The following is a 57,671-nucleotide window of genomic DNA, read 5'->3' on the forward strand; positions in this document are numbered from 1 at the left end:
CCCTAGACCCACTGATTAAGAGTCAGTTGCTCTACCAACTGAGCTAAGGATGCATACTTTTAAGGATTTGCATTCCTTTGAAACAATTGTACATCCTTAGGGATTCGAACCCTAGACCCACTGATTAAGAGTCAGTTGCTCTACCAACTGAGCTAAGGATGCATTGTTTCGCTCATCATCGTCAGGCCTTAGCCTTGATTTCTGAATTGCGAGTGCAAAGGTACAGAGTTTTTTTGTTACCACCAAACATTTCCCCAACTTTTTTACTCAAAAGTCGAAAAAAGTGCAAAAACTCCCTTTTGTGGCACATTTCAACCACATTTTGGTGATTTCAGAAACCACTCATCAGCAACATACCTAAAGATCCTGGTGCGGTTCGTTCACTTGTATCCATCCATCCTATTGCTCGTCCTACAGAGCATCTGGCAATTTCCATTTGGCGCTGATCCGTCCTCTATCCAAGGCGTGATATGATGAGCCGCACGCTTCTGTTTCATATAGAACGTGCGAAACGTCAAACTGTCCACGAACACAAGGCATAGCCTCATGAAAACATAACTTACCGAAAACGCCCAACAATCTATATTGAAAACTACACATTTCTTTTGAACAAGGAAAACATTGGGCGCAAATACGCGATTCTCAGCAATTCCACATAACCACCTAACAATCAGAGCATTACATCCACCATTCAACATTCAGCCCTCTTCGTTACACCTTACGCCTTGCGAAAGATGCCTTTTCGCAAGACGAAACATGCCTTTACGCACTGCGAAAGACGCCAAACCGCAGCTCGGTTTGGCGTCTTTCGCAACTCAATAAGGCATCTTTTACAAGCAAATTGCTCGTTCGCCATGCGTCGGATCCTCAAAAACGGAGATTTCGCCCTCTAGTTCATCCGAAATTCCGAACCATCTTTTTAGCCAAAAAATCACACAGCGCAGCGTGTAGCCCACCCCATCGTCGAGCCTATTGCCAATCATCGACCTCACGTTTCTTCCTGTAGTTCCATACCACCTGAACCTTACATGTTCACCCAAACGTGCATGTACCGATTCTATATAGAGGCTCCTTCCGAGCCTATTGAGCCCCAATCGGTCACTATACCGAAATAGGGGAAATAGCAAGTTGTTATTGTTCCTTTCCAACGCTTGCCAACGTTTCTTACGGCATCTTGCTTCCATTCGCGTTTCGCCATAGCCCGCAATGCCTTTGGGTGCGACTGTAGCAACCACTCGGAACAAAAACTAACAAGAATTGAAATCTAATGGCCGATTTGGGTTGAATATAGTTGTTACGAAAATCCACGGCCCCAAGCAATGGGTTGGTCGGTTAGCATCGACAGTTGGTCATAAAACTAAAAAGGGAACTTTTCCCCATGCTGAGAAAGGTTCCCTATATGATGATTTTAATAAATCTCAGAAGCGTTGCTTACAGGCCGAGGCTCTTCTTGATGGCCTCCACCTTGGCAGCGCCCTCACGGTCGAGCTGCTCATACTGCGAAGCGTCGTTCATGGTGCCCTTCACCTCGATGTAGAACTTAATCTTAGGCTCTGTACCTGAAGGACGCACGCTAACCTTCGTGTCGTCGTCGCAGAACCACTGCAGCACGTTGCTTGTCTCCGGCATATTGAGCGCCGTGGTGTTTCCCTCAGCGTCGGTAGCCTGCAGGGTCTTGTAGTCCTTCCACAGCACCACACGCGAGCCACCCAACTCCTTCGGCGGGTTGGCGCGGAAATTGGTCATCATGTTCTGGATCTCCTCGGCACCACTCTTACCTGGGCGCTCCACATTGATCGTAAACTCCTTAGAGAAGCCATACTCCTTGTAGATGTCCATCAAGATGTCGTAGAGCGTCTTGCCCTTATCCTTAGCGTAGGCGCAAATCTCGGCGAGCAGCGAGCAAGCCGACACGGCATCCTTATCGCGAACGAAATCCTCAGCGAGGAAGCCATAGCTCTCCTCACCACCACCAATATACTGCTGCTTGCCCTCTGAGAGCAGAATCTCGCGTGCAATCCACTTGAAGCCCGTGTAGCAATCGCGCATTTCCACGCCCTGCTTGTCGGCAATCTTCTTGATCAGCTCAGTGGTAACGATGGTCTTCACGATGAAGTCGGTAGGTTTCAGCTTGCCAGTGGCCTTGCGGTTGGCAATGATGTACCACAAGAAGATCATGCAAGTCTGGTTACCATTGATGAGAACCCACTCGCCCTTGTCGTTCTTGCAGGCCATACCCACACGGTCGGCGTCGGGGTCGGAAGCCATCAGGATGTCGGCGTCGAGCGCCTTGGCGTCGCGCAGACCCAATGTCAGAGCCTCAGCAAACTCAGGATTAGGACGATCGACGGTGGGGAAGTTGCCATCCTTGATCATCTGCTCGGGCACACAGTGCACGTTATCGAAGCCCCAGTAAGCCAAAGAGCGGGGAATCATCACGCGGCCTGCACCGTGAAGCGGAGTGTAAACGATCTTCAGGTCGTGTTGGCGACGAATCACCTCGGGGTCGATGCTGATGGTACGGATCTGGCGCAGATACGGCTCGTCAATATCCTCACCTATGATCTGGATAAGTTCGGGGTTGGGAGTAAACTTCACATCATCGATGGTCACCTTGTTAACCTCATCGATAATGCCCTTGTCGTGCGGTGCAATGACCTGGGCGCCATCCTCCCAATAAGCCTTGTAGCCATTATATTCGCGTGGGTTGTGGCTTGCCGTGAGGTTCACGCCAGCCTGTGCCTTCAGGTAGCGGATGGCATACGAGCACTCAGGTGTAGGACGAAGGTCGTCGAAGATGTAAGCCTTGATGCCATTGGCAGAGAAAATATTGGCAACGGTCTCTGCGAACAGACGGCTGTTGTTGCGGCAGTCGTGGCACACCACAGCGCTAATCTCCTTGCGGTCCTTATAGCATTTCTTCAAGTAGTTGGCAAAACCCTGAGTGGCCATACCAACGATATACATATTCATACGGTTGGTTCCGGCGCCCATGATGCCACGAAGGCCACCTGTTCCAAACTCCAGGTTTCTGTAGAAAGCCTCAATGAGATTGGTCTTGTCGGGGTTGTCGAGCAGGTCTTGAACCTCTTGACGGGTCTTCTCATCAAAAGACGGCGACAGCCACTGCTTGGCCTTAGCCTCACACTGAGCGATCAGTTCTGCATTGTTTTCCATATTCTTCTTATGTTTTATAGTGTTATCTTGTAGGGCAAAGTTACCACAAAAAATCTAATTACACCCTATAACTTCAGCATTTTTTAGTAATTTTGCACATAATAAGGCTACAAAAAGTAAGAACATCATTCACATAACTCATTCACACTCATGTATTTCACAGGACTCATCATCGCGGTCAGCACGTTTCTCATCATTGGTCTCTTCCATCCACTCGTCATCAAGACCGAGTATTATTGGGGCACTCGCCCGTGGATCGCGTTTCTCTTGGCGGGCATTGCCTGCATCATCGGGTCGTTATGTATCGAGGAAACCATTGCCTCGTCGCTCGTAGGCGTGGTGGGCGCAAGCCTGCTGTGGTCGATCGGCGAACTGTTTGAGCAGAAGAAGCGCGTGGAGAAGGGTTGGTTCCCCATGAACCCCAAACGTAAGGACCAATACCAAACGATGGACGGAAGCGAGCCCCAGCGCTCCACCAACAAGAGCAACAAGCCTAACGCCCCACGCGCATGAAGACCCTATTATTATTGGTGGGAAAGACCCAAAACAAGCATTTCATTGCCGGCATCAACGATTACGCAGAGCGCATAGGCCATTACATGCCGTTCGAGATCAAAGTGATTCCCGAGCTCCGAAACACCAAAAACCTTTCGGAACAGCAGCAAAAGACCCAGGAGGGCGAACTGCTGCTGAAGCAGTTGCAACCTTCCGACACGGTGGTGCTGCTCGATGAGCGCGGCACTGATCACCGCAGCGTGGAGTTTGCCGACTGGTTGCAGAAGAAGCAAAACACCGCACGCCGCCTCGTCTTCATCATCGGCGGCCCTTATGGATTTTCGGAAGCCATCTACAAACGCGCCAACGAGATGGTGTCGCTCTCACGTATGACCTTCAGTCATCAGATGGTTCGACTGGTTTTCACCGAGCAAATCTACCGGGCTTGCACCATCATCAAGGGCGAGCCATACCATCACGAATAAGGGAACTGCACGCCCCACCCCATTCTTGCCGCACCGCGCGCGTCGCCTCATCTCAGCAAAACACTCTACAAAAGCCACTCTACTAAATCATTATTCACAACCATGAGAAAAGCATTATTGTCGTTAGCCCTTTGCACCCTGCCGCTCGCCATCCATGCGCAGCAATGGCCCGAAGTTCACCAAGAGGCCAAGCCTGGATTGAGATGGTGGTGGTTGGGATCGGCTGTCGACAAGCCAAACCTTCAATGGACCTTGCAACAATATGCCAATCAGGGCGTGGGAGCCGTGGAGATAACGCCCATCTATGGTGTGCAGGGCAATCAGGCAAACAACATCGATTACCTGTCAGACCACTGGATGGAAATGTTGCGATTCACGGAACAACAAGGTAGGGCCACTGGCATCGAGGTCGACATGGCCACGGGTACAGGATGGCCCTTTGGTGGACCATGGGTACCGCTGCAAGAGAGCGCCTCACAGATGGTCATTGTCGACAAGCGCGTAGACGAGCGCAAATTGAAAGCTCTGGACCTCACGCCACCCAGCAAGAAGGCAAGCAACTGCCAACTGGTGGGCATCTACGCTTTTTCGGATGGCATCGCCGTCAATCTCATCAAGGCTTTTGGCGAAAAGAAATTCAAAATCAACAAGCAACAACAAGGAAACACCATCACGTCGCTCACCCTCGATGGCAAATTGCCCAGCAAAGGGCCATGGCGCATCATGGCGCTTTATCAGAAATTCGGGGTGATGCGGGTGAAACGCGCAGCACCTGGCGGGGCCGGACTGGTGGTAGACCACTTCAACAAGATGGCCGTCGGCCACTATCTCCAACACATCGAGCAAGCTTTCGAGCGCACTCATACGCCCTACCCCCACACCTTCTTCAACGACAGCTACGAGGTGGCGGAAGCCGATTATACCACGGATCTGTTCAAGGAGTTTGAGAAACGGCGTGGATATTCGTTGGAGGCAAACCTCAACAAGCTGGTGGATGGCGACCCTATGGTTGTGGCCGACTATCGTGAAACACTGGGCGACCTGCTGCTTGAAAACTTCACTGAGACGTGGACGGCGTGGGCTCACAGTCATGGCGCCATTACGCGCAATCAGGCTCATGGCTCGCCAGCTAACCTCATCGACTGCTATTCGGCGGTAGACATACCCGAGATTGAGGGCTTTGGCCTGTCTGATTTCGGCATCAAGGGACTAAGGAAGGATTCGGGATTCACCCGAAAGAACGACTCCGACTTTTCCATGTATAAGTGGGCGTCATCGGCTGCGCACATCAACGCCAAGCCCTTCACGTCGAGCGAAACGTTCACATGGCTCACCGAACATTTCAGAACCTCGCTTTCGCAAATGAAACCCGACATGGATTTGATGTTCGTGGGTGGCGTCAACCACATGTTCTTCCATGGCACAGCCTATTCGCCCAAGAACGATCCGTGGCCCGGATGGAAATTCTATGCCAGCGTGGACATGAGTCCCACCAACACCATTTGGCACGACGCACCTTATCTGATGAGCTATATAACCCGTTGTCAGAGCTTCTTGCAATGGGGAAAGCCCGACAACGACTTCCTGGTTTTCGTACCGGTGCGCGACCTTTGGCATAAGCAAAGCAAGGGCAAACGCCTCATGCAATTTGCCATCCACACCATGGGCCAACTGGCACCTGAGTTCTCCGAAACCATCGACAACATAGACCGCATGGGCTTCGACTGCGACTACATCAGCGAGCGGTGGTTGTTACAGACACGGTTTGTCGACGGAATGTTGCAAACGGCTGCAGGAACACGCTATAAAGCGCTCATCCTTCCCAGCAAGGACAACTTGCTTACGAAAGCCGTAAGAAGCCATATCGACACGCTGCGACAACAAGGCGCCACCATCATTGTGGGCACAAACAAGCTACAGATGGCGCAAGTGGCACATCCGGAAGCCCTAAAAGCCGACCTCGGGCTCAAACTTATCAGGAGGGCCAACGCCCAAGGCCATCATTATTTCATAGCCAACCTATCGGACCACGACGTGGAATCTACGGTTGCCCTGGCCGTTCCGTTCCAAAAAGCGTTATGGTTCGACCCTATGACAGGCCAGCGTTTCCAAGCCGAAACACACAGCGACTCATTGCACATCAGCCTACGTTCGGGCGAATCGCTTATCCTACAAACCTTCAAAGAGGCCTCAGAGGCAATCTCTAAGGAGTTGGGCGGCCTACCCGTACGCACAACAACACAGATCGAAAACACCCGCAAGGTGCTGGATAAAGGATGGACCCTTTCGTTCAAAGACTGCTCACCAACCTACGACAAGCTATTAAGCATTGGCCAACCTACGGCTTGGGAGAACCTGAACGACACCTTGCGAACGCTTATGGGAACAGGCGTCTACGAATGTAAAGTGAACTTTAAGAAGGGTGAACTGAGCGGGGCCAATTGGGCCATCGACCTCGGCGATGTACGAGAGAGCGCCCGCGTGTACATCAACGACTCGCTAATAGGCTGCGCTTGGGCCGCACCTTTCACCCTGCAGTTCTCCAATCTGCTGAAGCCGGGCATGAATCGCATACGCGTTGAGGTAACCAACCTGCCTGCCAACCGCATCGCCCAACTGGACCGAGAGGGCTACAAATGGCGGAAAATGGAGGAGATCAATGTGGTGAACATCAACTATAAGACGACGAGCTACGCCAATTGGGCTCCCGTTCCATCCGGACTCAACAGCCAAGTGGTGCTTTATAGGGTGAAATGAGGCGCAAAACACGAATCTTCTTACGTGCTCCCCAACGTGTCATGGGGTGGCCAAAGGGACGAATAAAGGCGCCAAAGCCAAGCGGTTTGACCCATTAGTCCCAAACAAAAAGCCTTGTATGGACATACGCAGACGAGCCGAAACAAGTCGGATGACGTATGCCCATGCAAGGCTTTCGAATATCCACGAACAGATTTTGCGCGTTAGGCTTGCAAAGAAGCCTGGTACCACGCATAGAGTTTTCGCACGCCTTCATCGATCTCCACCTTGTGATGCCAACCCAAACGGTGGAGTTTGCTCACATCAATGAGCTTTCTTGGCGTTCCGTTGGGTTTGTCTTGGTCCCAACAGAGTTGGCCTTCGAAGCCTACTGTTGCCACAACCTTCTCCGCCAACTGCTTGATAGTCAACTCCTTTCCTGTACCCACATTGATGTGGCAGTTGCGTATCTCACCCAACGACGGGATAGCTCCACCGCGTCCTTCGGAGTTGTTTCGGTTTACCTCACCATCGGCTTTTACACCGTAGAACACCGAAGAATACTTTTCTATGCCTATGATGTCCTTGAAATCAACATTCAAAAGAACATAAACACTGGCGTCGGCCATGTCTTCGCTCCATAGGAATTCGCGAAGCGGACTGCCATCGCCCCAAAGCGTTACCTTGTTATCCTCAATGCCATAGAAGGCCAACGCTTGCAGGATACGCTCCGCATCGTTGCCGCCATCCACATTGCCTTCACCAATAATCGCCTGTAACTTGGCCGGCGGATTGATGGGGCGCTTGTTCATATCCACCCGAATGGCATCCCAATCGCCATCGTGGATGAGCTTCGAGAGGTACACCTTGCGCATCATGGCGGGTAGCACATGACTGTTCTCCAAATGGAAATTGTCGTTGGGACCATAGAGATTGGTGGGCATCACGGCAATATAGTTGGTGCCATACTGAAGGTTATAGCTCTCGCACATCTTCAAACCGGCAATCTTGGCAATGGCATACTCCTCATTGGTGTATTCGAGCGGCGATGTGAGCAACGCGTCTTCCTTCATCGGTTGCGGAGCATTCTTGGGATAGATGCAGGTGGAACCAAGGAAAAGGAGCTTCTTTACATGATGCTTGTAAGCCTGCTCGATGACGTTGCATTGCATCTTCATGTTCTGCATGATAAAGTCGGCGCGATAGAGCGAGTTGGCCATAATGCCGCCCACAAAGGCCGCGGCCAACACCACCGCATCGGGTTGCTCCTCATCGAAGAATCGCTTTACAGCCTGTTGGTCGGTCAAATCGAGTTCGCGATGTGTACGGCCCACCAAGTTATGGTATCCTCTGCTCTCAAGATTATTCCAAATGGCCGAGCCCACCAAGCCGCGATGACCTGCCACAAAGATCTTGCTGTTCTTATCCAAAGACATAATTCTATTGAACGATTATCTATAACACCCTATTATTCAGGCAACTGCGCCTTCAGGTAAAGTTTGCGAACAAACTTCATGTCGTGCTCCACCATGATGCGAACGAGATCTTCGAAGCTTGTCTTGCGTGGGTTCCAGCCCAACGCAGTCTTCGCCTTCGTGGGATCGCCAAGGAGCTGTTCGACCTCGGCAGGACGGAAATACTTGGGGTCGACCTCCACCAACACTCGGCCGGTGGCCTTGTCGTAGCCCTTCTCGTCGACGCCCTCGCCCTTCCATTCGAGCTCAATGCCACACTCATGGAAAGCCAATGTGGCAAACTCGCGCACGGTATGCATCTCGCCTGTGGCAATAACGAAGTCGTCGGGTTGGGGCTGTTGGAGGATGAGCCACATGCACTCCACATAGTCGCGGGCGTATCCCCAGTCGCGTCGGGCGTCCAAGTTGCCCAAGTAAAGCTTGTCCTGGTAACCCTGCGCAATACGACAGGCGGCAAGCGTGATCTTTCTTGTCACAAAGTTCTCGCCACGTCGCTCACTCTCATGGTTAAAGAGGATTCCATTGCAGCAATACATATCATACGACTCGCGATAGTTCTTCATGATCCAAAAGCCATAGAGCTTGGCCACCGAGTATGGGCTACGCGGATAGAACGGTGTGGTTTCTTTCTGCGGAACCTCCTGAACCTTACCAAACAACTCGGAGGTTGAAGCCTGATAGATGCGACAAAAATGCTCCAAATGGCAAATGCGCACGGCCTCCAACAGGCGCAACACACCTACGGCATCGGTGTCGGCGGTATACTCAGGCACATCGAACGACACCTTGACATGGCTCTGCGCAGCAAGGTTATAAATCTCATTGGGCTTGATTTCATTAATGACGCGGATGAGCGACGACGAGTCGGTCATGTCGGCCCAATGCAGATTGACGAGGCGTTGCTTCTTCATGTCGCGCACCCACTCGTCGAGATAAAGATGCTCAATACGTCCGGTGTTGAACGATGACGAACGGCGCAGCAAACCATGAACCTCATATCCTTTTTCGATCAAGAACTCGGCCAAATAACTGCCATCCTGACCCGTAATACCTGTAATCAGGGCAACCTTTCTGTTTTCCTGTTGTGCTTCCATATTTTTGTTTGTGTACTATCGTTTGTTTGGAGCAATCCATGTTGCTCTCCTTATTATAATATCATTCTGCGACATGCGGGCTAAGGCTCAAACGCACCGTTCTGGCAACTATCCGCATGAAGAACGTTTGAGGGTGAAGACGTTTCTGACCAACACCTTCACCCCTATTGGTTTTATTCGCTAAACTGTTTGATGCGTTGCTCCTCGCTGAGTTTGCAGATGAGCAACTTGCCATCGTGTTCGGCAACGATATATCCGTCGAGACCTTGCACTACCGTTTTCACCCCCTGGGTTACATGCACCATACAGTTGTGGCTATCAAACATCTTGATGTTCTCGCCAATGAGGGCGTTGCCATACACGTCGCGCTCGCTTTGCAGGCGCAACGCGCCCCATGTGCCAAGGTCGCTCCAACCAAAATCGGCGGGGCAAACAAAAATCTCCTCAGCCTTCTCCATCACGGCATAGTCGATGGAGATATTGTCGCAATCGCCATAAATATCGTCGATGATTTGCTGTTCCTCTGGCGTTCCCAGCTTATCCTGCAAACGCTCAAAGATGCGATTGATGCGGGGAGCATACATTCTGAGGGCATTGACGATGGTCTCGACACGCCAAATGAAGATGCCTGCGTTCCAGAAATAATTGTTCTCCTGGATATATTGCTTAGCTGTCGCCAGGTCGGGCTTCTCACGGAACTGGTCGACACGGAACAACTCCTTGTTGCGTAACGAGTTGGTCGACAGGTCAGCCTGAATGTATCCATATCCAGTCTCAGGCCGATTGGGCTTCATGCCAAGCGTTACGATGGCGTCGGTCTCTTGTGTAAACTTAAGGCATTGGCCGACAACACGCTGAAACTCCACCACATCAGTCACCACATGGTCGCTGGGCGTCACCACGATATTGGCCATGGGATCTTGCACTTTGATACGCCACGACACATAGGCGATGCACGGAGCCGTGTTGCGTCGGCATGGTTCCTGCAAGATATTGCTTTCAGGAATGTCGGGCAACTGCTCTTTCACCAGCGAAGCGTAACGTTTGTTGGTCACCACCCACACGTTTTCAGCGGGGCAGATTCCCTTGAAACGATCTCGCGTCATTTGCAAGAGTGTACGGCCAACGCCCAGTACGTCGATAAACTGTTTGGGTCTCTCCTCTGTGCTCATGGGCCAGAACCTACTGCCCACGCCACCTGCCATAATGACCAGGTGATTGTTTGTTTCAGCCATATTTGTTCAACTTGTTATTAATTAAAACAAAGTTACCTAAAAAAAGTTATATGCACAAACTTTTAACTCTATCTTTGGCTTTTGGCATTATTTTCGTAATTTTACACCCTAAAGACAAAGATTATGCTCGCACAATACATTCTGACTGGCCTTGTGGTGGCAGCAGCCGTTGCTTACGCAGCATGGCGCATATACGATCGGCTGAAGCACGCCGACCGATGCCGGGGCTGTGCGCTCATGGAACAATGCCACAAACGGAACGGAAAACATCGTCCGCTCATCTCGCGCAAACCTTCTGCACAAAGTCCATGCGATGCGCAAGAGCCTTCGCGCAACAAGCAAGCCCATCCACAACGAACGTAACGATGGGGCTACGCTCCCCTATCAGCATGCATCAAAGGTGATGCTCGGGCACGACAGCAAAGTAAAGCAGGTCGTGGTCAGTATTGTTCTCCATGAAATGGCTATGGCCCATGGGGCAATAATGGCACTGGCCCGCGCGGCATGTCTCCACCTCACCATCATAATGGAACGTGGCCACGCCACTGATAACATATATGATCTCGCAGTTTTGCTCGTGTGTGTGCAAACCTGTCGAAGCGCCCGGACGAAGGGTGGAATACATAATCTTCACCTTATCATCGGTATAATTACGTGTGTCCAACGGACCGTTTCCTCCTTTGAAGTTCATCTGATGAACCTCTGCAATCTCATCAAAATCAATTACCATCTTGCGAAATATTAAGTTGTTATGCAAAGATAGTGCAAATTAAAGAGAATGCAAAGCAAGCGAGCCTATTTTTACACTCAAAGAAAAACATACCGGGATCTTATTGCCAAAGCTAACGGATATTCATCTTCTGGAAACGACCCAGCCGCTACACGGCTATTACCTTTTCCAACATTTGCTCTTCTTACGCAAGAGCACAAACGAGGCGGAATAAACGCTAACAAGAACTCAATTCCCATGACCCATTTGGGATTAAGAAAACCGACAACTTACCACCTCTTAGTCCCAAGTAACAAAAACTAAAAACGAATGACCGATGCAGAATATCAACAATAAAGGTGTGCCCCGTATAAGAGCACACCTTATTGTTAGGTATCTTTCGTAACTGCCACTCTAAGAGGAGCGCATCAGATATTTGAGCTTAGGAAAGCTAATCTCATAGGTCTGACATTCCGATAGCTCAGAGAGGGTTACTCAGATGACTGTTAGAGATTTATTCGGTAGCGCCATTCAGGCTCACGATGTAAGCCTGGTTGGCAGGAGTCTCAGCCACGCCGTTGTAGACAGTCAACGGACCATAGATGGTCACATCGTCGCCTACCTTAACCTGCTTGTCGCCATCGGCCCACTTGCGGTTGCCCATATAGAGCACGCGGAAGGCCTCGAAGTCCTTAGCCTTATCGTTGGCATAAGTACCATCGGTTGAAATGTAGAACGAAGCATTACCGTAATTAGCGTTGAACTCGCTTGCAACCTTAGATATCTTACCGGCTACGTACACCTTGGCTGATGTGCCTGCGTTGGCGGCAGCCACAGCGCCCAAACCGCTGAACGGATTGGCCTTGGTGCCGATACCATGAGCATCGGTGGTCACACCGTTAACGCTATACACATAGCCCTTGTCGGTCTGAGCCACACCATTGTACTTCTTCACGGTAGCGCAGATAATGACCTCGGCACCTGTAGCGATCGGAGCATTGCCCTCAACCCACTTCTGGTTGTTGAACCACAAAGCGCGGAACACCTGCATATCCTTGGCGGCATCGCCGTTGTTGTAGGTTCCGTTAGAAGAAATCCAGAACGTTCCGTTGCCAAACTTGGCGCCAAACTGACCGTTGGCGTCAACCTTAGAAACGTAACCCTTGATGTAAACCTGTGTGGGAGACACGTTGTCGCCCAGCGACTTCACATAGTCGATAGCCTCCTCAACGGTGTAAGGCACAGCCAGAGTTCCCGACAGGCCAGCCTGAGCCACCTGGAGCTTCACACTTGAAGAGTTGTCAGATGTGCTTGACGTGAAGGTCACGTCAGCGCTACGTGCACCAGCCACGTTATTGTTAGCATGGAAAGTTACAATAACGGTATCAGAAGGATTGGGCTCAATCTTTGAAGGAATACCAGCGATGAACTTGGTCTTCACAACGCGGAGCCAGCTCTGGGCGTTGGCGTCGATCTCAGGATAAACACCGCTTCCCTTATAAGCCACTTTCACATTGTACTCGCCACCAGCGGCAGGAATAACACCTTCAGGAGTCTCAACGATCTTCACCAACGACTTCTTAATGTTGAGAACCGTTACGTTGACGAGCTGACCATTACCGTTATAGGTGCTTCTCGGACCCTCCACAGTGATGTAGTCGCCCTTCTCAATGCCTAAGCTTGAGAAGTTCTTCTGCTTACCATCCTTGTCAAGCGTACCATAGAGATAAAGTTCACCTGTACCATCATTGATATAGAGGTTGCCGTATGTAGTGTTAGCGATGTCGGTCACCGTACCGCTTACGCGATAGGTCTTGCCATCAGGACCAGCCAGCACCTCAGCACATGTTGCTGTTGTGGCCTCCATAGAGCCCTGACGAACCACCAAGTACTGACGCTTGTCGCCAATGCTAATCTGCAAAGGAATCTCACGACCACTTCCTGTGGCGTCGGCGTGGAAGATCACCTGTGTAACACCGGCCGATCCCTTCAAAGTAGTGGCTGTGAGCCATGTGGGCAACTCAGCCGTGATATCCTTCTTGTCGGCATCCTTGCCAATCACCACCGACTTTTCAAACTCCCAATCGCCAGTGGCGCTGATATTCACAGTGTCGTTACCACCGCCCTCGGGAATCGTCAGGTAAGTCTTGTCGAGAGAAATCTCGGCAAGCGAACCGATCGTGTTATCATCCGAACATCCCACCATGAGGAATGCGCCCAGGATGAAGCTTAATGAATATTTCAGTTTCATAAAATTCAAACTTAAAGAGTTCTTGATTAGTTGAACATGTATTTAACACCGATAGAAGCGTACCAGCACTGGCCTACAACCGGGTTGTAGACGAAGGTCTTCACGTTGCCGTTGACAGCCTTAGGTGTAGAGAACACGGGATAACCGTCAGCGTCAGTGTGGTCATACTTCAAGATACGACCCTCGTTGAGCACAGGGTTCATGTACTTAGAAACACCCCAACTATCATTGAAGAGGTTCAAGAGGTTCTTCACGTCGAATGAGAGCTGCAGGGTGTGCTTGGTCTTGGCGACGTTCACCGTGAAGTCGTGCTTGTAGCTGATGTCAACGCGATGCACCCAAGGACTGTAAACGCTGTAAGCCTCGGCGTACTCGCCCTGATGATCCTTCAGATAGCCATTGGCGTGAACATAGTCCATGAAACGCTTCTGGTCGTCGAGCGATGTGAAACGGAACTCATTGTTAGCCACCTGCTTGTCGGTGGGGATGTAAAGAGCATCGTAGCTATAGCCATCACCGTTCATGTCGTTGGCCAGCATGTATGAGTAGTTGTAACCACCGCGCCATGTCTCGTAAATCAAGCTATAGTGGTTGCCGCTGCGGTCGTGAGCGGTAGCCGACAGGAAGAAACGGTCGGGAGTGGTGTTGATGCTGTTGTGCAGCTTGATGCGGTTAGGACCGAACACGGTGGGCACGTATGTGAATGCCGACTCAGCGTTCGAACCAGGCAGAGAGGTAACCTCCTTGTTGACCTGATGGGTGTAAGCAGCAGTCAGGCTCAACCACTTGGTGGGCTCGGCCTTCACCTGGAACATGGTAGACCAACCATATCCACGGCTTGTGTTCTCAAGCACGAAGGCCTTTGTTGATGTGCGGAAACCTGTGGGATAGATGGGGCGGTTGTCGGCGCCATTCCAACGAGCGAAGCTCTCAGGATCGCGCATGCTCCAGTCGGAGATTGTGGCAGCGTTGAGCGTCTTGTTGAAGATGGCCTCGGCGGTCACCGTCATCGGGAAGCCCACGGGCAAAGAGTAATCGACAGCGATAGAGCTCTTCCAAACCTGAGGCATCTTGAAGTCGTGGTCTACGGCAGAGATAGAGCTGGGCACCGTTCCCTCCTCAGGAGTAATGGTGGTGGGGTAACCCATTGCGCCAAGCTTGTTGTAAAGAGCGGCGATAGAGGCGCGGCCATTTTCGTCGGTCACGAGACCGCCAGAGAAAGCACCTGTGAGGATGTCGTTAACCGATGTGTAGCCATTCTGGGCAGCATAAGCCTGAACGGCGGCGGGCAGACGGTTGAAGTTGGTTGTGGGACCCAGTTGCATCTGGTACTGCACCATACCTGAGTTAGTAGGCATGTTGGTGAAGAACACCAAAGGCAGACGGCCTGAGAAGAGACCTGTTCCACCACGAACGATCAGGCTTCTATCCTTCATCACATCCCATGTGAAACCAACACGGGGAGAGAATGTGAGGCTTGATGACGGCCACTTGCCAGTGTCGATGTGACGACCGTTGTAGCTAAGTTCCTTGATGGCGTTGTTGGTCATCAAGTCGCCATTGTTGAAGAAGATGTTGTCGATACGCAATCCGTAAGTCAACTTGAAGTTGTCGGTAGCCTGCCACTCATCCTGGCCATAGATACCCACCTTGCTATACTGCACGCGAGCAGTAGGATTCATGTCGCCGTTGTAACCGTAAGTCAAGCACACCACCTCAGGAGCGGCGCCGTTGATGAAATCGTCGACGCTACGATAGCGGTAGTAACCTGTTCCGTTACGCATATACTGGTTGTCGGCCATCTGGTGCTCAAAGTTGAAGCCACCCATGATCTTATGGTTGCCATAATAATAGGTGAGGTCATCCTTGATGTTCCAAGTGGTGTTGTGCACAGCGTTGTTCCATGTGAAGAGCTCATAACCGAGCGACATGTACTGCACGTTCTGGCCTGTTCCGTCCTGGATGTCGATGAAGGGGAACTCAGAAGAGTCGGTGCCACGCACATCATCCTTCTTGGCGAATGTGGCGAGGAACTGGTTGGAGAGGTTGCTCGTCAGACGGCTGTTCAAGTCGAGAGAGAACGAGTGCACCTTGTTGTTCACCGAGTACATAGAGTTGGAGAACGACATACTATACAAAGAAGTACGTGAGTAGGGCGAGCGAACACCACCGTCCATTGAAGAGGCGTTGGGTGCCGTCCAGTTCTCGTTGTTGGTATAGTTGTAGCGGAAAGCCAGCTTGTGCATGTTGTTGATGTTCCAGTCGATACGGGCCAACAGCTTGGTGTTGCTCTTATCGGCGGGGAAGCTTGTGTAAGAACCAGGGTTGTAACCATACTTGGTCATCACATGCTCCTTTACGCGCTCCATGTCGGCAACCGATGCGTATGACAGACCAGCGTCGGAGTTGCCCACGCCATCCTCAGAGGCGCGCCATGTAACGGCCTCCGTCGGGGTCTTAACCACCTCGGCGTTCACGAAGAAGAAGAGCTTATCCTTGAGGATCGGTCCACCAAGCGTCATGCCATAAGTGGTAGAGCGGTCCTTGGCGCGAGCTGTAGCGATGGTTGTTCCGTCGATGGCGTCACCACGCATGTTCTCGTTCTGGTGATAGATGTAAGCCGTACCCTTGAAGGTGTTGGTACCGCTCTTTGTGATAGCGTTCAAGCCGCCGCCGATGAAGTTGGTCTGGCGCACGTCGAACGGCGAGATAACCACCTGCACCTCCTGGATGGCATCCATAGAGATGGGGTTGCCGCCACCGGGCAGGTTTGAAGACAAGCCAAAGTCGTTGTTGAAGTTGGCACCATCAACCGTGAAGTTGGCTGTACGACCATCAGAGCCGGCGAACGTCAATCCGTTACCTCCGTAAGGAGAGAGGCGGGTGAGCTCGCTTACCGAACGGTTTACCGTAGGCATGCTTGCAATCATCGAGTTGTCGATGTTGGTCGACGCGCCTGTCTGCTCTGTGGTGAACTTAGTTGCCTTAGAGACGACCGTCACCTCCTTCAGCTCGTTGGTAGCCTCGTTAAGCACAACTGGCAGATTGTAGGTCTGAGCAAGTTCCAACTTAACATCGGTGAATTCCTTGGCCTGATAGCCAACGTAGCTCACCTTGACTGTGTAAGGACCACCGGGGCGCATACCATTGATGGTAAACATACCCTTGCTGTTGGTCACAGCCTGGTACTTGGTTCCCGAGGGCGTGTGCACGGCCTCGATGGTAGCGCCAATGACGGTCTCGCCATCGGCCATTACCTTACCACTCAAACCAGAAGTTGTAATCTGAGCCGTCATTGTGGTAATGAAGCTTACCATCAACGCAACCAGAATAAGCAATCTTTTCTGCATAAGTTTGATAAATTAAAATTAAATAATATGGGGAGAATCCCCGTTCATTGTTGATTGTTTGCAAATTTACCTAAAAAAGGTGAAGAGGGTGTTACGATGATGTGAAATTTTCTGCGACGAGCCCAAATTCCTTAGTTCTGCATCTTCAGGCATTCCACCTCTTGCAGCCATAGCGCCGACACGGCATCCGAGGGCATGCGCCAATCGCCTCGCGGACTGAGACTTACCGATCCCACCTTCGGCCCATCGGGCAGGCAGGAGCGTTTAAACTGCTGGTTGAAGAAACGTCGGCAGAACACGCCCAACCAATGGATGATGGTGGTGTCGTCGTAACGGCCCACCGATTCGTCGTTGCCATTGTTGTCGCCAAACGCTTTCTGCGCCAAGAGGAATATCTTACGGGGGCTGAAGCCGTGGCGAAGGAAATGATAGAGGAAGAAATCGTGGAGCTCATAGGGTCCCACAAGGTCCTCGGTCTTCTGCTTGATCTGTCCGTTCTCATCGGCCGGGATCAGTTCGGGCGAGATGGGTGTGTCGATAATGTCGCGCAACACAGATGCCGAAGCGTCGTCGACGGTTTGCGCCACATAGCGCACCAGGTCCTTGATGAGCGTCTTGGGCACCGATGCGTTCACACCATACATCGACATGTGGTCGCCGTTATAGGTGGCCCACCCCAACGCCAGCTCAGAGAGGTCGCCTGTTCCAATCACCATGCCTCCCACCTGGTTGCTCAGGTCCATGAGGATTTGTGTGCGTTCGCGCGCCTGACTGTTCTCGTAGGTCACATCGTGCACGGCCGCGTCATGGCCAATATCCTCGAAATGCTGCGTCACGCTCTTGGCAATGCTAATCTCGCGAACGGTCACCCCGAGGTCGTTCATCAGGTTGATGGCGTTGTTATAGGTGCGGTCGGTGGTGCCAAAGCCAGGCATGGTTACGCCCACTATGCCCTTGCGGTCGAGCTTCAGCTTATCAAAGGTCTTCACGCAAACCAGCAAGGCCAACGTGGAGTCGAGTCCACCGCTGATGCCCACCACCACGTTCTGGGCATGGGTATGGACGATGCGCTTGGCGAGTCCCATGACCTGTATGTTGAGAATCTCCTCACACGACTGTCGCATGGTCTCATCCGACGGCGTGAAAGGTTGCGGTTCTACGTGGCGCTCCAACACAAAGTCGCGCAACTGCGCAGGCTCGGCCTCGACAAAACGGATGTCCTCACCGATCATGCGGCGCTGCGCGTTCACAAATGTGGTGTTGTTGCGACGGTCGGCCCTGAGGCTCTCCACGTCGACCTGGGCCTCCACGACCTGCGCTTCCAGCGAGAAACGCTTGCCTTCGGCCAAGCAACGGCCATTCTCGTAAATCAGGGCGTTGCCACCATACACCACATCTTGTGTGCTCTCGCCAAAGCCTGCCGAGCAATACACGTATGCGCTCATGGTGCGTGCGCTCTGTTGTGCGAGCAGGCCGGTGAGGTACTCATGCTTGCCCAGAAGCTCATCGGAAGCCGAGAGGTTGAACACGATGTCGGCACCCGCCAAGGCCAGGTGGTTGCTGGGAGGTGTAGGGGCCCACACGTCCTCACAAATCTCCACACCAAACACGGCGCCATCGGCCGTGCGGAAGAGTTGGGGGGCGGGAGTCAGCGTCACCATGTGGCCCGCATAGCGTATGGTCATCTCGCGCAGGTCTTGCAACGAGGCAAACCAGCGCTTCTCATAAAACTCATTGTAATTGGGGAGATAGGTCTTGGGAACAATGCCCAAGATCTTGCCCTTCTGAAGCACAATACCACAGTTGAGCAACAGGCCGCCCGCCACAACGGGGGCGCCCACAATGCAGATGATGTCCAACTGGCGCGTGAAGTCGAGCAGGGCCATCACGCTGTTCTCGGCAGCGTCGAGCAGCAGTTGCTCGCGAAAGAGGTCCTGACACGTATAGCCCGTGACGCTCAGCTCTGGAAACACGATGATTTCCACGCCGCGCCCTTCAGCCTGGGCTATGATTACTTCCATCTCCTTTGTGTTCTGAACACAATCGGCCACCTTCACAGAAGGCACAGCCGAGGCCACTTTGATAAATCCGTACTTCATATTATCAATTCTTCCTCTATTAAATAGGAATGCATTAATATTCCGCAAAGTTAGCCAATTTTTCTTAAATCATCAAACGCTGACGCTAAAAAACTATGCTTCCTAATGCTTTTATATACAATCTTTTCCTCCTATTCTCCTTTCTGCATCATTTATTGCAAGCCATGCCCAAAGGCAAATAGCGTTAAAAAACTACAATTTGTTACCACGGCTCAAGAATATCAACTATATTTGCAACAATAAACCTAAATTCCACAACAATGTCACACGATAGGCCCGTCAAACATAAAGTGTTGCTGTTCATTCTCCTCGTGTTTGCCATTTTCCCTGCAAACGCACAGACTACTGTTGCGCAATACAAGGCATGCCTTGAGAAACATGGTGAGGATCCCGTAGAATACATATTCCGACTGTTTGAAAAGGCAGATGTGGTGATCCTTGGCGAACGCGATCATCGCGACATCACGCAATACGATTTCATCTCGCGCCTACTGGCAGACAAGCGCTTTTCCGAACGAATCGGTTACGTTTATACAGAGGTGGGATGCACCAACAAGACAGAATCTGCCAACAAACTAATCAAAACAGACTGGGCAAGCGAGGAGGATTTTCAAAAAGCGCTAAGGGAGCACTTACGCTATGAAGATTATGGCTTCCTTTGGGAAAAAACCAATCGCTCCACATTTCTCGACAACCTCTATCACATCAACCAAAAGTTGCCCCACGACAAGAGGATAACCCTTGGACTAACCGACATCGCCTTCGATTGGACCCAATGGACTTCGCCCGACAAATACAAGTGGACCTTTCCCAATAAATACAGGAAATGGGCACGTAAAAACATCTATTTCCACAAAGGGCAGCGCACTATCATTCGTGACAGGGAAATGGCAAAAAACTTCCTGAGCCAATACAAGAAGCAGAAAGCTATTAACGGTCACCAAAAGGCGCTCGTCATTTGGAATGAGCCACATGCCATGCGTTTGCCTCATGGCAAATGTGCTGGCTACCGCACGAAGAAGTCCCTCGGAGAAGAAAACGTAAAGATTGTTTGCCTCAATTGGTACATTTGGAGCAACCCTGGCGAATTTGACTTTGCAGCGTCAAGCGGACCAGGACTCATCGACGACGGACGATGGGATGCGGCGTTCCAGTTAACAGGCAACAAGCCAGTAGGATTCGACCTGAAGGGGACACCTTTCGGCGATACAAAAGCATGGCATTACAACGACGGAACATCGTGGAAAGACCTTTCTGACGGCTACATTTTCCTCAATCCGTTCTACGAATTCATAGGCTCGATAGGTATCAAGAATATTCTCGACGATGAATGTAAGCCTGATATGCAACGCCGCCTCAACTTGATGGCCGACACAGGCGAAATGCCTTCTAACGATTGGGACGAGATGAAGCTGTATTACAATACGGTACGAACCTTCCCGATTCCCGATGAAAGGACTCGGAAACACATGAAGGAACAACTCGACAAACAACTACTACAAGCATCGGAACACTGATACTATACCCAAGCAACAAGCAGCCCCAAGCATGTGCCCCACTAACCGAAAAGTGGGGCGAGGTGGATTTTTTCGGAAGGATTGACAGACCGTCACGATAAAAATTCGTAAATTTGCGAACCATGTCGAAAGTATTACTATGTTTGGGCAGCAATAGGGATGCGTTGCGTCATATCGATGCAGCGCAAAACATGTTGCGCCGCACCCTTGGTGACATTCGGTTCAGCCAGTCGCTATGGACGAAGCCCATCGGAACCGCCACACCATCGCCCCTCTACCTCAACTGCTTGGCGCAGGCCGACACCAACCTGGGCTATCCCGCCCTGCGCCAGATGTTGAAAGACATGGAACGCACCATCGGCTCGACCCCCACCGAGCGTAAGCAGGGCATTGTGCGCATCGACATCGACATTCTGTTGGCCGATGGGCAGCGCCACCATGAGGACGACTGGGAACGGCCTTACGTAAAAAATCTCTTGGCCCAACTGTAACCCCACTTCCAATAGCTTTCTGTTCATAGAACGCCATTGCCCTGGCGGTGCAACCCATCGTTTATAAGCACGGAAAACACTCAACAAACTACATTAAAATCTACATTGTTTTTCTGAGCAAAAGAAATCGTGGCTGCAAATACGCGATTCTCAAGCATATTTTGTTACCTCTCACAACTCCCTGACTGCCAAATAGTTAGCCACAAAGTCATCCCGTCACACTTCAAGCCCTCAGTTTTGCGCTTGCAAAACATGCCTAACCACACTGCCAAACATGCCTAACCTCACTACGAAACATGCCCGATTGAGACTCCAAAAGGCAGCTTTCGCAACTCGATTAGGCATCTTTTGTAAAATCACGGGTTACAAGCGATGCGCCGATCTCACAAAAACCACAAAATCGCCCTCTGGTTTACACAAAAAGCCCGACCCGTTTTTTCCACAAAAAACTCAACAAACCACACATTCACACTTCTACACAAACAAGCCATGACCCCTACCCTATAAAACCATAACTCCTTTCGCCACCCCCAATGAGGGGCGGCGAAAGGAGCGCCATTCGTATCATGCCCCCCCCGAAAAAGCCTGAGCGATTTTTAGGGGCCATATCTTGTTATTGATTCATCAAGAACGACTTGAACGCATCGAAGTCGTTTGCCATCTCCACGCTTTGCTTCTTACCACGCATGAACGCCTGCAGACGCTCAGGAATGGCTATATCGGTTCCGAGGATATCGTCGACTTTCTCCTTGAACTTGGCAGGATGAGCCGTCTCCAAGAACACGCCCACCTCACTGGGCTGCAACAGTTCCTTCAAGGCCCTCCAACCGCAGGCTCCATGAGGATCGAGCACATAGCCCGTAGCCTCGTAACACTGGCACATGGCCTCGCGAATACGATCGTCGGTATAGGTGGCACCACTGATGTCGGCCTTGATGTCGGCCCACTGGTTCGCATACAGGTCGAGTATGCGGGCGAAATTGCTCGGATCGCCCACGTCCATGGCGTTGGCCAATGTCTGCTTGCTGGGCTGCGGACAATATTGGCCCGTCTGCAAGTAGTTGTAGAAGATATCGTTGGCGTTGTTGGCCGCCATAAATCGCTTCACGGGCAGACCCATACGCTTGGCAAACAAGCCTGCGGTGATATTACCAAAGTTGCCGCTGGGCACACACACCACAAGGTTTGACGGATCGGCCACAGCCGCCACGCGTTTCAGTTGGGCGTAGGCGTTGAAGTAATAGAACGCCTGCGGCAGGAAGCGCGCCACATTGATGGAGTTGGCCGAGGTGAGCGTCATGTGGGCGTTAAGCTCGCCATCCATGAAGGCGTTCTTCACCAATGCCTGGCAATCGTCGAACACGCCATCCACCTCAAGAGCGGTGATGTTGCGGCCCAACGTGGTGAACTGGCTCTCCTGTATTCTGCTCACCTTGCCCTTCGGATAAAGCACATAAACATGGATGCCGTCCACCCCAAGGAATCCGTTGGCGACGGCCGATCCCGTGTCGCCGCTGGTGGCCACCAGCACATTGACCTCGCCACCAGCCATGGGCCGGCCTTCGCAGTCCTTATGGATGAAATATTGCAACAGACGGGCCATGAAACGGGCGCCCACATCCTTGAAGGCAAGTGTCGGGCCATGGAAGAGCTCCAAGCTATAGATGCCCTCCTCCACGCGCCGCAACGGCGTCTCGAAGGCGAGTGTGTCGGTAACGATACGCTTTAGCGACGCATCGTCGACATCGCCGCCAAAGAAAGCGCGCGCCACCTCGAACGACATCTCCTGAAAGGTCAGTTGGTCGATACGATCGAAAAAACTGGCGGGCAACTGCTGAATGTGGTCGGGCATATACAAGCCCCGGTCGGGGGCGAGACCACGCTCCACGGCTTCGCGCAATGTAGCCTGGGGAGCGCGCCCATTGGTACTGTAATACATCATGGTTATCGTGAATTATCCTATTTCCATAAACTTCCTCATAAACTCAGTGAGGTGCAGCAAGCCGTAGGCACCTTCCACGCACGACACCTCGTCGTAGACCTGCACCTCGTCGGGCTCAATGCCTCGGTGCCAAACAAGGAACGGAACGGGCTCCTTCACATGGGTGCGCACCTCCACGGGTGTGGGATGGTCGGGCATCACGGCGATGCTCACGGGCTCGTCCCATTTCTTCACCTCATTATATATGGGCTCCACAATGCGGTGGTCGAGATACTCTATGGTGCGCAACTTGAGTTGCAAGTCGCCATCGTGCCCAGCCTCGTCGCTGGCCTCCAGATGGAGGAACACAAAGTCCTGCTGCGCCAACGCCTTCAGGGCGGCCGAGGCCTTGCCCTCATAGTTGGTGTCGGCCAAGCCTGTGGCACCCGGCACCTTCACCACGTCGAGCCCCGCATAGCGGCCAATGCCACGTATGAGGTCGACGGCCGAGATGCACGATCCGGTGTGGATCTGTGGGTACAATTGCTGCAAGGTCTGCATCGACGGGCGATAGCCCCCACCCCACGGCCAGATGCTGTTGGCCTTCGCCGCGCGTTGCTGGTTAAAGGGATGGACGGCAAGCAACTGCTGGCTCTTTAGTATCAGGTCGTTGAGCAGGTCGGCCGTCTGCTGCCCGGTCAGTCCGTCGGCAGCCCCATGGCTGAGGTCTTTGCGGTCGGCCCATCCCTCCTCGGGTTTCACCATCAGGTCGGCCCAAGGCTCATTGGGATGGTCGTGGGGCGGAGCGCACACCACATGCTTGTTGCCTCCACGCACAACAAGCAGGTGGCGATACTGTATGCCGGTGACAAAACGCACACGCTCATTGCCTAAATGGTCGTTGAGGTAATGGAGCAGCACATCTGCCTCTTCGGTCTTCAGGTGCCCACCATGGTGGTTCTTGATGAGCCCGTCCTCCAGCTCGATGATGTTGCAGCGGAGGGCGAAGTCGTCGGGGTGCAGGTCGTAGCCGATGCTTGCGGCCTCAAGGGGGCCACGTCCTTCATAAACCTTATCCTGATCATAGCCCAAGATGGTGCTGTTGGCCACCTCCGACCCTGGCAAATAGCCTTCGGGAATGGTGGTCAGGCGACCTGTACGCCCTTTACGCGCCAGCATGTCCATATAAGGAGTGTCGGCATATTGCAGCAAAGTCTTGCCGCCCAGACGGTCCACGGCGTGATCAGCCATGCCGTCTCCCAAGATAATGATGTGTTTCATGCTTATACGTTGGCTATCGACATGATGTTGGCAAACACTCCGGCTGCCGTAACGCTTGCTCCGGCTCCATATCCCTGAATCTGCATGGGATAGTCCTTGTAGCGCTCGGTGGTGAGCAGGATGATGTTGTTGCTGCCCTCCAGGTTGTAGAACGGATGGGTGCTATTCACGGCTTTCAGTTCCACGCTGGTTTTTCCGCCATCCATTGTGGCCACGAAACGCCAGCGCTTACCCTCGGCTTCCAACAAGCGTCGGCGTCGCTCAAAGTCGGCGTCGAGCTGGGGCAGACGCTTCCAAAACTCGTCGAGCGTGCCTTGGAAATAATCGTCGGGCACAAAGAGATGCTTTTCCACATCGGCCTGTTCCACGCGGTAGCCTGCCTCGCGAGTTAGGATGACCAACTTGCGTATGACATCGGTGCCGCTCAGGTCCAAACGTGGGTCGGGCTCCGAATAGCCATTCTCCTTGGCCATGCGCACCGTCTCGGAGAACGGCACATCGGCTGAGATGGCGTTGAAAATGAAGTTGAGCGTGCCGCTGAGCACCGCCTCTATCTTCAGGATCTTGTCGCCCGAGTTTCGGAGGTCGTTGATGGTGCCTATGACGGGCAGTCCGGCACCCACATTAGTCTCGAAGAGGAACTTTACACCGCGACGCATGGCGGTGTCCTTCAGGTAGGCATAGTCCTCATAGCGCGAGCTGGCGGCAATCTTGTTGGCGGCCACCACGCTGACGTTATGCTCCAGGAACGAGCGGTAGAGCGCGGCTATGTCTTTCGAGGCTGTGCAATCCACAAACACGGAATTGAAAATGTTCATGCCAATGATGTTGTCGCGCAACTTCTCGGGCGTGCTCGTCTCCGACGTTTTCAGCAACTCGCGGTAATTGGCAAGGTCGATGCCGTCGCGCGAGAAGATGGCGTTCTTGCTGCTGGCTATGCCCACCACGTTGAGCTTCAGGCGGTTGTGCTCCTTCAACTGCTCATATTGTGAACGTATCTGCTCTATGAGCTTGCCGCCCACCGTTCCCACTCCACAGATGAAGAGGTTGAGAACGTTGTATTCAGAGAGGAAGAATGAGTCGTGGATAACGTTGAGCGACTTGCGCAAATAGCGGGCGTTGATGACAAAAGAGATATTGGTCTCAGAGGCTCCCTGCGCGCAAGCGATAACCGAGATGCCGCTTCGACCCAGCGTGCCAAACAACTTTCCGGCAATGCCGGGCGTGTGCTTCATATTCTCGCCAACGACGGCGATGGTGGCCAACTCGCTCTCAGCGTGCATGGGGAACATGGCGCCATCCTCAATCTCGGCCTCAAACTCCTTGTTGAGCACGCTGACGGCTTTGTGGGCGTCCTCGTCGCGCACACCAATAGAGGTACTGTTCTCCGACGACGCCTGCGACACAAGGAACACGCTGATGCCGTGGTCGGCAAGGGCGGTGAAAATTCGGCGGTTCACACCGATGACACCCACCATGGAAAGACCCGACACGGTGATGAGCGTCGTGCCCTTGATAGACGAGATGCCACGGATGGCCTTGCTGTCGTTCTCCACCTTTCCCTTGATGATGGTGCCGCGCCCCTCAGGGTTGAACGTGTTCTTCACTCGGATGGGGATGTTCTTGATGCAAACGGGATAGATGGTAGGCGGATAGATCACCTTGGCTCCAAAGTTGCAAAGCTCCATGGCCTCCACATAGCTCAGCTCGTCGATGGTATAGGCGGAGCGTATCACCTTGGGATCGGCCGTCATGAAACCGTCTACATCGGTCCATATCTCGAGCACCTCGGCGTTGAGCGCCGCGGCCACAAGGGCTGCGGTATAATCGGATCCGCCACGACCGAGATTGGTGGTCTCACCCGTGTCTCTGTCGCATGAGATGAATCCTGGCAGGATGGTCACACGTGGCAATTCGGCGAAAGCATCGCGCACCAACTTATTGGTGAGCACGCTGTCGAGGGTGTTCTTGCCATGCGCAAACTCGGTCTTGATAAATTCGCGGGAGTCCATCCACATGGAGCCACGCACCATCGACGACACGATGTTAGAGCTCAGGCGCTCACCGTAGCTCACAATGGCGTCTTGGGTCTTGCGACTCAGGTCGCGAATAAGGTACACACCGAAATAGATGGAGCGCAACTGTTCGAAAAGAGCGTCGACCTTATTGAATAAATCCTCGCGGTCTATGGTATTGGTAATGATGGTGTCGATCATCTTATGATGGCGATCAACCATCTCTTCGAATGAAATCTTCCAGGCTTCGTTGCCACTAACGGCTTGCTGAGCGGTGGAGAGGAGCTTGTCGGTAATGCCCCCAAGCGCACTGACGACTACAACAATCGGCTGTCGACGTGCCTCATTTTCCACGATGTGCTTCAGGCTCAAAATGCTCTTCACGGAACCTACAGATGTTCCGCCAAACTTTAGAACTTTCATTATTCTTTGGGTTAAATTACTATTCTGCCACCCCCGAAACAAACGAGGCTGCGACAAAACTTGGTTGCAAATGTAGCAATATTAATTGTTTTTGCCAACGTTTTGGTTAACAATCTGTAGGTTTAAGTACACTTTTAGTAACAAACCCGTATGTTTCAACCCCAATCAGCCATTGAATTTCGGCACAAAATGCCTACATCAGACAGGCGTAAGCAAGACGGCGAGGATGCCTAAAGTCGACGCTACCTCTTGCACGCACCGAAATCATAGCCCACGAAAAAGCCCGGCGCTCTTGAGAAAGAGGACCGGGCTCATCGATGTTTTATCGATACAATTTAGTTGTTGGTGTAAATCCAAGCCACAAATAGCATAATGGCAACGGCAACGATACTAAGCAAGACGAACAACACCTTGCCTATGATCTTGCGGCGTTTGCTTGCACTCAATGTGTGAATCTTGAATTTCTCCGATTCATCCATGTGGTGCGAATGGTGGCGCCCATGATGATGTTTGTGTTTGTTATTGTCCATATTACTGCTATTGATATTCAAGAATCAACCCAATGATTAGAATCGGAAGTCCATTTCCACATCCACCATGTTGTAGTTGTGCTTGGCCAGCGAGCGATCGTTGACACGGGCAAACTCAGCATTGACCTGGATGTTCTTAGTGAACAGATAGTCGGCGCCAACCTCATAGAAGGTCTTTGCGCGGCTCCAATCGGCTGTCGAACGATACAAATCGTAACGTGCCTTGACGTGCATCTTCTGCTTGATGATAGGAGCGATGACCAAGGCATACACACCGTCGGCCTTGCTGCCGAGCTTCTCATTGACGGAGCAGTTGCTCAAATCCTCGGCCTTCTCATAGGTCTTGGCAAAAGCCATGCCTGTAGAGTGCACATACTCTGAGCGAATGGTCCAATCGTCAAACTTATACTCACCCGAGATGGCATAGCGATGCTGGGGCAAACGACGAATGCCAGTCTGCTCAATGCCCTGTTCATTGGTCCATGTTCCCTTGCGGCTGTAGGAGCCTTCGCTGCCAAACACACCGATGCGCATGCCCTTGACGGGCATCACCCACACACCACCGATGAGGTCTTTCTGCTGATCCACATCCTTGGTGTTGATGCCTTGGCCGTTGAACACACCCACCTGATAGTGCAACAGGTTGCGACCGTTCACCTTGAGAAAGTCGCCCTGCAACTGAACACCGATGTCACGACCATTGGAAGCGTGCATGCCGCTACGGTCGGCGAAACCCGCCAACTTGCTGATGGGCTGGCTATATGACATGAAACCTTGGTCGATGGGGTGCATGGGGTTCTCAAACGTGAACGGACGCTTGAACTGTCCCATCTTCACTTTGAAGAAGTCGTACTTCTGCCACTCAGCGAAGAGGTCGACCAAACGGGGCGACAAGGTGTTGGTAGTGGTGTTGCCATTGAGCTGCACTTGCATCTTCCAATAAAAATCATCGGCGATGCGACCATCCAAAACTGCACGAACAATGCGCAAGTTGAACGAGTTGGCCTTGGCATTCTCCTGTCCGGAATACTGGTACTGGGTAAGCGCATAACCCGACAACTTGACTTGCGACAGCCATGAAGGCAATTTGGTCTGTGCATTGGCCACCATGACACTTGCAAGCATACATGCTGCCACTAACGTTTTTCTCATCTCTAAGGTTTTAGTTAATACTTGTTTAAATAACATTGCAAAAGTAATAAATTTATTGAAGAAAGAAAAAGGTTTGCAAAAAAATATAAAGCGTTTGAAAAAAATAAGTACATTTGCAATGTGATAAGTAAGAATAAGATAAAATACATAGCCGCATTGGGCCACAAGAAGCACCGCCAAGAGGAAGGGCTCTTTGTCGGTGAGGGACCCAAGGTGGTAGCCGACTTGCTGCAAGTGATGAAGCCTCGCCTCATCGTAGCCACCCAGCAGTGGCTCGACGAGGGCGGCAACGCACAAGCGGCCACGGCTGCGGCCGAGGTCATTACAGTGACCGACGACGAGCTGCGTAAGGTTTCGTTTCTCCAACACCCGCAACAGGTGTTGGGCGTGTTCCCCATGCCCAAGGCCAACGACCAAGAATCGTTGGACGACATGGGGCTGGTGTTGGCGCTCGACGGCGTACAAGACCCAGGCAACTTAGGAACCATCATCCGCATTGCCGATTGGTTTGGCATTACCAACATCTTCTGCTCGGCGGAGACCGCCGACCCATGGAACCCCAAGGTGGTGCAGGCCACAATGGGAAGCATTGCCCGTGTGAGGTTGCACACCATCGACCTGCCACAATGGATGGGCTCGCTGCCCAGTGGATACCCCGTCTACGGCACCTTGTTGGAAGGTAGCTCCATTTACGAGCAAGAGCTCTCAGCCAAGGGCGTCATTGTGATGGGCAACGAGGGAAACGGCATATCGCCCGCCATCCGACAGCTCATCACCCACAAACTGCTCATTCCCAACTATCCAGAAGGACGCCAAACGGCCGACAGTCTCAACGTGGCCATCGCCACAGCCATCACCTGCGCCGAGTTCAGGCGCCGCATGCCCACACACCCATAAACACCTACAACTCATGGAAACGGATTTGTATAAAATAAGAAGCACAAAGGCTTGCTTTCGCGCAGCATACGACTTGTATTGCTCCAACCTGAGAACCCTCTTCAAGAACACATGGCTTCCCGTGTTGGTTCTTTCAGCCATCGCCTGCCTTTCACACCTAATGATGTGGAACGAAAGCGCAAGAACCCTATCGGAAGCAGAGTCCACCTCCTCACCGGTGGCGTATATCGCTGAGAGCATCGGCCTGTCGGTCATGTGTGTGGTGGGGTTCATCTGGGCCTACTCATGCGTTTTCAGCCTGCTTAGCGGCAGGAGCCGCAAAGCCATCTGGCCACGCCTGTTACGGGCCACGCTGATTAACTTTGGCACATTCTTCGTGCTCATCCTGATAACCATATGCTTGGGCATGATTCCCATCTTCTTAGTGGCCAACAAAACAGCACCCATACCCGAGAGCACCCTAATGACCTCGGGCGCCATCATCATAGGCATGTACTTCGTTTGGGCCATTATCCTGATACCCACGATCTACTCAACGATGAAATACGTCATGGAACCCGAACAAAAAGCGGGCAGCATCCTGGGTTCATCCTACCGCCAAGGATGGCGCCACTGGGGCTTCCTGTTCATCTGCTTGCTGTTGGCTTGCATCATCTATTGGCTGGCCTTGAGCATCGTGGCCACACCAGAACTCATCCTGTTCTTGGCCAACTACACAAACGAAGCAGGCAAACTCATGGGCGATGTCTCAAGCTTGCCACCCTACTTCGGCTTCGCAGGCTACTTGATTTCATTGCCATGCGTCTTCGTGTGGAACTACCTCACGATATGGATCACGATGGTTTTCTATTACGTCTACGGTAGCATTGAGGCCAAGAAAAGAGCGACGACACAAACAACACAACCATAAATGGCACAAAGATTACTGTTTATCGATCGCGACGGAACCCTCATCGAGGAGCCACAAGACGAGCAGATCGATTCGTTCAACAAACTAAAATTCACACAAGGAGTATTTCGAAACCTCGCATTCATCAGCGCTCATCTCGACTTCAAACTCGTCATGGTGAGCAATCAGGATGGATTGGGCACACCATCGTTCCCAGAGGACACCTTTTGGCCTGTGCACAACTTCATTCTCCAAACATTGGAGAGCGAAGGCATCACGTTCGACGACCAACTGATAGACCGTCATTTTCCTGAGGACAACTCGCCCATGAGAAAGCCTGGGACGGGCATGCTGAAGAAATACCTAGACAATAGCGACTACGACATCGCCCACTCGTGGGTCATCGGCGACCGCGAGAGCGACGCACAACTGGCCGAAAACATGGGATGTAAGTCGCTGATCCTGGGAAAGAACGGCATGACATGGGACAAGATCAGCGAGATATTGTTTGCCGGGGAACGCATAGCCGAGGTGGAGCGAAACACCAAAGAGACGCAAATCCACGTGAAGATAAACCTCGACGGGTCGGGCAAGACCGACATATCGACGGGCCTTGGTTTCTTTGACCACATGCTTGAGCAAATAGGCAAGCATGGCATGATGGACCTGACCATCAAGACCCATGGCGACCTTTGGGTGGACGAGCACCACACCATAGAAGACACCGCCATCGCATTGGGCGACTGCCTGCGTAAGGCGTTGGGCGACAAACGCGGCATTGAGCGCTATGGCTATTGCCTGCCTATGGACGATTGCCTATGCCAAGTGGCCCTCGACTTCGGTGGACGCCCCTGGCTGGTATGGGATGCCACCTTCACACGCGAGAAGATTGGCGAAATGCCCACCGAGATGTTCTTCCACTTCTTCAAGAGCCTCAGCGACTCGGCGCTCATGAACCTAAACATCAAGGCGGAAGGACAAAATGAGCACCATAAGATAGAAGGCATCTTCAAGGCCTTGGCAAGAAGCTTGAAGATGGCCGTAAAAAGAGACATCTATCACTTTGAGCTCCCCAGTACGAAGGGCACATTGTGATAGATGCCTATAGGTTGCGCTGATATCAGCCACAACACTTTTACCCCCAATGGGCCATTAGGCCAAAACACTAATAAGAATTAAACTCTAATGGCCTATTGGGGTTTGATCATCGAAAGGAAATATTCGTGGACCCGGGGGTCGTCGTTGAGCTCCGGATGGAAGGCTGTGACCAGCTGACTGCCTTGGCGGGCAGCCACCATGTTGCCGTCGACAACAGCCAAGACCTCGGCAGAAGCCTCCACCTTTTCTATATATGGGGCACGGATGAAGGTCATGGGAATGTCGCCCACAGAAGCAAACGGCGCTTCCGTTGAGAAACTTCCGAGCTGTCGGCCATAGGCATTGCGCTTAACGCAAATATCCATGGTTGCCAGTCGCTCACGGTTCTCACCCTCAACACTCTTCGCCAACAAGATAAGGCCAGCGCAAGTGCCGAAAACGGGCAGGCCGCCAACAATCGCCTCGCGGATGGGTTGAAGCAAACCGAGGTCGTGAAGGAGCTTCGACTGCGTGGTCGACTCACCGCCGGGAATGATCAATCCATCCTTCGGCTGTTGCCAATCAGACAGTTGGCGAACCTCAAAACTATCAACCCCGAGTTGACGAAGCATCGCTTCATGCTCCACAAATGCACCCTGAAGGGCAAGCACAGCTATTCTCATATTCTTACTGTCCTCTCTCAGCCATCAACGTTTTAATCTCCTGCTCGTTGATTCCCACCATGGCAGGACCAAGGTCCTCGCTCAACTCGGCAATCTTCTTAGCGTCCTTATAGTTGGTAACGGCCTGAACAATAGCGGCAGCACGCTTCACGGGATCGCCACTCTTGAAGATACCAGAGCCCACGAACACGCCCTCAGCGCCCAACTGCATCATCAGGGCAGCGTCGGCGGGTGTAGCTACACCACCAGCAGCGAAATTCACCACGGGCAACTTGCCATTGTCGTGAACATACTTCACCAACTCATAGGGAGCCTGCAACTGCTTGGCAGCCTCGTACAACTCGTCCTCCGACATGCTTGTGAGACGGTGAATCTCACCCTGCATCATGCGCATGTGCTGCACAGCCTGCACCACGTCGCCTGTTCCAGGTTCGCCCTTCGTACGAATCATCGATGCACCCTCAGCGATACGGCGCAAAGCCTCGCCCAGATTTCTTGCACCACAAACGAAAGGCACCTTGAACTTTGTCTTGTCGATATGATAAACATTGTCGGCCGGAGACAGAACCTCGCTCTCGTCGACATAGTCGATCTCAATAGCCTCCAAAACCTGAGCCTCAACGAAATGGCCGATACGGCACTTGGCCATGACGGGGATAGACACTGCCTGCTGGATGCCCTTGATCATCTTGGGGTCGCTCATGCGCGACACGCCACCAGCTGCACGGATGTCGGCGGGAATGCGCTCGAGTGCCATAACGGCACACGCACCTGCCTGTTCAGCGATTTTTGCCTGCTCGGGTGTTGTCACATCCATAATCACGCCGCCTTTCAGCATCTGTGCCAAGTTGCGGTTCAGTTCTTGTCTGTTTTCCATTAGTTTATGATTTTAAAAGTTAGTTATGTTATTATTCATTAACCAGGCCATACTCATGGTAATGGCTACGGTACTCGGTTGGCGTCATTCCAGTGAGCTTTTTGAAGAACTTCGACAGATGGGCCTGGTTGGCAAAGCCAAAGGCCAGGGCGGTCTGCTGAATGGTGTCGTGCGTGGCAGCCAAATGGGCCTTGATATCTTCCACCAGATAAGCGTCGACAATGCTTTTGGGCGATTTGCCCGCCACCAGTCGGCACACCTGACCGAGATAGCGGCTGCTAACGTTCAGCACATTGGCATAGTGGGAAACGTCGGCCTTGGTCGACGATTCCTTCTTCACTAAATTGATGAACTCGGCATACAGTTCCCCACTCCGTCCAGTAAGTTTGGCACTCTTCGAGAAGAGATTGGTGGCAAACGCATGCGCCTTGGCGATGGCGTCGCTCACGCTGTCGCCCTGGTTGAGGTAAACGGCAAGGGCCGAAGCGAACATGTTGACACTTCCGTGGTCGGCCGCATCGTCGAGGAAGCACACGTTATCGGCAATGCAATCGCTCAGCAGCAGGTCGCTCTCGCGGCGCCGCATGATGATGACCTTGCACAGGGGGAACAACTTATGACGGATCATCTCAATGGTCGCCGTTCCCATCAGTCGGTCGCCGTGGCTGGAGAAGAGCACTGGAGCGTACACCACCGACTTGGGCTTGTAACGCCGCAAGGCACTCACAATGGCTTTCAGTACCTCCGTGTTTCTAACCATTCCTATCTTCACCGTCTCGGGCATCACATCATCGACGATGGCGTCAAGCTGTCCGCTGACAATGGGAGCCGGCAAATCATAGAAATGCTGGATACCCAGGGTGTTTTGCAAGGTCACCGAGGTGATGACCGACACGGCCTTGGAGCCGAGTGCCGATATCGTGGTGATGTCGGCCTGAACGCCCGATCCACCTGTGCTGTCGCTTCCCGTGATGGTAAGTATTGCCGAATTACTCATTAACTGAATTCATTTCGAATGCAAAGAAAACAAAAATTAGGGTAAAAGGCGAATTTTATTCCCTTTTTGACAAACATTTCTTCATTTTGGACATTCACCGAGTGCGCTTGAAACAAATGCTCCTCTGAAGGGTAAAGAGCAACCAAGGTGGGAATTTAACACTACAACTTCCGGCTCCTACTCCATAAAACATAATTTACCGTAAAAATGCAAAAGCAAGTATAAGTTTTAACACTCAAAACTTGCAATTGCCCAAAAGATTTTCTTTTTTTGCAAAAAGAAATACGAAAACTTTTCTATGGGTGTCGCTTATAACAACCATCTAAAACTAGGAAACTATGAAACAGGCTATACTTATATTAGCGCACAAAGATTTTGCAGCCTTGAGAAAGTTAATAGCTTATTTCAAGCAAGATTGTTATGTGTTTGTTGAAGTTTACGTAGGATCTGACAATAATATACCAGAAGGTTATTCTGTACAATTCCGTCTAGATGATTTTGAGGGCAACTACATGGAAACACAGATATTAAAAAAATCCCGCCAGAAGGCTCAAGCTACGCAAAAAGTAGGCACATTTCAGTATGTAAAAGACAAGAACTACAGGATGTTCATCAAAATCTTTCATAATAACAACATTATAGAAACAGCCCAATTACCTTAGCTTTTGTGGTCTGATCTGAGTTTTTTCATTTTAGGCGCTTCATCTATATCTGTTGGAATTCAATCCTTTTGCCCATGAAGACTACAAGTAGTTTCATACTAACTTTAGCAACCTTTGCCTGCATATGTAGCTGGCAAAGCAACGTCTATGCACAAAGAACAGACATTGAGAAACGCTTGTCCACCGCTCCTGTGCAGGAGAAGGCCTATCTGCACCTGGACAACAACTGCTACTTCCTGGGCGACACCATCTGGTATAAGGCATACTTGGTGGAGGCGGGCAACCTACGACCGACGGCGGATAGCCGCATTCTCTATGTGGAACTGGTGGATCCTGAAGGACATGTCGTAGAGCGGCATCGGCAATACATCGGGCGGCCCGATGCCGACCATGGAGACTTCGCGCTGGCCGACACGCTCCACTCTGGCTATTATGAGCTTAGGGCCTACACCCGATGGATGATGAACTTCTGCGTGACCGAGCGCCCCTACAACCGCAAGGACCGCGAGCTGTTTTACAACCGACAGATGGCCAAGGACTTCTTCCGCGACTACGGCACGGTTTGGTCGCGTGTGGTGGCTGTGTATGAGCGCCCCGAGAAAGCAGGTGACTACAGCGACCGTCAAATGATGCCACGCCCCAGGCAACGGGCCTTGAAGCCCAAGAAGCCGAGCCTTAACGTCAAGTTTTACCCCGAGGGCGGCAACCTGATCGCTGGCACACGATGCCGAATAGCCTTCGAGGCTCTCAACGAGGAAGGAGAAGCCGTGAACGTGACAGGCAAGATGGAGGGACAAGATATACGTGCCGACTTCATGGGGCGCGGCATCTTTACATATGATGTGCCTGAAGATGGTAAGCCATGCGCCACCTTCGACTACAAAGGCACCCATTATCGCTTTGCGCTACCCGACATCCTGCAGCAGGGGCTCACGCTACATGTCGATGAGGGAAACGTGACCTTGCAAGGCCGAGGGCTCTCAGCAAAGCATCTCAAGGTTGCCTTCCTCACCCGAGGAATGTTACGATCCCTCAAGGAGGTGTCATTAGATGCCAAGGGCGATGGCACCATTCGATATGACAGAAGCCTATTTCCGACGGGCGTGTGCGACCTTGTCGTTTATGACGAAAACGGCAATGTATTGGCCGACCGCCTGTTCTTTGTCAATCACCACGACTATGAACAACGCCACATCGCCATCGAGGGGAAAAAGAGCCAGTACCAGCCATACGAAAAGGGAGACCTAACGCTGACGCCACCGAGAGACGTAAGTACGCTCAGCGTGGCCATTCGCGACCAGCGTGGCATGGAGCCGTCGTATGATGACGGAACGCCTCTCACCGATCTCCTGCTCACCAGCGACCTACAGGGGTTTGTGGCGCGTCCTTACTACTACTTTGAGCGAGACGACAGCCTGCACCGCGCACGACTCGACAACCTGCTGATGGTGCAGGGCTGGCGGCGCTATGACTTCAAAGCGCTGACTAACGGCAAGCCTCTGCGCTACAGCCCAGAGAAGAACATCGAGATAGACGGCACTGTCTACAAGGCTCCCGTCGTCGACCCTATCGAACCCGCCGAGCTCCCCCTTTGGCGTGACGGTATCTTCGGTCGCACTTATGACGAAATGACCAACCCGGCAAACTTCCCGGCATTGGAGAGTTGGTTAGCCTCAACGAAAATCGTGGGAGAACAAGGATACCTGGCAGAGAAGGAACGGGGCGTGCTGCTATCGCAAGCCGAGCTGGAAAGCAAACCGGGAAACGATTCATCTGAAGACACGCACGACAACGCCACTGACGAGGAGCAAATGCAGGATGTGGAAAAAGATTATGGCATCAATCACCCTGGTCTGAAACACGAAGTGACCGTCGAGGGCGAGATGACACTCATAGGGCCCAAGGGGGAAAAATCGACACCTTTCACGCTACAGACCACAGGTGGCGGGCGGTTTCATTTTCAGATAGCACCTTTCTGGGGAGAGGGACGCCTGCTACTGAGTGCCCATAAGCAGGACATCAGCACCGAAGAATGGCACGCCAACCACACGAAGGACATCTTCGACGAGGAAGCGTGGCCCGACTACTACGTCAAACTCGATATGTTCTACCCCGTCTTTGCGCGTAAATATTCTTGGTATGAGACCCATCGCCCCGCTACGAGTCAGCAAACGGACGAGGCGGGCCATGCGGAGACGTGGACCAACGATCCAAGCATCACCCTACCCCAGGTGAGCGTGACAGGCCGACGGCGCCGCAGCAAGCAGGCCATCGACTGGAGACGGCCCGTCTGCCAATACGATACGGAGCAACTCTACAACCTCGCCACTGATTACGGCCTCTCGTTTGGCAAAGTCAACTTCCGACGCCTGCCCTATCAGCTAAGTGTGCTTCTCTTCGGCAACTATGGCACCACGTGGACATTCAACGTGGAAGGGCACCTCGACGGCATGCTCTTTTACCGAAGCTTCGACACCGGCAGGACCAAGATGATGGAGGCTCCCATGAACCGCAGCAACTACAGCATCTACAAGGACCTCTTTCTGCGCCGCCAACAAACCGTCAAGTTCTACACCGACTTTGACCTGCGCAACTGCGACCGCTACATGGAGATGAGCAGCCAGACGGCCGATGTCACCCTGGACTTTGAGACGATCCCCAACGACGGCACACGCTACACCATGCGCGACCGCAGCCTCGTCCTACCAGGCATTGCCGAGCCCGACGAATACTACCACCCGGACTACAGCCATCGGCAGTTGCCCCGGTACGCAGATTACCGACGCACACTCTATTGGAACCCCTGCCTAAGAGTGGGCGCAACAAGCAAGGCGAACGCCACCTTCTATAACAACAGCCAAAAGACCCATGTGCAGGTTAGCGCCATGGGTATGGGTTCCTTGGGCCCCGCCTACCATTAAGAAAGGAGTTATTATGAAAAAAGTCATTATCCTCATCATGACGTTGCTATGTGCCCTGGCGCATATCAGCGCTCAGAACACCTATACGGCCCGCGTGGTAGACGCGACTACAGGCGACGCCTTACCCATGGCGAGCGTCTACATCAGCTCCTCCCACTCCACCATCACCAACCAAGAAGGCGACTTCTCCATCAAGGCACACCCAGAAGATATGCTGCACATCACCTACGTGGGCTACAACGGCAAGAACATCAAGGCCAGCGACTTGGGTCGCAAGGTGGCGCTCAAGCCCTACACCCGCTTGCTGAAAGAGGTGATCGTCACGCCCATCGATATTGAGGGATTGCTCAAGAAGTTGACAAAGAAGCTCAACGACGAGTACAACAAGTTCAGGGGCATACAGTCCAACTACTTCTTCCGTCAGGTGACGCAAAACGACACCACCTACAACGAGCTCATCGAGGCTTTCTTCCGCACCAGGTCGGACATCGCCCTGCGCGAATTCATGCTCACCACGGGGCGCTATGGCAACATCGAGAGTGGCGACACGCTGAAGCCCTTCTATAAGTTTCGCGATTATTACAAGACCTCCTGCATTGCACCCATGCTACCAGAGTCGGGCATTTGGCGGCAACTCTACACCCCATTGCCCTACGAGTGGATCAAACATTATTATGACAAGCTATACGACCTGTCGTACGCCATCCTGCAAGGGGAGGACAGCACACGCATCCTCCTTCTTCAGTTTGATTTGCCATCGGATAGGGTGAAGGCCAATGGCGAGCGGATGACGCAAGATGAAATGGCATCGCTCCTACCGCCCACGCTGACCGGACGATTGATGATCGACATGGATAAGCTGCGCCTACTCTCATTTCGGGGAATGGTACGTAACCAATTGGTAAAGACACGTTTCAGAAACACAAAACGCATCGCATATAGCAAACGCAACATTGAGATACAGATGACCTACACGCACAACCGAGGATTCGACGAAGTGGCCTCCATCGGCACGCGCATGCTCGTCGACCGCGGCAAGGACGATTATAGGGGTGTCTATTGGAGCACAATGTTCAACATTGGCGACTACGACATCGGCGAAGGCGTCTCCACACGTTGGGAAGACATCTACTACGCCCTACGGGAGCGGGGCAACGACGAAACCTTCCGCAAGCACTACAAGATCGTGAAGACCACGTCGACGGAGGAGGCCATCATCAAGGAGTTTGAACGCAACAACTGCTTCGGAAGTTTCATCCGCTAAAACACGCGGCATTTTTCAGGCCGACGCACCCCATCTCCAACACCCCTGACAACAAAAAAGGAACAATTTCGCCATAAAACAACAAAAAGCAAGTCAAAAGTTTGGTGGAAAGAAAAATAATGCCTATCTTTGCACACGCTTACAACAAGCAGGTACGGTACCTTGTCCGAACGGTCAGGTAACGGTCTGCAAAACCGTTCAAGGCGGTTCGACTCCGCCAGGTACCTCAACATTTATCAAGAGCACTGCAAACGCAGTGCTCTTTTTGTTTTATATCCATTGCCACTCCGCAGCATACCGAACATCATGCAACCCCTACCGGTTCCCTGAAGACACGCCAACCGTTACTTCTTGCCATAACCATACAACAACGAAAAGCCGTTGGCAACCGCGACTTTCGTGTCCTCGGTTGCCAACGGCAACATTCTTTGCGTCGTTCAGAAAAGACTGACGCCTCTTATGATTCAGCGCGATGGTTTCGTTTTACTTCTGCAAGTGATCCACAAACCATGTGGTGATTTGGCGCAAGAGGTGGTTTCTTGAATTACCACCATAGATGCCATGGTTGCGGTTTGCATAGAAAAGCTCCTTGAAATCCTTGTCGGCCTGCACAAGAGCCTCAGCATACTCGAAGGTGTTCTGCGGGTGCACGTTGTCGTCGGCGGTACCGTGGCAGATAAGCAGTGCACCATGAAGCTTGTCGGCACGCGAGATGGCGCAATCAGCATAACCCTCGGCATTCTCCTGAGGAGTGCGCATGTAGCGTTCGGTGTAGACAGAATCGTAATAGCGATAGCTTGTCGGAGGAGCAACAGACACACCTGCCTTGAAGACGGGACGGCCCTCGCTCATGCTCATCAGCGTGCAATAGCCACCATACGACCAACCCCAGATACCGATATTGTCCTTATCGACATAAGGCAGTGAGCCAAGGTAAAGGGCTGTTTCCACCTGGTCCTTAGCCTCCAGGTTGCCGAGGTGCAGGTAGGTGCACTTCTCAAACTCAGCACCATTTGCGCCCGTGCCACGGCCATCGACGCAAACCACGATAAAGCCCTGTTGAGCGAGATACTGGTCGTAAGCGCAACCCTGCCCCATAGAACCGGCATTCCAAGAGTTTACAACCTGCTGGCTGCCGGGGCCGCTATACTGGAACATGATAACAGGATACTTTTTGTTGGGATCGAAATTGGCAGGCTTAACCATCCAACCGTCGAGTTTCACACCCTCAGAGGTGGTGAAAGAGAACATCTCGTTCTTCGTCCATCCATACTGCCGGGTCTTGGCCCGCAGCTCCTTGTTGTCTAGGTTGGTGGCGATCACCTTACCCTGATTGTTGCGTGTGGTATAAACGTAAGGATTGTTGATGTCGCTCCATGTGTTGACGAAATACTTGCAATCGCCCGAGAAAATGGCCTCGTTCCATCCCTCCTGATTGGTAAGACGCACGGTCTTGCCATTCTTGCGGGTCACCATGATCTGACGGTCGTGAGGATTGAGCGGAGCAGCCTGGTAATACACGTCGCCCGTCTTCTCGTCGTAGCCGTAAACCTTGGTGATGTCGTACTTGCCGTCGCCAATCTTGCGAAGCAACTTACCATTCTGGCTGTAGAGATAAAGGTGCATGTAACCATCGCGGTCGGAAGGCATCAGGATATAGTCCTTGCCAATGCGGATAGCCTCCATAGCCTCTTCCTTCACATACTTGGCCACGCTCTCCTTAATCAACAGCTGCGACAGGGTGCTGCGCGGGTTGACCGTGTAGAGATTGAGCACGTCCTGATGACGGTTCATGGTGTAAACCAATATCTTCTCGGGATTCTCGGTAGGCAAGATGCGGGGCATGTAGCCATCCTCATCCATCGGAACCTGCAGCTGCTGGGTCTTGTGGCTCTTGATATCGTAGCTCCAAGCCGTCACCTTCGAGTTGTCCTCGCCAGCCTTCGGGTACTTGTAGCTATAATAACCGGGATACAACTCAAACTCCTTCTTCTCAGGTTTCATGCCCTTATACAACTGCAAAGAGTACTCCTTCACCTTCGACTCGTCGAACTTGAGCCAGCACAACATCGTACCATCGGCGTTGAAGGTCAACGCGCTGTTGAACGCAAACTCCTCCTCGTAAACCCAATCGGGAACGCCATTGATGATCTCGTTAAACTTACCATCGGTAGTGACCTGACTTTCGCTGTTGTCGTAGAGCAACTTCACCAGGAAGATGTTGTTGTCACGCATGAAAGCCACTTGGTTTCCATCGGGCGACCATACGGGCATCTCCTGCGGACCTCCTGCTGAAAGACGCTCCAACTTGTGAGAGTCGACAGTATAGATATAGAAATCGGCCTTGTATGAGCGACGGTAAATCATCTGTGTGTTTGTACGGATGAGCATGTGCTTTCCATCGGGGGCCATCTGGTAACCATCGAAACCTTTGATCTTCTCGCCATGCGTATTGTTGACGTCGAAGAGCACACCCGTCTTCTTACCGGTCTTGAAAGAGTACTGCACGATCTGACTGCCGTCTTGAGAGATCTGCGCATACTGGTCGGTTCCAGCGAGTGGGTCGATTCCACTAATACGGTGGGCCGAGAACTCACCTTGGGTCAGTCTCTTCAAGTCAATCTTGTCAGCGGCATTCGCACCCAACACCGTCAGGAGGATTGCCAAACACATCAATGTGATTTTTTTCATTTTACTATTAGTTTAATGGTCATTACTTGCAAAGTTAAACACATTTTGATAAATTTGCAAAGCATTACACCAATATTTGCAAATATATTTATGAAGGGCCTCAGGCCACTACACAATGTTTTATAAAGACTATAGCCATTGGATACGCGAGCAGTTCCCTTTTCGCGTGCAAAAGATATCTGTCGACGCTGCCTTCAGCTGTCCCAACCGAGACGGACGCCTGTCGTTGGGCGGATGTACGTTTTGCGACAACAAAACCTTCAACCCTTCCTATTGCGACCGAGGGAAGTCGATCACACAGCAACTCGAAGAGGGCAAGGCGTTCTTTGCAAAAAAATACCCAGAGATGAAATACCTGGCTTACTTCCAGGCTTACTCCAACACATACGCACCCTTGGAGGAACTGAAAAGGAAATATGAGGAAGCACTTGCCGTCGACAATGTGGTGGGCTTGGTTATCGGCACCCGACCCGACTGCGTGAGCGACGAGGCACTCGACTACCTGCAACAGCTCAACCAACGCACGTTCCTCATCGTGGAATATGGTATCGAGTCGGCCAATGACAACACCCTACGACGCATCAATCGCGGCCACACATTCGACTGCAGCAGACAAGCCATCATCAAGGCCCACCAAAGGGGGATCATCACCTGCGGACACATCATTCTCGGATTGCCAGGCGAGGACGAAGAGGAAATGCTTCATCAGGCCTCAACCATCTCCCAACTACCGCTTGACATCCTCAAACTCCACCAACTGCAAATCATCAAAGGCACACCTTTGGCAAAGGAATACGAGGCGCACCCCTTCCACGTCTTCTCAGCAGAAGAGTATGTAAACCTTGTGATTCGCTACGTATCACAGTTGCGAAACGACCTGGTCCTTGAACGGTTCGTAAGCCAAAGCCCTCCCAACATGGTGATTGCACCCAAATGGGGGTTGAAGAACCATGAGTTTACCGACTTGCTCAATAAGCGAATTCGCGAACTGGGATACGACCATCGTTAAGAATGACGCTTCAAGACAGATAGACGACATAGCCTCTACACCTATTATATATAGGTGACTTTCATTTCCTGTGGACGCAGAACACCATAGGAACTACAAGTTTCTCCTCAGCCTTCGGGTTGAGAACTATGTTGGCATCCATCTCACGAGAGTCATGGCAATTATAGTGCAAAGCGCGCCCATGAAGGCATACAAGAGGATTGCACAAGCGACCTGGGTAATCCGTAAAAAGCAAAACAAGGAGCATTAAATCGACAAAAGCGCAGCGGATGCACATTACGCAAAGGTGCATGTGGTTTCTGCGTTGGAAAAGAAATGCGCGAGACTGAATGCGAAGAACCAACATAACCCCAACCCTTAAAAAAACATAAAAGGGATGATTTCTGCGATACGAAGCACACCATTATCACCACTTCAAACTAACGGGAAACACAATGAATGGCGTTCGAATTTAGAAACATATCGCCCAAAAGACCATAAGGGCAGGCTACGGAGTACCCCAAAAATCCCCAAAACGAGCAGTCGGAACACAAAAACACGCTTTCAAACCGTCATGCACGGGGCGAGACACATGTTTTTTTCACATTCCACTGCATATTTTATACAGAATGAATACAAGACCTCAATCGATCGTTTTACGACCAAATCACACCAACAAGAACCTTTTAGGCAGTTTGCTTAATATATTATATATAAGGTGAACTAATAAAATTGCATTTTTTTGAAAAAAAACTCGCGAAAAGTTTGTGGATTCAAAAAAAACCTGTACCTTTGCACTCGCATTTAGAGAAATGCTTCTGGCAACAGAAAACAAGCGGCAATAGCTCAGTTGGTAGAGCGCGACCTTGCCAAGGTCGAGGTCGCGGGTTCGAGCCCCGTTTGCCGCTCAACATTCTGAATAACCAAGCGACTGAAAAGTCATATGCCCAGGTGGCGGAATTGGTAGACGCGCACGTTTCAGGTGCGTGTGTTTTACGACGTGCAGGTTCGAGTCCTGTTCTGGGCACAAATTATTCAGAATGTATACATTTGGAGGGGTGGCGGAATTGGTAGACGCGCTACTTTGAGGGGGTAGTGACAATTATGTCGTGGGAGTTCGAGTCTCCTCCTCTTCACTTGTATGATTTTAACGTGTGCGGCAATAGCTCAGTTGGTAGAGCGCGACCTTGCCAAGGTCGAGGTCGCGGGTTCGAGCCCCGTTTGCCGCTCTTTTTTTTATTGTATTGAGATACACACCTAATCAATGAATTTATATTTAAGATATTTCGATAAGGAAACACTTGTTTCCAATGTTGATGAGGCTCTTGATTTCCTGCGTTCCATTGATGAAATACGAGTAACTCCGGAGTTGGAGGCTGATTTGCGCGATTACGCCCAGAGCGATGTGTTTTTCCCAAAGCGTTACAAGGTGCGTTCGCACATTTACTTCATTATCATCAAAACCGCAGCCGAGACCATGCTCGACTTCAAGCAGAAGAAAGCTCTTCGCCCCGCTCCCAATCAGGCTGTTGCGGATCGCCGCAGCATGAATGAGATGGTTGTGAACCGTTTGACCGAGGAGAAGGCTGGATGGTATGAGGGCGAGCTCAGCTTCAAGCGCGTTGTGATGATCCCTACCACAGGAAAGCACGAATATCGCGACACTACATTTGTGGCGCGTTGCAAGGCTACCTCAGGTCAGGACTGCTACAACCGCATCGTGGAGCACCTGCGCGAGCGAGTCGACTATCGTAGCCAGTTCCCATCAGCCAAGGGCAAGAATTTCAACTTCAAGTACCTTGGACGCTGGAAATAATTCCATCACAGAGTGTGTAAACCCATCATAATTGTTTGCTACCATGAATAAGGTAATGCTGATTGGCAACGTGGGCAAAGACCCCGATGTGCGTTATTACGACGCCGACCAAGCGGTAGCCAAGGTTACATTGGCTACCACCGAGCGTGGATACACGCTGAAGAACGGCACGCAGGTACCCGACCGTACCGATTGGCACAACCTCGTGTTCTATCGCCAGCTGGCTAAGGTGGTTGAACAATATGTCCACAAAGGCGACAAACTGTATGTGGAAGGTCGCCTGCGTTACACAACATTCGACGACCAATTGGGTAAGCGTCATTACGTTACCGAGATATTGGTGGAAAATATGGAAATGCTTACGCCGAAGCCTCGCGCCAACGAGGCCGACAAGGCGGAAACGCAACCCACCGTCAAACCATCGACAGCAAACGACGATGATAGCTCACTACCCTTCTGATTAACGCGAAGATATTTTGGAGACAATCCTATTATTCCAATTAAGTGACTGGCTGGTGTTAAGACCATTAACACCAGCCATCGTAGTAGCAGCTGTGTTGGCTGCTTTCTTGCTTTTCTTGTCGGGCTTCGCCAGTGGCTCGGAGATAGCCTTTTTCAGTCTCTCACCGCAAGACCTCGATGAACTCGACCCTGAGAAAAACGATAAGGACCGTAAGATCCAAATGTTGCGGGACGACTCGGAGCGCACGTTGGCCACAATCCTCATCATGAACAATCTGGTGAACGTCACCATCATCATGTTGTGCAACTTTGCCATTGGGTCACTGGTGGCGTTCAAGGTGCAATGGCTCGAGTTCTTGTTGATCACCGTGCTCCTCACGTTCCTCTTGCTCCTTTATGGCGAGATTATGCCCAAGGTGTTTAGTCGCCAGAACCCATTGGCCTTCTGCCGCATGGCGGTAAACGGAGTCATGCTGATGCGCAAATTGTTCTGGCCCATCGAGTCGATCCTGATCACCAGTGGAGTCATTGCAGAAAAAGCTGTTCCCAAGGAGAAGCGCCAACTCTCGGTCGACGACTTGGAACAGGCGCTCGAACTGACCGACAAAGACGACATCAAGGACGAGAAGAGCATGCTGCAAGGCATTATCCGCTTTGGAGATGAAACCGCCAAGGAGGTGATGACCAGCCGACAGGACATTGTCTCGATCGACATTCGATGCGGTTTTCAAGAGGTGCTGACCAGCATTGCCGAGAACAACTATAGCCGCATACCTGTGTATCAGGACAATGGCGACAACATTCGCGGCATATTATACATCAAGGACTTGTTACCGCATCTGTCAAAGCCATCGAATTTCAGATGGCAGAGTCTGATGCGCCCACCCTACTTCGTACCCGAAACCAAGAAGATCGACGCCTTGCTCCGCGAGTTTCAGGAGAACAAGGTACACATCGCCATTGTTGTCGACGAGTTTGGCGGCACCAGTGGCCTCGTCACTCTTGAGGACATTTTGGAAGAAATCGTTGGCGAGATCAACGATGAATATGATGAGGAGGAGAAATCTTACTCTAAACTGAACTACAACACCTATCTCTTTGAGGGCAAGACCTTGTTGAGCGACTTCTGCAAGATTCTGCAAATCGACGACGATGAGTTCGACGATGTGGCGGGCGATGCCGATACCCTGGCCGGACTGTTACTGGAACAGAAAGGCGATTTCCTCAGCATTCACGAGAGATGGGATTATAAGCGCTATTCGTTTGAGGTGATGGCTGTGGAGGGTCGCCGAATCAGCCGTGTGAAAGTAACGGTACACAACAAGCCACAAGATGCCCCTGCAAAGAATTGACGAAGTGGCGCCGGGTGTGAAACTCGGTCTGTGGCGCATTACGGAACAAACCGAGGAATTGCCGAGGCCCACAACGGCTGACGTTTCGGCTTACCACGGCGGTCGACTTAAAGAGAAACTCGTTACCTATGCGTTGCTCCATGCCATGACCGGAAACAACGACGGGATAATTGGACACGACTCCTCAGGAAAGCCGCTCTTAGCGAACATGCACATCAGTCTCAGCCACACCAAGGGATGGGCCGCACTGATCTTATCACCCTATCAGGAAGTAGCAGTCGACATAGAGTATCGCTCGAACCGTGTGTGTCGCGTGGCCGACCGTTTTATGCGTGACGATGAGGAGAAAGGTGGGGTCGACATCCAACTTACCTGCTGGAGCGCAAAGGAAACTACCTTTAAGTTTTTCTCAGCCGACCATTTATTGTTTCAAGACATGCGGATGGCACCTTTCACACCTTCTGACCATGGCGTATTGACCATGGAGAACTTGCGTAGAAAGATCCATTTAACAGTACACTACGAACTCAATGCTGACTATGTGCTGACATGGGCCACAAGCCTATAATAAGATATGGCGCTTATCGCTCCACCTTGACTTTGAGGGGATGCAATAAGCGCTTTTTCCAATCTTTAAGAAACGCAAACCACGTTTTCGCTGTGTGGTAACCGTAATCCTCGTTATCGCTGGTGTAGGCCAAATGATAGCGAAGTTGACATCCCACGGGCTTCACAGTGAAAGTGTAATTGTCTTTCGTGGCTGGCCATTCCCGATCGCGATATGCCGTAGGAACAAAGATGCCCAATCCCACCGTCTCACGTTTCCAGTTTAACGTGTCGGTAGCGGGCCAATCGGTTCCCCAACAACCGCGCAAACCATCCTTGTCAGAAAATTCTTCAGAGCCCCTTACATTGATCACGCCAGTTGAAAACAATGAACTCGAAAGGTCACGATTGAACGAAGCCTCCACTTCAAAATCTCGATGGCCGGCGTAAAGCGTGTAGCGCAAAATCATATTGATGGGAGCTTCACCAGCCTTATACGCCCATTCCTCATCGGCCATCTCCACAATGGTGCGAATAGGTCCGGCACAAATAATGCGCTGCGAACGTTGCTTCACCGGGGAAACGAGCGAGGGCTGTCCGTCCCAACCTCTCAACGCACCCAGTCCGAACGTATTGCCCACCCATAGCACATCGTCGCCATAGCCTTGCGCCTTTTGGGCTGGAGATGTGTAAAACTGCGTGTCGTAGAGTTCCAAGCCTTGATGAAACTTACCATAAAGATCGATGGTTTGGCGCGCGTCCATGTAGATGCGCATGGCGACCAGGTCGTTCTCGAAGGCCACTCCATGATGATGCAGCACCGTGAAGGGATCTTTGGTAGAAGCGTCGAGAGTAATGGCCGTAAGGTAGATGTCGTGCTTGTTCTTCTCCTTTACTTTCGGGTTGCGCAACATCATCTCGGCATAAGTGCGAGCAGGGTAAGCTGTAGTCCATTCCTCATCCGACAGATTAACTACCACGTGTTGCACCTCACTCTTCTTAATGTCGGTCAGGAAAGACAACTCATCGTATTGACCATCCCGATCGAGGTCGTCTAATTGACAGGCTACATCCCGCCCATTCACACGGACTGTAGCGCTGCGGATATTCTTATGGGTTCGGACATTCAAGGTTACAGGTGCTTGTTGCTGGGAAACATCGCTACTCACCGTTAGGCGAACTACTTCTTGCGCCCGCGCAAACAAGCCAAAGAAAAAAGCAGGAAAAAGAACAGAAAAGTATTTCATATAGTATGACTCGTTGTTTGTAGAAGCAAAATTACCAATTAATTCGTATTCCGCTTGTCGGAAAATACGTTTTCTTATGGATATTTTCAGAAAAATAAACGTATCGGACCAATATTTCACATTATTTTTAATATTTTTAGCTTATTATTTGGAAACAAAAAGGTTTTTTAGTAATTTTGCGGTAAAATAGGAAGGATAGCGTGCGTAGAATTACCTACATATTGTTTGCAATGCTTCTCTTATGCTCGGCATGCGAGTTTCGCTTGAGACCAAACGAAGATGAGCAGGATGCCAGTCATATCCACGTAGAGCGATATGACCGGTTACAGAGCCGTTATCTCATCACAGGCGACTTCTCAGCCTTACAACAGATGAACACCGAGTATCCCATTGAGACACGCACACTGGTGGAGAAAATGCTTCAGATAGGTGACGTGAGCGACCACAATATCAACGAGAAGTTTCTCCGCTTTTACCAAGATTCCACTTTACAGACGCTTATTGGCGACGCCGAGTCGGAGTATGCCAACATGGACGACCTCAACGAAGGATTCCGCTTAGCGTTCCGACAGTTGCAAAGTTGGATTCCCGGATTACCCATTCCGCGCATCTATGCGCAAATAGGTGCGCTCGACCAAAGCATCGTGGTAGGCGATAGGGTCATCGGTATTTCGCTCGACAAATACATGGGATCGAAATACCCCCTCTACCAACGCTATGGCTATTCGCCCGAGCAACTAAGCACCATGGGACGTAACTTTATCGTGCCCGATGCACTTAGCTTCTACCTCTTAAGCCTTTACCCCATGGCCAACTACGACCGTCGTAGTCAAATGGAAAAGGACCTACACATGGGCAAAGTGATGTGGGTGGTCAACAAAGCTACGGGCATGAAGATGTTCAACACCGATTTCGTGAAGATGGTTGACCGTTACATGCACCGTCATCACAAGGTGACGGTTTCTGAACTTTTGGAATGCGACAATTATTCAAAATTTAAGTGACGCAACAGTTGGTAACAGCCCACAATACACAATCGCTATCCGATAGTTTTCCACATCGGACAAACACACAAAACCAATTGATCATTAACAAAAGGCCCCAAGACAACTTGGAGCCTTTTGCATTATAGAGAGACTATAATCATTCTATACGAGACCAACAGGGCATCAGTCCATTCGACTGCGGTAATCCTCATAACCGTACTGGCGGAGCACCTCAAGTTCACCATCGGCATGGGCCAAGGCAAGCGACGGATGGGTAATACCATTAAACATGTTGGTCTTCACCGTTGTGTAGTGTATCATATCCTCAAAGATCACATTCTCACCTACCTTGAGTTCATGATCAAACTGCCAACGGCCCATAAAGTCGCCACTTAGGCAAGAACAACCACCCAAACGGTAGATATGCTCACCTTGTCCGTCGGGAATACGACCCTCTGCATCCTCTTCTATAGTACGCGCAAAACGCACAGCAGGATGATAGGGCATTTCCAAGCAGTCGGGCATATGACAAGTGAAACTCACGTTGAGTATAGCTGTTCGTACGCCATGGTTCTCCACTACATCGACCACCTGACTCACAAGCGGCCCCGTTTGCCAAGCAAAAGCGCTACCTGGCTCCAAGATGACATGAAGATGCGGATAACGTCGGTGAAAGTCTTGCAAGATGCTAATAAGCAACGATGTGTCGTAATCGTTACGTGTCATGAGGTGGCCACCACCAAAATTAATCCACTTCAGCTGCGGGAACCACTTAGAAAAACGCTCCTCAATATGTGCCAACGTGCGCTGGAACACATCAGGACCGCTCTCGCAAAGGGTGTGGCAATGGAAGCCTTCGATGGACGACGGCAACTGCTCAGGCAACTGCGAATTGAGCACGCCAAAGCGAGTGCCCGGCGCACAAGGATTATAAAGCACCGTCTCCACCTCGCTATATTCCGGATTGACACGCACGCCCAGGCTAATCGACGGATTGACTGTTTTGGCGCGATCGGCCAAACGTTGCCATTGGCTAAGCGAATTGAACGTAAGGTGACTCGAACAACGGGCTATCTCATCAATCTCATCATCGGTGTAGGCTGGTGAGAAGGTATGGGTTCGACTGCCAAACTCCTCATAACCCAAACGAGCCTCACTAAGCGAACTGGCCGTTGTGGCCGAAATATACTCGCGAAAGATGGGAAACGTCTTCCACAAAGCGAAAGCCTTAAACGCCAGAATAATCTCAGCATCAGCGGCTTGCGACACCTGCGAGATGAGTTGCAAGTTGCGGCGCAGACGCGATTCCTCTAAAACATAAACGGGGTGATGAAGTTCCTCAAAAGTTGTCAGGTTTATTTTCATCGCTATAATTTTCTGCAAAGATAAGTTTTATTTCCCAATATTATTGCTGATTTAACGGAAAATTCATACATTTGCACTTGAAAAGTAACGTCTACGATGAAATTAGTTATCATGACTAAGTCCACATTTTTTGTGGAAGAAAATATCATCCTGTCTGCCCTCTTCGATGAGGGCATGACCAACTTGCACCTGTTTAAGCCCGGGGCAGCGCAGCTCTACACCGAGCGACTGCTTACGTTGTTACCCGAGGAGCACTATAAGAAGATCACCTTACACGACCAATACTACCTAAAAGACGAGTACGGGCTGGCAGGCATCCACATAGATAATCCCATGGAGGATATTCCCAATGGATACAAGGGAAACGTCTCGCGCACGTGTTGCGATCTCTCATCGCTGAAGATGATGAAGAAAAAATCAAAATACGTGTTCCTAAAGAACATACACGACTGCATAGAGTTTAAGAAGGAGAAACAAACCTTCAACAACATGCAGCTCATGGAAGCCTCACGCAGTGGCCTAATCGACAAACACGTGTACGCATTGGGAGGTATGAGTATCGACAACATCAAGGCAGCCAAAGACCTTGGCTTCGGGGGTGTGGTCATCTGCGGCGATTTGTGGTGCAGGTTCAACATACACAACCAAATGGACTTTAAGGACCTTATAAGCCACTTCAAAAAGTTGCGCTACGCCGCCGACTAATTGCTTTGGACACTTTTATTAAATATAAACGCTATACAAAATGAGTGAAAATAACTCTTTCTTGGTTTTCTCGGGTACAAGCACGAGATACCTTGCAGAAAAGATTTGCACCAGTCTGGGATGCCCGTTGGGAAACCTTGTCATGACAAAGTTTTCTGATGGCGAGTTCTCCGTCTCCTACGAGGAGTCGATTCGCGGACGCGATGTCTTCCTCGTTCAGAGCACCTTCCCCAACTCCGACAACCTGATGGAGTTGTTGCTGATGATCGATGCCGCAAAGCGCGCATCAGCTCGTCAGATCATTGCCGTCATCCCCTACTTCGGATGGGCGCGTCAGGACCGCAAGGACAAGCCAAGAGTGAGCATCGGTGCCAAGCTCGTGGCCGACCTTTTGGGTGTGGCTGGCATCGATCGTCTGATTACTATGGACCTGCACGCTGACCAGATTCAGGGATTCTTCGACGTTCCCGTAGACCACCTTTACGCAAGTGGCGTGCTGCTGCCCTACTTACAGAGCCTGAACCTGAAAAACTTGGTTATCGCTTCGCCTGATGTAGGCGGCTCAAAGCGCGCCAACACCTACGCCAAGTATCTTGGTTGCCCGCTGGTGCTCTGCAACAAGACACGTGCTCGTGCTAACGTGGTGGAGAGCATGCAGATCATCGGTGATGTGAAGGACAAGAACGTTGTCATCGTGGACGACATGGTCGACACAGCAGGAACCATCACAAAGGCTGCCGACATCATGAAGGAGGCTGGCGCACTGAGCGTAAGAGCCATTGCCAGCCACTGTGTTATGAGTGGTCCCGCATCAGAACGTGTGCAGAACAGCTGCTTGGAAGAAATGGTCTTCACCGACTCTATTCCTTACACACAGCGTTGTTCAAAGGTGAAGCAGCTTAGCGTAGCCGACATGTTTGCCGAGACCATCAAGCGTGTCATCAACAACGAGAGCATCTCTTCACAGTACCTCGTATAATACCATAAGGTAAAGACCAATACAAACACAGGGCGCTCAAAACAGAGCACCCATTTTGTAACCACTTACAACATAACAATATGCCTAAAACTGTATCAACGCCCCTTTGCGTTGGTACAGTTTTTTATTGCCCATAATCCAATAACAAATGGGCATAGGGCTAAAAGCATAAACTGCCAACGCATAAAAAAAGCATCCGAAACAACTGCTCCGGATGCTTTATTTTATAGAATTAGTATCAATTGATTAGTCGAGCCACTTCACGTAGCAGAAGTCCTGACGATGAGGCAAGTTGGCGTTCTTCGGGAACATACGCACGCAAGAACGGAACGAACCAGCATGATCGGGCTCATAAGTCAGTTCGAAGTGGTAGTTGTTACCCTCGTGACCAACCATCTTGAACTCGTGGACGCTGTAAACCTCACGGTCGGAACCATCGGTCTCAGGCCTCAATGTAACGAGCTCCAAGCCGATAGCATCGTCGAGGCCCTGCTCATCGATGACATACTTCAGCGTGTAGTTCACACCTGTCTCGCCACCCTCTACAAGCATCTTCACATCCTTGTCGACGACACGAATGCTATCCCAACGCTCGGCAACAGCTTCCTTCCAAAGGGCAATTTCCTTTGCCAAGCGATTATCGTTGGCAGAAAGCTTCTTGAAACGGTTAGCCTCCTTGATGTAGAACTTGTCGAAATAATCATCAAGCTGACGCTTCATGGTGTAATGAGGAGCGATGGTGGCGATAGAGTTCTTGATAACCTTCACCCACTTCTCGCTATAGCCCTTCTTACCCTTGTTGTAGTAAAGAGGAATAATCTCGTTCTCAAGCAGTGTGTAGATGGTAGCAGCATCAAGCTGATCCTGATAACCCTGGTTCTGATAGGTACGCTCCTGGGGAAGTGCCCAACCGGCACCCTCGCGGTAACCCTCAACCCACCAACCGTCGAGCACGGAGAGGTTGACAACACCATTCATCTCGGCCTTCTCGCCAGATGTACCAGAAGCCTCGAGAGGACGAGTCGGAGTGTTCATCCAAATATCAACGCCTGACACCAAACGGCGAGCCAACTGCATGTCGTAGTCCTCCAAGAAGATAATCTTTCCAAGGAACTGAGGCATACGGCTAATCTCGAAAATGCGCTTGATAAGGCCCTGTCCAGCACCATCGGCAGGGTGAGCCTTACCAGAGAAGAAGAACAATACAGGATGCTCAGGATCGTTCACGATCTTCTCAAGACGATCGAGGTCGGTAAACAACAGATGAGCACGCTTGTAAGTAGCGAAACGACGGCAGAAGCCAATCATCAGGGCATTGGGATTGATACGCTCCAAGATGCTAACCACCTTGGCGGGGTCGCCCTGATTGCGCAACCACTGCTGAGTGAACTTATTGCGGATAAACTTGATGAGTTTCTCCTTCAACTCCATGCGTGTCTTCCAAATCTCCTCGTCAGCTACATTATAGATGCCGTGCCAAATGCTCTCATTGCTCTGATCGTTCATAAAGTTGGCGTCGAAGTACTTATCGTAAACCTTACGCCACTCAGTAGCTGTCCATGTGGGGAAGTGCACACCATTGGTAACATAACCCACATGATTCTCCTCAGGGAAGTAACCAGCCCAAATAGGAGCGAACATCTTCTGGCTCACCCATCCGTGAAGCTTACTCACACCGTTAACCTCTTGACAAGTGTTGCAAGCGAAGATACTCATGCAGAAACGCTCGTTGTGGTCGTCAGGGTTTTGGCGGCCCATGCCGATAAACTCATCCCAAGAAATGCCGAGACGGCCTGGATAGCCACCCATGTACTTGCCGAAGAGAGCCTCGTCGAAATAGTCGTGACCTGCAGGAACCGGAGTGTGCACAGTGTAGAGCGAAGAGGCACGAACAAGCTCCATAGCTTGGTTGAACGACATGCCACCATCAACATAGTCGCACAGACGCTGCAGGTTGCAAAGAGCGGCATGGCCCTCATTGCAGTGATACACATCCTTAGTGATACCAAGCTTCTTCAGCATCAGCATACCACCAATACCCAGCAGGATCTCCTGCTTCAAGCGGTTCTCCCAATCACCACCGTAGAGAGAGTGAGTAATGGGCTTGTCGAACTCAGAGTTCATGTCGTTGTCTGTATCGAGCAGGTAAAGCTTGATACGGCCTACATTGACCTGCCAAACCAAAGCGTGAACCTGATAGTTCAGGTAAGGCACATCCACAACCACCTGATTGCCGTTCTCGTCCAGCACACGCTCAATGGGAAGCGAGTTGAAGTTCTGGGCGTCATACTTGGCAATCTGCTGGCCGTCCATGCTCAGCGACTGTGTAAAATATCCGAAGCGATAGAGGAAACCAACACCACAAAGGTTTACATTAGAGTCAGAAGCCTCTTTCAGGTAATCGCCGGCAAGCATGCCCAGACCTCCTGAGTAAATCTTCAGCACTTGGTTCAAACCATACTCCATAGAGAAGTAAGCAACAGAAGGACGATTCTTGTCAGGCTCCACATCCATATAGGCGCGGAACTTAGCATACACTTCCTTCACGTTCTTCATGATGGCCTTGTCGTTAACAATAGCCTCCTTGCGGTCGTAACCCAGACGATCCAGCAAGAGAACAGGGTTGTGACCGACCTTCTCATAGAGGTCTTCGTCAAGACTCTTGAAAAGATTGCGGGCCTCATAAGTCCAAGCCCACCACATGTTGTGGGCCAGCTCATCCAAACACTTCAACTGCTCGGGAAGACGCGACTTAATAGTCAGGTTCTTCCATTGCGGAGCATTGGCATAATCTGCTTTAATTTTCATAACACAGTAGTTTATAATAGTAATTTTTATTATTTTGCGAGTTTTCTTTCCTCTGCCTTACGCAAGGCAATGTCGTAAGCATCTTCATAATACTTGATGAAGTGGCTCCACAAAGCCTTCTTCGACAGTTTACTGGCATTGTCACGCGATTTCTTCACCTGGGCGACTGTGAAGTGGGAGAACTTGCTCACAGTGTCCTTGATGTTGTCTGCCACCTCAGAGAAATTGTAATCGGTACGGTGGATAACCTTCACACCATCCCCAATCTCACCATAATGTCCAATCTCAGAGTTAGCCCACAAACCAAAGCCAGCCAAGTCGGTTGTGACACAAGGCACCTTAAACGCCACCGACTCAAGCGGAGTGTAACCCCAAGGCTCGTAGTAAGAGGGATAGATGCACAGGTCATTACCCAAAATAACATCGTAATATGAGAGGTTTAAGATACCATCATTTCCCGTAAGGTAACAAGGTATGAAGATCAACTTCACGCGGTCTTCCTTACGATTCTGCATATCAAGATGTTTCAACATGCTCAGCACATTGTCGTGACTCATGTCATGCAGCCAATGGGTGACCGACGGAACCTCAAGCGGTGTATCGAACTTCTTACCACTGGCCAAACGATCCTGCAAATCCTTGCGGGGCTCGCCCACCCAGCCTGGAACCTTTACGAAAGCCACTACATTCTTATCGAGATTCTTGTCGCGGAGCAAACGGTTCATTGCCTCAATGTAAACATCAACACCCTTGTTGCGGAACTCATAACGGCCACTGGTAGATATAAGCAATGTTTCATCGCCCAAATCTGTGCCCAACAAAGCGTTGGCTACATCGAGCAGGCGTTTACGGGCCCACTTACGCTTACGCGTAAAGGCAGCACCTCGAGGCACAAAATCATCTTCGAAGCCATTGGGGAGAACCACATCAACAGGTTTGTCGAGAAGTTCAAGGCACTCACGCGCCGTAATATCACTCACAGTAGTGAAACAGTCGACATGGTGAGCGGTCTGCTTCTCAATAGAGTGCTTACTCTGCATGTTCAACTCTTCGGCCATCTGATCGCCATTATAGGCAAACAAATAGTCGTACAAGGGCTTATTATTGCCAGCAATACTACGGCCTATGCTTGTGGCATGAGTAGTGAAGATGGTAGCAATCTGTGGATAATGCTTCTGGACATAAAGTAATCCAAGGCCCGTCATCCATTCATTGCCATGATAAACGACCTTCTTCTTGGCGTCAAGATAGAAATCATAAAAGCTACCCACCACCAAAGCGGCAGCGTATGAGAACATGGAAGCCTCGTCATAGTCGCCATAAGCATGCAGACTATCTACCTGGAAATCATTCCAAAGTTGTCCATAGATCTCGTTTTTCTTTGAAAAATACTGATTAAAATCAACTAAGACAGCTATTGGCTCGCCTGGAACGGTCCAACGCCCCACACGGATTTTAAGCCCTTGCTTTGATGCAGCAAGTTGCCATTCACGAAAAAGATTGTCGTCTTCCTGAAAGTATGGCCTTTCCGTTTCCTTCCAACAATCGGGACCAATAAAAACCAAACGGTCGTGTAGTCTGTCTTGCAAAGTCTTAGCACGTGTCGAAAGAACGGCATAGATGCCACCGACTTTATTACAAACTTCCCAACTAGATTCAAAAATATAGTCAGGAAATAACTTTTCAATTTCCATAAATCTAACTAAACTGGTGATGCAAAGGTACTAAAAAATAAAAAAAAACAAGTATAATATCCCATAAAATTACAAAAGCTAACGTTTTCTTGATGCTTATTGTTAACTTTGCATATGTCAACAAGTTAGAACCATGAACAAACTCATTACTATCCTCCTGCTCGCATGGGCTTGTGTTTCTGCTAACGCACACACAAACACAACAGCTCAAACAGACACAATAACTTTCGCAGGAACCTTCGACAACAAAGAATATAATGTTTATCTCACCATAGACTTCTACCACAACAATGTAGTGGTTCCTAATCAAGAAATCTTTGGCGAGATGGCCGGATATTTCGGCGATAAGCGTGATAACCGCAAATGGCTATTCACTTCAGCGGAGATAACAGACTCAACTACTGCTACCATCAACATCACTAACGATTATGGCAGCGAAGACCTCGTAGCTACATTATCCAAACAAGAAAATGGCACTTTTATGCTGATACAGGAAAAAGGCAGCACACTGAAGATAGCAAGAAACAGCAAGTGGGTAAAACTTCCCAAAAAGCTCTTATTCACCAAAAGGGGAAGCGGAAGCCATTAAGCTACTATCTCCTACCCCAAACCGCAAACACCTCTTACAATGAAAGAAACACGCATCACAGAGCAACCCTCTCATTATAGCCATCTTGAACAATTGACTGTAGAACAACTTACTGCAGATATCAATCAAGAGAACATCGATGTGCCCAAGGCTGTTGGAAAAGCCTTACCACAGCTCAATCGCCTCATTAAGGTCATAGAGCAACAACTACGAAAGGGGGGACGGCTCTTTTACGTAGGTTGCGGAACCGGAGGACGACTCGCCACACTCGACACCATAGAAGTGCAAAACACTTATGGAACAGACGGAACACAGATACAAGCAATTTTTCCTGGCGGCATTAGCAAGTTGACCCAGACAAACGAGTCACACGAAGACGACATTAAAGATAGTTGGAGCCAACTGCTTCAAAAAAACATATCAGAAAAAGACATTGTTGTTGGATTCTCGGCTAGTGGTACCACTCCTTTTGTATTGTCAGCCCTACGCCAATGCAGAATAGTGGGTATAACCACAGGTTGCATTGTTAATAATCCCAACTCGCCCATTGCAAGCGAAGCCAATTATCCCGTAGAAGTAATCACCGGCCCAGAATTTGTAACAGGCTCCACACGAATGAAAGCAGGCACATCTCAAAAACTATGCTTGGACATGATAAGTACTACCGTACAGATACGTCTTGGGCGCGTAGAAGGAAACAAAATGGTGAACGCTAAACTAATCAACCATAAGCTCGTCGA

Annotated in this window: 42 protein-coding genes and 6 tRNA genes (1 of these 48 running past the window's edge); 27 read left to right on the forward strand and 21 right to left on the reverse strand. The window is 51.0% G+C overall.

Annotated elements, in window-relative coordinates:
* Positions 1-89: 89 nt before the first annotated feature.
* Positions 90-162 (reverse strand) — tRNA-Lys (locus tag KM934_RS05450).
* Between the two features lie 1,269 nt (positions 163-1,431).
* Positions 1,432-3,177 carry a phospho-sugar mutase gene (locus KM934_RS05455; protein WP_215759616.1) on the reverse strand — a complete coding sequence of 582 codons (1,746 nt, stop codon included), beginning with the start codon at positions 3,175-3,177 and terminating at the stop codon, positions 1,432-1,434.
* Positions 3,178-3,327: 150 nt separating this feature from the next.
* On the opposite strand from KM934_RS05455, the gene KM934_RS05460 reads away from it, so the two are divergent.
* The 3 genes from KM934_RS05460 (at position 3,328) to KM934_RS05470 (ending at position 6,914) form a co-directional block, all read left to right on the forward strand.
* Positions 3,328-3,690, forward strand: coding sequence for a DUF4491 family protein (locus KM934_RS05460; RefSeq protein ID WP_215759617.1), 363 nt, complete (start codon positions 3,328-3,330; stop codon positions 3,688-3,690).
* Positions 3,687-4,157, forward strand: a complete 471-nt coding sequence (gene rlmH, locus KM934_RS05465) for a 23S rRNA (pseudouridine(1915)-N(3))-methyltransferase RlmH (RefSeq protein ID WP_215759618.1) — start codon at positions 3,687-3,689, stop codon at positions 4,155-4,157. The genes KM934_RS05460 and rlmH overlap by 4 nt, the downstream gene beginning before the upstream one ends.
* A gap of 102 nt (positions 4,158-4,259) precedes the next feature.
* Positions 4,260-6,914: a glycosyl hydrolase gene (locus KM934_RS05470; RefSeq protein ID WP_215759619.1), complete on the forward strand. Its 2,655-nt coding sequence runs from the start codon at positions 4,260-4,262 to the stop codon at positions 6,912-6,914.
* A 203-nt stretch (positions 6,915-7,117) separates the two neighbouring features.
* On the opposite strand, the gene KM934_RS05475 is transcribed toward KM934_RS05470, so the two are convergent.
* The 3 genes from KM934_RS05475 to KM934_RS05485 all read right to left on the reverse strand — a co-directional run bounded on the left by KM934_RS05475 (position 7,118) and on the right by KM934_RS05485 (position 10,697).
* The gene (locus tag KM934_RS05475; RefSeq protein WP_215759620.1) at positions 7,118-8,329 is read right to left on the reverse strand and encodes a GDP-L-fucose synthase family protein; all 1,212 of its coding nucleotides are present in this window, start codon (positions 8,327-8,329) and stop codon (positions 7,118-7,120) included.
* A gap of 32 nt (positions 8,330-8,361) precedes the next feature.
* Complete coding sequence (gene gmd, locus KM934_RS05480) at positions 8,362-9,462, reverse strand: GDP-mannose 4,6-dehydratase (protein ID WP_215759621.1); 1,101 nt, start codon at positions 9,460-9,462, stop codon at positions 8,362-8,364.
* A 173-nt stretch (positions 9,463-9,635) separates the two neighbouring features.
* On the reverse strand, positions 9,636-10,697 hold the full coding sequence (locus KM934_RS05485; RefSeq protein ID WP_215759622.1) for a mannose-1-phosphate guanylyltransferase: 1,062 nt from the start codon (positions 10,695-10,697) through the stop codon (positions 9,636-9,638).
* A 123-nt stretch (positions 10,698-10,820) separates the two neighbouring features.
* Between KM934_RS05485 and KM934_RS05490 the strand changes: the two genes are divergently transcribed.
* Entirely contained in the window at positions 10,821-11,060 is a 240-nt protein-coding gene (locus KM934_RS05490) for a hypothetical protein (protein ID WP_215759623.1), read from the forward strand.
* 31 nt (positions 11,061-11,091) lie between these two features.
* Here KM934_RS05490 and KM934_RS05495 read toward each other — a convergent pair whose 3' ends face one another.
* The 4 genes from KM934_RS05495 to KM934_RS05510 all read right to left on the reverse strand — a co-directional run bounded on the left by KM934_RS05495 (position 11,092) and on the right by KM934_RS05510 (position 19,106).
* Positions 11,092-11,427, reverse strand: a complete 336-nt coding sequence (locus KM934_RS05495) for a cupin domain-containing protein (protein ID WP_215759624.1) — start codon at positions 11,425-11,427, stop codon at positions 11,092-11,094.
* A gap of 493 nt (positions 11,428-11,920) precedes the next feature.
* Complete coding sequence (locus KM934_RS05500) at positions 11,921-13,657, reverse strand: BACON domain-containing protein (protein ID WP_215759625.1); 1,737 nt, start codon at positions 13,655-13,657, stop codon at positions 11,921-11,923.
* A gap of 26 nt (positions 13,658-13,683) precedes the next feature.
* Positions 13,684-17,007, reverse strand: a complete 3,324-nt coding sequence (locus KM934_RS05505; RefSeq protein WP_215759626.1) for a TonB-dependent receptor — start codon at positions 17,005-17,007, stop codon at positions 13,684-13,686.
* A gap of 131 nt (positions 17,008-17,138) precedes the next feature.
* A complete protein-coding gene (locus tag KM934_RS05510; RefSeq protein WP_215759627.1) occupies positions 17,139-19,106 on the reverse strand; it encodes an NAD(+) synthase in 1,968 nt (655 codons plus the stop codon).
* 260 nt (positions 19,107-19,366) lie between these two features.
* On the opposite strand from KM934_RS05510, the gene KM934_RS05515 reads away from it, so the two are divergent.
* Complete coding sequence (locus KM934_RS05515; protein ID WP_215759628.1) at positions 19,367-20,623, forward strand: hypothetical protein; 1,257 nt, start codon at positions 19,367-19,369, stop codon at positions 20,621-20,623.
* A 122-nt stretch (positions 20,624-20,745) separates the two neighbouring features.
* Positions 20,746-21,114 carry a 2-amino-4-hydroxy-6-hydroxymethyldihydropteridine diphosphokinase gene (locus KM934_RS05520; protein ID WP_215759629.1) on the forward strand — a complete coding sequence of 123 codons (369 nt, stop codon included), beginning with the start codon at positions 20,746-20,748 and terminating at the stop codon, positions 21,112-21,114.
* A gap of 613 nt (positions 21,115-21,727) precedes the next feature.
* Here KM934_RS05520 and thrC read toward each other — a convergent pair.
* The 4 genes from thrC to KM934_RS05540 form a co-directional block, all read right to left on the reverse strand.
* Positions 21,728-23,056, reverse strand: a complete 1,329-nt coding sequence (gene thrC / locus KM934_RS05525) for a threonine synthase (RefSeq protein ID WP_215759630.1) — start codon at positions 23,054-23,056, stop codon at positions 21,728-21,730.
* A gap of 12 nt (positions 23,057-23,068) precedes the next feature.
* Positions 23,069-24,316 (reverse strand): cofactor-independent phosphoglycerate mutase, encoded by a 1,248-nt coding sequence (locus tag KM934_RS05530; protein WP_215759631.1) that lies wholly within the window; start codon positions 24,314-24,316, stop codon positions 23,069-23,071.
* Positions 24,317-24,318: 2 nt separating this feature from the next.
* Entirely contained in the window at positions 24,319-26,754 is a 2,436-nt protein-coding gene (thrA, locus tag KM934_RS05535; RefSeq protein ID WP_215759632.1) for a bifunctional aspartate kinase/homoserine dehydrogenase I, read from the reverse strand.
* 566 nt (positions 26,755-27,320) lie between these two features.
* On the reverse strand, positions 27,321-28,436 hold the full coding sequence (locus tag KM934_RS05540) for a porin (protein WP_215759633.1): 1,116 nt from the start codon (positions 28,434-28,436) through the stop codon (positions 27,321-27,323).
* Positions 28,437-28,556: 120 nt separating this feature from the next.
* On the opposite strand from KM934_RS05540, the gene KM934_RS05545 reads away from it, so the two are divergent.
* The 3 genes from KM934_RS05545 to hisB are packed head-to-tail and all read left to right on the forward strand — an operon-like array spanning position 28,557 to position 31,317.
* On the forward strand, positions 28,557-29,333 hold the full coding sequence (locus tag KM934_RS05545) for a TrmH family RNA methyltransferase (protein WP_215759634.1): 777 nt from the start codon (positions 28,557-28,559) through the stop codon (positions 29,331-29,333).
* Positions 29,334-29,346: 13 nt separating this feature from the next.
* Positions 29,347-30,243 (forward strand): hypothetical protein, encoded by an 897-nt coding sequence (locus KM934_RS05550; RefSeq protein WP_215759635.1) that lies wholly within the window; start codon positions 29,347-29,349, stop codon positions 30,241-30,243.
* A complete protein-coding gene (gene hisB / locus KM934_RS05555; protein WP_215759636.1) occupies positions 30,244-31,317 on the forward strand; it encodes a bifunctional histidinol-phosphatase/imidazoleglycerol-phosphate dehydratase HisB in 1,074 nt (357 codons plus the stop codon).
* Between the two features lie 95 nt (positions 31,318-31,412).
* Here the strand turns inward: hisB and pdxT are convergent, their stop codons facing one another.
* Genes pdxT through KM934_RS05570 form a run of 3 tightly spaced genes read right to left on the reverse strand, consistent with a single transcriptional unit; the run spans position 31,413 to position 33,856 of the window.
* Positions 31,413-31,982: a pyridoxal 5'-phosphate synthase glutaminase subunit PdxT gene (pdxT, locus tag KM934_RS05560; RefSeq protein ID WP_215759637.1), complete on the reverse strand. Its 570-nt coding sequence runs from the start codon at positions 31,980-31,982 to the stop codon at positions 31,413-31,415.
* Positions 31,983-31,986: 4 nt separating this feature from the next.
* Positions 31,987-32,859 carry a pyridoxal 5'-phosphate synthase lyase subunit PdxS gene (pdxS, locus tag KM934_RS05565; RefSeq protein WP_215759638.1) on the reverse strand — a complete coding sequence of 291 codons (873 nt, stop codon included), beginning with the start codon at positions 32,857-32,859 and terminating at the stop codon, positions 31,987-31,989.
* 31 nt (positions 32,860-32,890) lie between these two features.
* Positions 32,891-33,856 carry a bifunctional hydroxymethylpyrimidine kinase/phosphomethylpyrimidine kinase gene (locus tag KM934_RS05570; RefSeq protein WP_215759639.1) on the reverse strand — a complete coding sequence of 322 codons (966 nt, stop codon included), beginning with the start codon at positions 33,854-33,856 and terminating at the stop codon, positions 32,891-32,893.
* Positions 33,857-34,194: 338 nt separating this feature from the next.
* On the opposite strand from KM934_RS05570, the gene KM934_RS05575 reads away from it, so the two are divergent.
* From KM934_RS05575 to KM934_RS05590, 4 genes are all read left to right on the forward strand, one after another.
* Positions 34,195-34,518, forward strand: coding sequence for a hypothetical protein (locus tag KM934_RS05575; protein ID WP_215759640.1), 324 nt, complete (start codon positions 34,195-34,197; stop codon positions 34,516-34,518).
* A gap of 74 nt (positions 34,519-34,592) precedes the next feature.
* Positions 34,593-37,439, forward strand: a complete 2,847-nt coding sequence (locus tag KM934_RS05580; RefSeq protein WP_215759641.1) for a hypothetical protein — start codon at positions 34,593-34,595, stop codon at positions 37,437-37,439.
* A 13-nt stretch (positions 37,440-37,452) separates the two neighbouring features.
* Positions 37,453-38,703: a carboxypeptidase-like regulatory domain-containing protein gene (locus KM934_RS05585; protein ID WP_215759642.1), complete on the forward strand. Its 1,251-nt coding sequence runs from the start codon at positions 37,453-37,455 to the stop codon at positions 38,701-38,703.
* Between the two features lie 156 nt (positions 38,704-38,859).
* Positions 38,860-38,930: transfer RNA gene (locus KM934_RS05590), tRNA-Cys, on the forward strand.
* Positions 38,931-39,186: 256 nt separating this feature from the next.
* Here the strand turns inward: KM934_RS05590 and KM934_RS05595 are convergent.
* Positions 39,187-41,394 carry a S9 family peptidase gene (locus tag KM934_RS05595; RefSeq protein WP_215759643.1) on the reverse strand — a complete coding sequence of 736 codons (2,208 nt, stop codon included), beginning with the start codon at positions 41,392-41,394 and terminating at the stop codon, positions 39,187-39,189.
* Between the two features lie 115 nt (positions 41,395-41,509).
* On the opposite strand from KM934_RS05595, the gene KM934_RS05600 reads away from it, so the two are divergent.
* The 9 genes from KM934_RS05600 to KM934_RS05640 all read left to right on the forward strand — a co-directional run bounded on the left by KM934_RS05600 (position 41,510) and on the right by KM934_RS05640 (position 46,580).
* Positions 41,510-42,403: a TIGR01212 family radical SAM protein gene (locus KM934_RS05600; RefSeq protein WP_215759644.1), complete on the forward strand. Its 894-nt coding sequence runs from the start codon at positions 41,510-41,512 to the stop codon at positions 42,401-42,403.
* An 814-nt stretch (positions 42,404-43,217) separates the two neighbouring features.
* Positions 43,218-43,290: transfer RNA gene (locus KM934_RS05605), tRNA-Gly, on the forward strand.
* A gap of 37 nt (positions 43,291-43,327) precedes the next feature.
* Positions 43,328-43,409: transfer RNA gene (locus KM934_RS05610), tRNA-Leu, on the forward strand.
* 25 nt (positions 43,410-43,434) lie between these two features.
* Positions 43,435-43,518, forward strand: a tRNA-Leu gene (locus tag KM934_RS05615).
* A gap of 20 nt (positions 43,519-43,538) precedes the next feature.
* A tRNA-Gly gene (locus KM934_RS05620) sits at positions 43,539-43,611 on the forward strand.
* Positions 43,612-43,646: 35 nt separating this feature from the next.
* Positions 43,647-44,198, forward strand: coding sequence for a hypothetical protein (locus KM934_RS05625; protein WP_215759645.1), 552 nt, complete (start codon positions 43,647-43,649; stop codon positions 44,196-44,198).
* A gap of 43 nt (positions 44,199-44,241) precedes the next feature.
* Positions 44,242-44,658: a single-stranded DNA-binding protein gene (locus KM934_RS05630; protein ID WP_215759646.1), complete on the forward strand. Its 417-nt coding sequence runs from the start codon at positions 44,242-44,244 to the stop codon at positions 44,656-44,658.
* Positions 44,659-44,710: 52 nt separating this feature from the next.
* A complete protein-coding gene (gldE, locus tag KM934_RS05635) occupies positions 44,711-46,012 on the forward strand; it encodes a gliding motility-associated protein GldE (RefSeq protein ID WP_252344907.1) in 1,302 nt (433 codons plus the stop codon).
* A complete protein-coding gene (locus KM934_RS05640; RefSeq protein WP_215759648.1) occupies positions 45,993-46,580 on the forward strand; it encodes a 4'-phosphopantetheinyl transferase superfamily protein in 588 nt (195 codons plus the stop codon). Before gldE ends, KM934_RS05640 begins: the two co-directional genes overlap by 20 nt.
* Positions 46,581-46,593: 13 nt before the next feature.
* On the opposite strand, the gene KM934_RS05645 is transcribed toward KM934_RS05640, so the two are convergent.
* Entirely contained in the window at positions 46,594-47,805 is a 1,212-nt protein-coding gene (locus tag KM934_RS05645) for a DUF4861 domain-containing protein (RefSeq protein ID WP_215759649.1), read from the reverse strand.
* Positions 47,806-48,005: 200 nt separating this feature from the next.
* On the opposite strand from KM934_RS05645, the gene KM934_RS05650 reads away from it, so the two are divergent.
* Positions 48,006-48,809: a gliding motility protein GldB-related protein gene (locus KM934_RS05650; protein ID WP_441704228.1), complete on the forward strand. Its 804-nt coding sequence runs from the start codon at positions 48,006-48,008 to the stop codon at positions 48,807-48,809.
* 165 nt (positions 48,810-48,974) lie between these two features.
* Here the strand turns inward: KM934_RS05650 and nspC are convergent, their stop codons facing one another.
* Positions 48,975-50,156, reverse strand: a complete 1,182-nt coding sequence (gene nspC, locus KM934_RS05655) for a carboxynorspermidine decarboxylase (protein WP_215759651.1) — start codon at positions 50,154-50,156, stop codon at positions 48,975-48,977.
* 96 nt (positions 50,157-50,252) lie between these two features.
* Between nspC and KM934_RS05660 the strand changes: the two genes are divergently transcribed.
* Together KM934_RS05660 and KM934_RS05665 are read left to right on the forward strand one after the other, a co-directional pair.
* Positions 50,253-50,861 (forward strand): thiamine phosphate synthase, encoded by a 609-nt coding sequence (locus tag KM934_RS05660; protein WP_215759652.1) that lies wholly within the window; start codon positions 50,253-50,255, stop codon positions 50,859-50,861.
* A gap of 40 nt (positions 50,862-50,901) precedes the next feature.
* Entirely contained in the window at positions 50,902-51,840 is a 939-nt protein-coding gene (locus KM934_RS05665) for a ribose-phosphate pyrophosphokinase (RefSeq protein ID WP_215759653.1), read from the forward strand.
* Between the two features lie 246 nt (positions 51,841-52,086).
* Here KM934_RS05665 and glgP read toward each other — a convergent pair whose 3' ends face one another.
* Both glgP and KM934_RS05675 read right to left on the reverse strand, forming a co-directional pair.
* On the reverse strand, positions 52,087-54,648 hold the full coding sequence (glgP, locus tag KM934_RS05670; RefSeq protein ID WP_215759654.1) for an alpha-glucan family phosphorylase: 2,562 nt from the start codon (positions 54,646-54,648) through the stop codon (positions 52,087-52,089).
* A 29-nt stretch (positions 54,649-54,677) separates the two neighbouring features.
* Positions 54,678-56,342: a glycogen/starch synthase gene (locus KM934_RS05675; RefSeq protein WP_215759655.1), complete on the reverse strand. Its 1,665-nt coding sequence runs from the start codon at positions 56,340-56,342 to the stop codon at positions 54,678-54,680.
* A gap of 133 nt (positions 56,343-56,475) precedes the next feature.
* On the opposite strand from KM934_RS05675, the gene KM934_RS05680 reads away from it, so the two are divergent.
* Both KM934_RS05680 and KM934_RS05685 read left to right on the forward strand, forming a co-directional pair.
* On the forward strand, positions 56,476-56,931 hold the full coding sequence (locus KM934_RS05680) for a hypothetical protein (protein ID WP_215759656.1): 456 nt from the start codon (positions 56,476-56,478) through the stop codon (positions 56,929-56,931).
* A gap of 39 nt (positions 56,932-56,970) precedes the next feature.
* On the forward strand, positions 56,971-57,671 hold the 5' portion of the coding sequence (locus KM934_RS05685; RefSeq protein ID WP_215759657.1) for an N-acetylmuramic acid 6-phosphate etherase. 145 nt of this gene lie beyond the right edge of the window; only the first 701 of its 846 coding nucleotides appear in the window; its start codon is at positions 56,971-56,973; its stop codon lies off the right edge, out of view.

It is taken from the genome of Hallella faecis, from assembly GCF_018789675.1.
Taxonomy (GTDB): Bacteria; Bacteroidota; Bacteroidia; order Bacteroidales; family Bacteroidaceae; genus Prevotella; species Prevotella faecis.

What these genes read in the sequence shown, in the direction of transcription:
- KM934_RS05510 (WP_215759627.1), bottom strand. Translation starts at nt 19,106, where the DNA reads ATGAAGTACGGATTTATCAAAGTGGCCTCGGCTGTGCCTTCTGTGAAG.
- KM934_RS05470 (WP_215759619.1), top strand. Translation starts at nt 4,260, where the DNA reads ATGAGAAAAGCATTATTGTCGTTAGCCCTTTGCACCCTGCCGCTCGCC.
- KM934_RS05530 (WP_215759631.1), bottom strand. Translation starts at nt 24,316, where the DNA reads ATGAAACACATCATTATCTTGGGAGACGGCATGGCTGATCACGCCGTG.
- KM934_RS05455 (WP_215759616.1), bottom strand. Translation starts at nt 3,177, where the DNA reads ATGGAAAACAATGCAGAACTGATCGCTCAGTGTGAGGCTAAGGCCAAG.
- thrC (WP_215759630.1), bottom strand. Translation starts at nt 23,056, where the DNA reads ATGATGTATTACAGTACCAATGGGCGCGCTCCCCAGGCTACATTGCGC.
- KM934_RS05645 (WP_215759649.1), bottom strand. Translation starts at nt 47,805, where the DNA reads ATGAAATACTTTTCTGTTCTTTTTCCTGCTTTTTTCTTTGGCTTGTTT.
- KM934_RS05625 (WP_215759645.1), top strand. Translation starts at nt 43,647, where the DNA reads ATGAATTTATATTTAAGATATTTCGATAAGGAAACACTTGTTTCCAAT.
- KM934_RS05550 (WP_215759635.1), top strand. Translation starts at nt 29,347, where the DNA reads ATGGAAACGGATTTGTATAAAATAAGAAGCACAAAGGCTTGCTTTCGC.
- rlmH (WP_215759618.1), top strand. Translation starts at nt 3,687, where the DNA reads ATGAAGACCCTATTATTATTGGTGGGAAAGACCCAAAACAAGCATTTC.
- KM934_RS05495 (WP_215759624.1), bottom strand. Translation starts at nt 11,427, where the DNA reads ATGGTAATTGATTTTGATGAGATTGCAGAGGTTCATCAGATGAACTTC.
- KM934_RS05600 (WP_215759644.1), top strand. Translation starts at nt 41,510, where the DNA reads ATGTTTTATAAAGACTATAGCCATTGGATACGCGAGCAGTTCCCTTTT.
- KM934_RS05540 (WP_215759633.1), bottom strand. Translation starts at nt 28,436, where the DNA reads ATGAGAAAAACGTTAGTGGCAGCATGTATGCTTGCAAGTGTCATGGTG.
- nspC (WP_215759651.1), bottom strand. Translation starts at nt 50,156, where the DNA reads ATGAAAATAAACCTGACAACTTTTGAGGAACTTCATCACCCCGTTTAT.
- KM934_RS05520 (WP_215759629.1), top strand. Translation starts at nt 20,746, where the DNA reads ATGTCGAAAGTATTACTATGTTTGGGCAGCAATAGGGATGCGTTGCGT.
- KM934_RS05630 (WP_215759646.1), top strand. Translation starts at nt 44,242, where the DNA reads ATGAATAAGGTAATGCTGATTGGCAACGTGGGCAAAGACCCCGATGTG.
- KM934_RS05640 (WP_215759648.1), top strand. Translation starts at nt 45,993, where the DNA reads ATGCCCCTGCAAAGAATTGACGAAGTGGCGCCGGGTGTGAAACTCGGT.
- KM934_RS05505 (WP_215759626.1), bottom strand. Translation starts at nt 17,007, where the DNA reads ATGCAGAAAAGATTGCTTATTCTGGTTGCGTTGATGGTAAGCTTCATT.
- KM934_RS05665 (WP_215759653.1), top strand. Translation starts at nt 50,902, where the DNA reads ATGAGTGAAAATAACTCTTTCTTGGTTTTCTCGGGTACAAGCACGAGA.
- KM934_RS05680 (WP_215759656.1), top strand. Translation starts at nt 56,476, where the DNA reads ATGAACAAACTCATTACTATCCTCCTGCTCGCATGGGCTTGTGTTTCT.
- KM934_RS05575 (WP_215759640.1), top strand. Translation starts at nt 34,195, where the DNA reads ATGAAACAGGCTATACTTATATTAGCGCACAAAGATTTTGCAGCCTTG.
- KM934_RS05490 (WP_215759623.1), top strand. Translation starts at nt 10,821, where the DNA reads ATGCTCGCACAATACATTCTGACTGGCCTTGTGGTGGCAGCAGCCGTT.
- KM934_RS05570 (WP_215759639.1), bottom strand. Translation starts at nt 33,856, where the DNA reads ATGAGTAATTCGGCAATACTTACCATCACGGGAAGCGACAGCACAGGT.
- pdxT (WP_215759637.1), bottom strand. Translation starts at nt 31,982, where the DNA reads ATGAGAATAGCTGTGCTTGCCCTTCAGGGTGCATTTGTGGAGCATGAA.
- KM934_RS05580 (WP_215759641.1), top strand. Translation starts at nt 34,593, where the DNA reads ATGAAGACTACAAGTAGTTTCATACTAACTTTAGCAACCTTTGCCTGC.
- thrA (WP_215759632.1), bottom strand. Translation starts at nt 26,754, where the DNA reads ATGAAAGTTCTAAAGTTTGGCGGAACATCTGTAGGTTCCGTGAAGAGC.
- hisB (WP_215759636.1), top strand. Translation starts at nt 30,244, where the DNA reads ATGGCACAAAGATTACTGTTTATCGATCGCGACGGAACCCTCATCGAG.
- KM934_RS05595 (WP_215759643.1), bottom strand. Translation starts at nt 41,394, where the DNA reads ATGAAAAAAATCACATTGATGTGTTTGGCAATCCTCCTGACGGTGTTG.
- KM934_RS05515 (WP_215759628.1), top strand. Translation starts at nt 19,367, where the DNA reads ATGTCACACGATAGGCCCGTCAAACATAAAGTGTTGCTGTTCATTCTC.
- KM934_RS05585 (WP_215759642.1), top strand. Translation starts at nt 37,453, where the DNA reads ATGAAAAAAGTCATTATCCTCATCATGACGTTGCTATGTGCCCTGGCG.
- KM934_RS05485 (WP_215759622.1), bottom strand. Translation starts at nt 10,697, where the DNA reads ATGGCTGAAACAAACAATCACCTGGTCATTATGGCAGGTGGCGTGGGC.
- gmd (WP_215759621.1), bottom strand. Translation starts at nt 9,462, where the DNA reads ATGGAAGCACAACAGGAAAACAGAAAGGTTGCCCTGATTACAGGTATT.
- KM934_RS05660 (WP_215759652.1), top strand. Translation starts at nt 50,253, where the DNA reads ATGAAATTAGTTATCATGACTAAGTCCACATTTTTTGTGGAAGAAAAT.
- pdxS (WP_215759638.1), bottom strand. Translation starts at nt 32,859, where the DNA reads ATGGAAAACAGACAAGAACTGAACCGCAACTTGGCACAGATGCTGAAA.
- KM934_RS05460 (WP_215759617.1), top strand. Translation starts at nt 3,328, where the DNA reads ATGTATTTCACAGGACTCATCATCGCGGTCAGCACGTTTCTCATCATT.
- glgP (WP_215759654.1), bottom strand. Translation starts at nt 54,648, where the DNA reads ATGAAAATTAAAGCAGATTATGCCAATGCTCCGCAATGGAAGAACCTG.
- KM934_RS05500 (WP_215759625.1), bottom strand. Translation starts at nt 13,657, where the DNA reads ATGAAACTGAAATATTCATTAAGCTTCATCCTGGGCGCATTCCTCATG.
- KM934_RS05675 (WP_215759655.1), bottom strand. Translation starts at nt 56,342, where the DNA reads ATGGAAATTGAAAAGTTATTTCCTGACTATATTTTTGAATCTAGTTGG.
- KM934_RS05475 (WP_215759620.1), bottom strand. Translation starts at nt 8,329, where the DNA reads ATGTCTTTGGATAAGAACAGCAAGATCTTTGTGGCAGGTCATCGCGGC.